Origin of the sequence: Kitasatospora sp. NPDC056138 (assembly GCF_042264695.1) — a bacterium.
Taxonomy (GTDB): domain Bacteria; phylum Actinomycetota; class Actinomycetes; order Streptomycetales; family Streptomycetaceae; genus Kitasatospora.
Genome location: NZ_JBHJVK010000052.1, coordinates 1 through 56542, shown reverse-complemented (window position 1 = coordinate 56542; position 56542 = coordinate 1). Strand labels below are relative to the sequence as shown.

At 70.4% G+C, this 56542-nt stretch carries 47 protein-coding genes and 12 pseudogenes (1 of these 59 cut by a window edge); 39 read left to right on the top strand and 20 right to left on the bottom strand.

Annotated elements, in window-relative coordinates; all coding sequences use genetic code 11:
- The 7 genes and pseudogenes from ACFC1R_RS27280 to ACFC1R_RS27250 form a co-directional block, all read left to right on the top strand.
- Positions 1-530: the 3' end of a low temperature requirement protein A gene (locus tag ACFC1R_RS27280; protein WP_375942937.1), read on the top strand. Its footprint begins 667 nt before the window's first position; the window shows 530 of its 1197 coding nt (coding positions 668-1197); its start codon lies beyond the left edge, outside the window; its stop codon occupies positions 528-530.
- Between the two features lie 117 nt (positions 531-647).
- A pseudogene (locus ACFC1R_RS27275) lies at positions 648-773 on the top strand (family 1 glycosylhydrolase); the annotation flags it as partial.
- Between the two features lie 101 nt (positions 774-874).
- Positions 875-1003: pseudogene (locus ACFC1R_RS27270) on the top strand (family 1 glycosylhydrolase); the annotation flags it as partial.
- Positions 1004-1200: 197 nt separating this feature from the next.
- A complete protein-coding gene (locus ACFC1R_RS27265; protein WP_375942935.1) occupies positions 1201-4410 on the top strand; it encodes an RHS repeat-associated core domain-containing protein in 3210 nt (1069 codons plus the stop codon).
- Positions 4407-4733 carry a hypothetical protein gene (locus ACFC1R_RS27260; RefSeq protein WP_375942933.1) on the top strand — a complete coding sequence of 109 codons (327 nt, stop codon included), beginning with the start codon at positions 4407-4409 and terminating at the stop codon, positions 4731-4733. Before ACFC1R_RS27265 ends, ACFC1R_RS27260 begins: the two co-directional genes overlap by 4 nt.
- A 439-nt stretch (positions 4734-5172) precedes the next feature.
- Positions 5173-5534 (top strand): annotated as a pseudogene (locus ACFC1R_RS27255) (transposase); the annotation flags it as partial.
- A 155-nt stretch (positions 5535-5689) separates the two neighbouring features.
- Positions 5690-5821 (top strand): annotated as a pseudogene (locus tag ACFC1R_RS27250) (family 1 glycosylhydrolase); the annotation flags it as partial.
- A gap of 371 nt (positions 5822-6192) precedes the next feature.
- Here ACFC1R_RS27250 and ACFC1R_RS27245 read toward each other — a convergent pair.
- On the bottom strand, positions 6193-7140 hold the full coding sequence (locus ACFC1R_RS27245; RefSeq protein ID WP_375942931.1) for an alpha/beta hydrolase family protein: 948 nt from the start codon (positions 7138-7140) through the stop codon (positions 6193-6195).
- A 165-nt stretch (positions 7141-7305) separates the two neighbouring features.
- On the opposite strand from ACFC1R_RS27245, the gene ACFC1R_RS27240 reads away from it, so the two are divergent.
- Positions 7306-7899 (top strand): TetR/AcrR family transcriptional regulator, encoded by a 594-nt coding sequence (locus ACFC1R_RS27240; RefSeq protein WP_375942929.1) that lies wholly within the window; start codon positions 7306-7308, stop codon positions 7897-7899.
- 132 nt (positions 7900-8031) lie between these two features.
- Here the strand turns inward: ACFC1R_RS27240 and ACFC1R_RS27235 are convergent, their stop codons facing one another.
- Positions 8032-8883, bottom strand: coding sequence for a helix-turn-helix transcriptional regulator (locus ACFC1R_RS27235; protein ID WP_375942927.1), 852 nt, complete (start codon positions 8881-8883; stop codon positions 8032-8034).
- Between the two features lie 101 nt (positions 8884-8984).
- On the opposite strand from ACFC1R_RS27235, the gene ACFC1R_RS27230 reads away from it, so the two are divergent.
- Positions 8985-9692 carry an SDR family oxidoreductase gene (locus tag ACFC1R_RS27230; RefSeq protein WP_375942925.1) on the top strand — a complete coding sequence of 236 codons (708 nt, stop codon included), beginning with the start codon at positions 8985-8987 and terminating at the stop codon, positions 9690-9692.
- 77 nt (positions 9693-9769) lie between these two features.
- Here the strand turns inward: ACFC1R_RS27230 and ACFC1R_RS27225 are convergent, their stop codons facing one another.
- Positions 9770-10309: an N-terminal phage integrase SAM-like domain-containing protein gene (locus ACFC1R_RS27225; RefSeq protein ID WP_375942958.1), complete on the bottom strand. Its 540-nt coding sequence runs from the start codon at positions 10307-10309 to the stop codon at positions 9770-9772.
- Between ACFC1R_RS27225 and ACFC1R_RS27220 the strand changes: the two genes are divergently transcribed.
- A complete protein-coding gene (locus ACFC1R_RS27220) occupies positions 10225-10491 on the top strand; it encodes a TetR/AcrR family transcriptional regulator C-terminal domain-containing protein (protein ID WP_375942957.1) in 267 nt (88 codons plus the stop codon). The two genes, ACFC1R_RS27225 and ACFC1R_RS27220, sit on opposite strands and share 85 nt — an antisense overlap.
- Positions 10492-10758: 267 nt before the next feature.
- On the opposite strand, the gene ACFC1R_RS27215 is transcribed toward ACFC1R_RS27220, so the two are convergent.
- Complete coding sequence (locus tag ACFC1R_RS27215) at positions 10759-11019, bottom strand: hypothetical protein (protein ID WP_375942923.1); 261 nt, start codon at positions 11017-11019, stop codon at positions 10759-10761.
- 29 nt (positions 11020-11048) lie between these two features.
- Positions 11049-11921, bottom strand: a complete 873-nt coding sequence (locus ACFC1R_RS27210) for a LysR family transcriptional regulator (protein WP_375942921.1) — start codon at positions 11919-11921, stop codon at positions 11049-11051.
- A gap of 122 nt (positions 11922-12043) precedes the next feature.
- Between ACFC1R_RS27210 and ACFC1R_RS27205 the strand changes: the two genes are divergently transcribed.
- The 3 genes and pseudogenes from ACFC1R_RS27205 to ACFC1R_RS27195 all read left to right on the top strand — a co-directional run.
- Complete coding sequence (locus tag ACFC1R_RS27205) at positions 12044-13042, top strand: NADP-dependent oxidoreductase (protein ID WP_375942919.1); 999 nt, start codon at positions 12044-12046, stop codon at positions 13040-13042.
- Positions 13039-13215: a hypothetical protein gene (locus ACFC1R_RS27200; protein ID WP_375942917.1), complete on the top strand. Its 177-nt coding sequence runs from the start codon at positions 13039-13041 to the stop codon at positions 13213-13215. Before ACFC1R_RS27205 ends, ACFC1R_RS27200 begins: the two co-directional genes overlap by 4 nt.
- 166 nt (positions 13216-13381) lie before the next feature.
- Positions 13382-13510, top strand: a pseudogene (locus tag ACFC1R_RS27195) (family 1 glycosylhydrolase); the annotation flags it as partial.
- Positions 13511-13691: 181 nt separating this feature from the next.
- Here ACFC1R_RS27195 and ACFC1R_RS27190 read toward each other — a convergent pair.
- From ACFC1R_RS27190 to ACFC1R_RS27175, 4 genes and pseudogenes are all read right to left on the bottom strand, one after another.
- The gene (locus ACFC1R_RS27190) at positions 13692-14468 is read right to left on the bottom strand and encodes a hypothetical protein (protein WP_375942915.1); all 777 of its coding nucleotides are present in this window, start codon (positions 14466-14468) and stop codon (positions 13692-13694) included.
- A gap of 60 nt (positions 14469-14528) precedes the next feature.
- A complete protein-coding gene (locus ACFC1R_RS27185; protein ID WP_375942913.1) occupies positions 14529-17561 on the bottom strand; it encodes an RHS repeat-associated core domain-containing protein in 3033 nt (1010 codons plus the stop codon).
- Positions 17562-17860: 299 nt separating this feature from the next.
- Positions 17861-17989: pseudogene (locus tag ACFC1R_RS27180) on the bottom strand (DUF6531 domain-containing protein); the annotation flags it as partial.
- A gap of 380 nt (positions 17990-18369) precedes the next feature.
- On the bottom strand, positions 18370-19098 hold the full coding sequence (locus ACFC1R_RS27175; protein WP_375942911.1) for a WXG100 family type VII secretion target: 729 nt from the start codon (positions 19096-19098) through the stop codon (positions 18370-18372).
- Positions 19099-19311: 213 nt separating this feature from the next.
- On the opposite strand from ACFC1R_RS27175, the pseudogene ACFC1R_RS27170 reads away from it, so the two are divergent.
- Positions 19312-19440, top strand: a pseudogene (locus tag ACFC1R_RS27170) (family 1 glycosylhydrolase); the annotation flags it as partial.
- Between the two features lie 361 nt (positions 19441-19801).
- Positions 19802-20521 (top strand): hypothetical protein, encoded by a 720-nt coding sequence (locus tag ACFC1R_RS27165; protein ID WP_375942910.1) that lies wholly within the window; start codon positions 19802-19804, stop codon positions 20519-20521.
- 233 nt (positions 20522-20754) lie between these two features.
- Here the strand turns inward: ACFC1R_RS27165 and ACFC1R_RS27160 are convergent, their stop codons facing one another.
- Positions 20755-20952, bottom strand: a complete 198-nt coding sequence (locus ACFC1R_RS27160) for a hypothetical protein (RefSeq protein ID WP_375942908.1) — start codon at positions 20950-20952, stop codon at positions 20755-20757.
- Between the two features lie 490 nt (positions 20953-21442).
- Here ACFC1R_RS27160 and ACFC1R_RS27155 point away from each other — a divergent pair, with 490 nt between their 5' ends.
- The 9 genes and pseudogenes from ACFC1R_RS27155 (at position 21443) to ACFC1R_RS27115 (ending at position 29273) form a co-directional block, all read left to right on the top strand.
- Positions 21443-21862 carry a hypothetical protein gene (locus ACFC1R_RS27155; RefSeq protein ID WP_375942906.1) on the top strand — a complete coding sequence of 140 codons (420 nt, stop codon included), beginning with the start codon at positions 21443-21445 and terminating at the stop codon, positions 21860-21862.
- Positions 21863-22322: 460 nt separating this feature from the next.
- Positions 22323-22451, top strand: a pseudogene (locus ACFC1R_RS27150) (family 1 glycosylhydrolase); the annotation flags it as partial.
- Between the two features lie 163 nt (positions 22452-22614).
- Positions 22615-23406, top strand: coding sequence for a hypothetical protein (locus tag ACFC1R_RS27145; RefSeq protein WP_375942904.1), 792 nt, complete (start codon positions 22615-22617; stop codon positions 23404-23406).
- A gap of 67 nt (positions 23407-23473) precedes the next feature.
- On the top strand, positions 23474-24727 hold the full coding sequence (locus ACFC1R_RS27140; protein WP_375942902.1) for a GMC family oxidoreductase: 1254 nt from the start codon (positions 23474-23476) through the stop codon (positions 24725-24727).
- 331 nt (positions 24728-25058) lie between these two features.
- The gene (locus ACFC1R_RS27135; RefSeq protein ID WP_375942900.1) at positions 25059-25946 is read left to right on the top strand and encodes an MBL fold metallo-hydrolase; all 888 of its coding nucleotides are present in this window, start codon (positions 25059-25061) and stop codon (positions 25944-25946) included.
- Positions 25906-26145: a family 1 glycosylhydrolase gene (locus tag ACFC1R_RS27130; protein ID WP_375942898.1), complete on the top strand. Its 240-nt coding sequence runs from the start codon at positions 25906-25908 to the stop codon at positions 26143-26145. The genes ACFC1R_RS27135 and ACFC1R_RS27130 overlap by 41 nt, the downstream gene beginning before the upstream one ends.
- 451 nt (positions 26146-26596) lie before the next feature.
- On the top strand, positions 26597-27430 hold the full coding sequence (locus tag ACFC1R_RS27125) for a lysostaphin resistance A-like protein (RefSeq protein WP_375942896.1): 834 nt from the start codon (positions 26597-26599) through the stop codon (positions 27428-27430).
- Positions 27430-28617 carry a sensor histidine kinase gene (locus tag ACFC1R_RS27120; protein WP_375942955.1) on the top strand — a complete coding sequence of 396 codons (1188 nt, stop codon included), beginning with the start codon at positions 27430-27432 and terminating at the stop codon, positions 28615-28617. The genes ACFC1R_RS27125 and ACFC1R_RS27120 overlap by 1 nt, the downstream gene beginning before the upstream one ends.
- Positions 28614-29273: a response regulator gene (locus ACFC1R_RS27115; RefSeq protein WP_375942894.1), complete on the top strand. Its 660-nt coding sequence runs from the start codon at positions 28614-28616 to the stop codon at positions 29271-29273. The genes ACFC1R_RS27120 and ACFC1R_RS27115 overlap by 4 nt, the downstream gene beginning before the upstream one ends.
- Before the next feature lie 299 nt (positions 29274-29572).
- Here the strand turns inward: ACFC1R_RS27115 and ACFC1R_RS27110 are convergent, their stop codons facing one another.
- The 4 genes from ACFC1R_RS27110 to ACFC1R_RS27095 all read right to left on the bottom strand — a co-directional run bounded on the left by ACFC1R_RS27110 (position 29573) and on the right by ACFC1R_RS27095 (position 34949).
- Positions 29573-29977: a hypothetical protein gene (locus tag ACFC1R_RS27110; RefSeq protein ID WP_375942892.1), complete on the bottom strand. Its 405-nt coding sequence runs from the start codon at positions 29975-29977 to the stop codon at positions 29573-29575.
- Between the two features lie 57 nt (positions 29978-30034).
- A complete protein-coding gene (locus ACFC1R_RS27105) occupies positions 30035-33169 on the bottom strand; it encodes a BTAD domain-containing putative transcriptional regulator (protein ID WP_375942890.1) in 3135 nt (1044 codons plus the stop codon).
- Positions 33170-33181: 12 nt separating this feature from the next.
- Positions 33182-33457: a hypothetical protein gene (locus tag ACFC1R_RS27100; protein ID WP_375942888.1), complete on the bottom strand. Its 276-nt coding sequence runs from the start codon at positions 33455-33457 to the stop codon at positions 33182-33184.
- Between the two features lie 133 nt (positions 33458-33590).
- Complete coding sequence (locus ACFC1R_RS27095) at positions 33591-34949, bottom strand: BTAD domain-containing putative transcriptional regulator (RefSeq protein WP_375942886.1); 1359 nt, start codon at positions 34947-34949, stop codon at positions 33591-33593.
- A 277-nt stretch (positions 34950-35226) separates the two neighbouring features.
- Here ACFC1R_RS27095 and ACFC1R_RS27090 point away from each other — a divergent pair.
- Positions 35227-35355, top strand: a pseudogene (locus ACFC1R_RS27090) (family 1 glycosylhydrolase); the annotation flags it as partial.
- A 563-nt stretch (positions 35356-35918) separates the two neighbouring features.
- On the opposite strand, the gene ACFC1R_RS27085 reads toward ACFC1R_RS27090, so the two are convergent.
- Both ACFC1R_RS27085 and ACFC1R_RS27080 read right to left on the bottom strand, forming a co-directional pair.
- Complete coding sequence (locus tag ACFC1R_RS27085) at positions 35919-36122, bottom strand: hypothetical protein (RefSeq protein ID WP_375942884.1); 204 nt, start codon at positions 36120-36122, stop codon at positions 35919-35921.
- A gap of 15 nt (positions 36123-36137) precedes the next feature.
- A complete protein-coding gene (locus ACFC1R_RS27080) occupies positions 36138-37031 on the bottom strand; it encodes a methyltransferase domain-containing protein (protein ID WP_375942882.1) in 894 nt (297 codons plus the stop codon).
- A gap of 216 nt (positions 37032-37247) precedes the next feature.
- On the opposite strand from ACFC1R_RS27080, the pseudogene ACFC1R_RS27075 reads away from it, so the two are divergent.
- Positions 37248-37373, top strand: a pseudogene (locus tag ACFC1R_RS27075) (family 1 glycosylhydrolase); the annotation flags it as partial.
- Between the two features lie 506 nt (positions 37374-37879).
- Here ACFC1R_RS27075 and ACFC1R_RS27070 read toward each other — a convergent pair.
- Positions 37880-39034, bottom strand: coding sequence for an FAD-dependent oxidoreductase (locus tag ACFC1R_RS27070; RefSeq protein WP_375942880.1), 1155 nt, complete (start codon positions 39032-39034; stop codon positions 37880-37882).
- Positions 39035-39114: 80 nt separating this feature from the next.
- Between ACFC1R_RS27070 and ACFC1R_RS27065 the strand changes: the two genes are divergently transcribed.
- Entirely contained in the window at positions 39115-39807 is a 693-nt protein-coding gene (locus ACFC1R_RS27065) for a TetR/AcrR family transcriptional regulator (protein WP_375942878.1), read from the top strand.
- 209 nt (positions 39808-40016) lie between these two features.
- Here the strand turns inward: ACFC1R_RS27065 and ACFC1R_RS27060 are convergent, their stop codons facing one another.
- A complete protein-coding gene (locus ACFC1R_RS27060; RefSeq protein ID WP_375942876.1) occupies positions 40017-40922 on the bottom strand; it encodes a LysR family transcriptional regulator in 906 nt (301 codons plus the stop codon).
- Positions 40923-41062: 140 nt separating this feature from the next.
- Here ACFC1R_RS27060 and ACFC1R_RS27055 point away from each other — a divergent pair, with 140 nt between their 5' ends.
- From ACFC1R_RS27055 to ACFC1R_RS27000, 12 genes and pseudogenes are all read left to right on the top strand, one after another.
- Positions 41063-41881: an inositol monophosphatase family protein gene (locus ACFC1R_RS27055; RefSeq protein WP_375942874.1), complete on the top strand. Its 819-nt coding sequence runs from the start codon at positions 41063-41065 to the stop codon at positions 41879-41881.
- 45 nt (positions 41882-41926) lie between these two features.
- Positions 41927-42523, top strand: coding sequence for an NADPH-dependent F420 reductase (locus tag ACFC1R_RS27050; RefSeq protein ID WP_375942872.1), 597 nt, complete (start codon positions 41927-41929; stop codon positions 42521-42523).
- Positions 42524-42951: 428 nt separating this feature from the next.
- Positions 42952-43080 (top strand): annotated as a pseudogene (locus ACFC1R_RS27045) (family 1 glycosylhydrolase); the annotation flags it as partial.
- A 5-nt stretch (positions 43081-43085) separates the two neighbouring features.
- Positions 43086-43446 (top strand): annotated as a pseudogene (locus tag ACFC1R_RS27040) (IS5/IS1182 family transposase); the annotation flags it as partial.
- Positions 43447-43505: 59 nt separating this feature from the next.
- A complete protein-coding gene (locus tag ACFC1R_RS27035; protein WP_375942870.1) occupies positions 43506-44198 on the top strand; it encodes a Crp/Fnr family transcriptional regulator in 693 nt (230 codons plus the stop codon).
- Between the two features lie 122 nt (positions 44199-44320).
- Entirely contained in the window at positions 44321-45313 is a 993-nt protein-coding gene (locus ACFC1R_RS27030; RefSeq protein ID WP_375942868.1) for a hypothetical protein, read from the top strand.
- Entirely contained in the window at positions 45310-47565 is a 2256-nt protein-coding gene (locus ACFC1R_RS27025; RefSeq protein WP_375942866.1) for a hypothetical protein, read from the top strand. The genes ACFC1R_RS27030 and ACFC1R_RS27025 overlap by 4 nt, the downstream gene beginning before the upstream one ends.
- A gap of 241 nt (positions 47566-47806) precedes the next feature.
- The gene (locus ACFC1R_RS27020; protein WP_375942865.1) at positions 47807-48508 is read left to right on the top strand and encodes a hypothetical protein; all 702 of its coding nucleotides are present in this window, start codon (positions 47807-47809) and stop codon (positions 48506-48508) included.
- A gap of 182 nt (positions 48509-48690) precedes the next feature.
- A complete protein-coding gene (locus tag ACFC1R_RS27015; RefSeq protein ID WP_375942864.1) occupies positions 48691-49152 on the top strand; it encodes a Pycsar system effector family protein in 462 nt (153 codons plus the stop codon).
- A 322-nt stretch (positions 49153-49474) separates the two neighbouring features.
- Positions 49475-49543: a hypothetical protein gene (locus ACFC1R_RS27010; RefSeq protein WP_375942953.1), complete on the top strand. Its 69-nt coding sequence runs from the start codon at positions 49475-49477 to the stop codon at positions 49541-49543.
- A 646-nt stretch (positions 49544-50189) separates the two neighbouring features.
- A complete protein-coding gene (locus tag ACFC1R_RS27005; RefSeq protein WP_375942862.1) occupies positions 50190-50438 on the top strand; it encodes a hypothetical protein in 249 nt (82 codons plus the stop codon).
- Between the two features lie 344 nt (positions 50439-50782).
- Positions 50783-51820 carry an SMI1/KNR4 family protein gene (locus ACFC1R_RS27000; protein WP_375942860.1) on the top strand — a complete coding sequence of 346 codons (1038 nt, stop codon included), beginning with the start codon at positions 50783-50785 and terminating at the stop codon, positions 51818-51820.
- 319 nt (positions 51821-52139) lie between these two features.
- On the opposite strand, the gene ACFC1R_RS26995 is transcribed toward ACFC1R_RS27000, so the two are convergent.
- Together ACFC1R_RS26995 and ACFC1R_RS26990 are read right to left on the bottom strand one after the other, a co-directional pair.
- Complete coding sequence (locus tag ACFC1R_RS26995; RefSeq protein WP_375942858.1) at positions 52140-54755, bottom strand: DUF6493 family protein; 2616 nt, start codon at positions 54753-54755, stop codon at positions 52140-52142.
- The gene (locus tag ACFC1R_RS26990; protein ID WP_375942856.1) at positions 54752-56140 is read right to left on the bottom strand and encodes an SWIM zinc finger family protein; all 1389 of its coding nucleotides are present in this window, start codon (positions 56138-56140) and stop codon (positions 54752-54754) included. Before ACFC1R_RS26990 ends, ACFC1R_RS26995 begins: the two co-directional genes overlap by 4 nt.
- Positions 56141-56542 lie beyond the last annotated feature (402 nt).

The window sequence follows — 56542 nt, the reverse complement described above, 5'->3', positions numbered from 1 at the left end:
TCGGCGAGGGGGTCATCCAGATCACCTCGGTCGCCGCCGACACCTCCTGGGATGTGCACCTGGCCGGCGCGGCGGTGGGTTCGTTCGCCCTGCTGTCCGGCCTGTGGAGCATGTCGCTGCTCTACGGCTTCGGTGGGATCCCGAAGACCGGCCGGCGCGATCTTCCGGTGCGGCTGGCCCTGTCCCTACACTGCCTGACGACCGGCGCGCTCGCCTCCGTCGCCGCCGGCCTGGGCCTGGCCATCGCGCATCCGCACGACCCTGCGGGGAGCGGCGTCCGGTGGTTGCTCTGCGCGGGCCTCATGGTGTACTTCGGCGTCAGCGTGGTGTCCGCCGTGGTCTCCGGTGCACGGTGGCAAGACGTCCTCGGCTGGGCACTGCCCTGCCTGCTCCTGCTGTCGGCGCTCGGCGTCTTCGCACGGCATCTCGGCGTCGGATGGCTGATCTGGGCACTGGCGACCGCGGTCGGCTGGCAGCTCGTCTTCGCACCCGGGAAGCGCGGCGGCCTGCTGGAGCGCGCCTCTGCCTGACCCGCGTCTCTGCCTGACCCGGGCCTCCCAGGACGTCGGTGATCCCACTCTCGGGTGGCGTCTCGGCAATCGGGTTTCGCGCACCGGGCCGTAAAGTGACAGTCTGTTCGACGGCCTGAGGGGTTCAGTCAGAGATTCGGCCTGGTCTATGTCGACTTCGAGACCCAGCGCCGCACCCCGAAGGCCTCCTATGCCTGGTATCGCGACCTGATCGTCGCCCATCGGGCACGCCATGAGAGGTAGGAGTGGCTCCGATCGGCGTGGCGATTATCCAACGACGCTTGTTCCCAGGGTAGTTGGCGACTCTGATCTGCGGCCGCGTAGAATGACAGGGTGTTCGACGAGCCGAGGGGTTCCAGCAGAGATTCGGCTTGGTGCACGTTGACTTCGACACCCAGCGGCGGACGCCGAAGGCGTCGTACAGCTGGTACCGCGACCTGATCGCTGCTCACCGGGACTCCCTTCCAAGGTAGTTGGGCGCAAGTCCGCTGCGTTATGCATGGCCTTTCGGCGACGGCCGAGAGGCCATCTGGATGGCACGGCCAGTGGCAGCTGTATCCGAGAAACTGCGCAGAGGACAGGGCGTTCGACAAATCCGCAGCCCATCGCCAGTGGTTCAGCTGCGGGTTGGTCGGACGGGGACAAGTCGTACGCCGGTGCCGTCCGTCAGATGGCCCACGGCACCGAGCAGGTCTCCAAGAACGCCGCCAAGACCGAGGCCGAGCAGGTCGAGCATCTCGCGAAGCCGCACAGCTCCGCCCCGAAGCCGACCGCGCCGAAGCCCGGCCCGCCCGGCGGCGGGCCCAAGCCCGGCCAGCGACCCGGCCCGCCCAAACCCGGGCCGGTGCCCCGGCCGCCGGCCATGCGGCCCAACAACACCAAGCCCAAGGTGCAGGGTAAGCCGCTGACGGCCCGTCCGACCAAGAGCGACCCGGTGGACATCGCCACCGGCGACGTGCTGTTCCCGCAGACCGACGTCGGCCTCGACGCCGCGCTGCCGCTGGTGCTCTCCTGCACCCACCTGTCCAGCTACCGGCTCGGCGGCTGGTACGGCCCGAGTTGGGCGTCCACGTTGGACCAGCGGGTCGAACTCGACGACGAGGGCGTGCTGTTCGCCGCCGAGGACGGCATGCTGCTGAGCTACCCAGTGCCCGAGCCAGGCGGTGCCGTGCTGCCGGTCGAGGGGCCGCGCTGGCCGCTGCACTGGGACGCCACTCCGGGCGGCGGGATGCGGATTACCGACCCGCGCACCGGCCTCACCCGGCACTTCGCCGAGCCCGCGGAGGGTCCTGGGCCGCACGCCTGGGCAGCCGGCACCCTGCAACTGCCGCTGCACGCCATCACCGACCGCAACGGGCACCGCGTGGAGGTGGTGTACGGCAGCGGCGGCGTCCCGGTTGAGGTGCGGCACAGCGGCGGCTACCGGATCGGGGTCACCACCGAGGGCAGCCGGATCACCGCGCTCGGCCTGCTGCCCCGCGACGGGGCCGAGGGCGAGCCGGTCGAGCTGGTCCGGCTCGGCTACGACGGCAACGGCCACCTGGCGACAGTCACCGACTCCTCCCGGCTCGCCATGAGCCTCACCTACGACGGCTCCGGCCGGCTCACCGGCTGGACCGACCGGGTCGGCCACCGCTACCGCTACGTCTACGACCGGGCCGGGCGCTGTGTGCAGACTCGCGGCGACGGCGGCTACCTGGACGCGGTGTTCGCCTACGACACCGAGCAGGGCGTCACCACGATGACAGACGCGGTCGGCGACCGGACCGTCTACCAGTTCGACGAGGCGGGCCGGCTGGCGCGCGAGACCTCCCCGCACGGCGCCGTCGCCACCTTCGAGTGGGACCGCTACGGCGCCCTGCTGTCCCGCACCGACCCGCTCGGCCGTACCAGCACATTCAGCTACGACGCGGACGGCAACCTCGCGGTGTCCATGCTGCCGGACGGCACCACCAGCAGCGCCAGCTACAACGAGCGCCACCAGGTCACCGAGCTGACCGCGATGGACGGCGCCCAGTGGCGCTACGAGTACGACGAGCAGGGCAACACCACCGCCACCGTCGACCCAATGGGCGCCCGCACCGCGTACACCGTCGACGACCACGGCCGGCCCGTCGCGGTGACCGACGCACTGGGGAACACCAGCCGGGTGGCTTTCGACGCAGCCGGCCTGACCACCTCGCTGACCGACTCCACCGGGGCCGCCAGCCACAGCACCCGCGACGCGTTCGGGCGGCTCAGCACGGTCACCGACGCGCTCGGCAACACCACCTCCTTCGGCTGGACCCTGGAGGGCCGCCCGGCCTGGCGGCAGGATCCGGACGGCGGCAGGCACGAGTGGACCCACGACGCCGAGGGCCGGGTGGTCGCGTACCGCGACCCCAGCGGCGGCGTCACCCGCGCCGAGTACGGGCCGTTCGGCAAGCTCACCGCCCGCACCGGCGCGGACGGCGACCGCTACACCTTCGAGTACGACGGGCAGTTGCGGCTGGTCGCCGTCACCAACCCGACCGGCGCCCGCTGGACCTACCGGCACGACCCGACCGGCGGCGTGGTCGAGGAGACCGACTTCGCCGGCCGCACCATCCGCTATGAGCGGGACCTGACCGGCGCGCTCACCGCGCGCACCAACGCCGCCGGGCAGCGGGTCGAGTACGTCCGCGACGCCCGGGGCCGCACCGTCGAACTGCACGCCGACGGCCGGGTCACCCGGTTCACCTACGATGGCGCCGGTCGGGTGCTGACCGTCGGCGAACTCAGCTGGCAGTACACCTGGGACTCGCACGACCAGCTCACCTCGGTCGCCCTCCCCGACGGCACCCTCGCGCGGTACCGCTACGACCCGTTCGGCCGGCGGCGGGCCAAGCAGCTGCTGGCCGCCGACCGGGTCACCGTGCTCGACGAGACGGTCTTCACCTGGGCCAACGAACGGCTGGTCGAGCAGGTCCGCACCCGCGCCGACCGGCCCGGGCAGCAGGTCACCGCCTGGGAGTGGACCCTCACCGGCCAGCGCCCGCTCACCCAGACCGACTGGCTGCTACCCGCCGCCGACGCCCCCCAGCACGAGATCGACCGGCGCTTCCACGCCATCGTCACCGACCTGGTCGGCACCCCGACCGAACTGGTCGACGAGCACGGCACGGTGAGCTGGCAGCAGCGCACCACGCGGTGGGGCAGCCCGCTGCCCGGCGGGATCGAGGACATCGACTGCCCGCTGCGCTTCCCCGGGCAGTACCACGACGCCGAGACCGGACTGCACTACAACGTCTTCCGGTACTACGACCCGGCCACCGCCCGCTATCTCAGCTCCGACCCGCTCGGCCTCGCCGGCGGCCCCAATCCGTACGGCTACGTGCACGACCCGCGCCGGATCACGGACCCGCTGGGCCTCGACCCGGACATGATCGACCTGTACCACGGCACCACGCACGCCGGTGCCTCCAGCGTCGAGCAGAACGGCATCAACCCGCAGCACAAGCCCCGTCCGATGGACTTCGGCCACGGCGGCTTCTACCTCACCGACAACCCCAAGCAGGCGCACGACTGGGCCAACACCCAGCACGAGCGTTACCCGGACCAGGGCGGCCCGGCGGTGATGCACTTCCAGATCTCCCGTTCCGAGCTGGAGGCCCTGAACGGGAAGCGGTTCAACAACGAACAGGAGCTCGCCGACTTCATCGCCCACCACCGCAACGACCGCTACGGCAGGCAGATGCACAGCTACGACAACGTCGAGGGCAAGATGCTGCTCAACCTCCGCCCGTGGCAGGCGGACAACAACACCCCGATGCGGCTCCGCGGCCATCAGATAGCGTTCTACCAGCAGCCGGGCATCGACCTGCTGTCCAACGGCTACGCAGGAAGGCACCACCGACGGTGAACGTGTTCCTCATGGACGCGGACGAGGAGATGCTGGAGTTCTTCTCCGAGATCGCCGACGTGCTCCAGTCCTTCGGCATCTCCCGGGCCGAGGCCGTGGCCCGGGTGAACCGCGCCTGGGGTCACCGGAAGTTCGGCCCCTACCCCGACCTGATGTGCCACGAGGAGCCCGAGTACTGGGCGCACGGCCTCTACTACACCGACGGCAGCAACGACGGCACCACGGTGCCGTACTGGGAGGAGTACCCCGACCGCAGCACCTGGCGTATCGTCCCGCCACCGCCCGCCGATTCCCCGGCCTGGACGCTGCCCCAGGAGTCGTGATCTCTGCCGGGTCTCGCCGGCGATGTGCACTGCCACCCGTCGCGCTGCCTGAACGAAGATGACGAACCGTAAGCGGCACCCCGACGGCGGACATGATGTGCTTGTTCCTGCCCTGCCCGACAAGCCGGCCACCCAGGGTCATGACTCGTCACTCGGTGAACGGCGGTCGGCTGGGTCGGCACGCCGCTGCCGAGGCCGGGTCAGGTGGCCCCAACCCTGGTTGCTACCGGGCGGAGGGCGGGCTCATGAGGATCTTGTCGCCGCAGATGGTGACCTCCGCCTGCTTGCCGTTCTGATCCATCACCGGGGCCCGGCCTACGGTGCTGTCGCCTGGCGCGGCCACATCGGCGCCATTGGCAGTGACCATGGGGGCGCAGCTGCCGTTGTCCGCCTCGTTGCCGCTGGACTCGGGGAAGCGCAATGCGATCCCCCAACCACCAGGGTCGTCATCGACGCCCACACCTGCCTGGTCGTCCCGATCGGCAAACCCCTCCCGGACAACCGCAACGACTGCAAGGCCTGGGCGGAATCCGGCGCCAAAGCCGCCGTCGGCAAGACAACCACGATCGCCGACGGCGGCTACCCCGGAACCGGGCTGGTCATCCCGCACCGTCGGCCCAAGGGCGGCGAACTCGCCGAGTGGCAGACCGAGCACAACGGCGACCACAAGAAGTCCGAGCGCGAGTCGAGCACGTCTTCGCCCGCATGACGACCTGGAAGATCCTGCGCGACTGCTGCCTCAGAGGCGACGGCGTCCACCACGCCATGCTCGGCATCGCCCGCCTCCACAACCTCCTTTAGGCAGCGTGAGAGAGCTCGACCACCATCGGCAGAGGCCGATCATTCATTCAAAGATCAATTACGGGACAGCCCTTAAAACTAAGGGCGTTGGCGCATTGGATGAGAGCTCTCGGATGCTCCCGTCGTACGGCTGGATAGAATGACACCCCGTTCGATGGGCTGAGGGCTACCGCCAGCGCTTCGGCCTGGTCCACGTCGACTTCGAGACGCAGAAGCGCACCCCGAAGGCCTCGTACGCCTGGTACCGCGACATGATTTCCAATCATCGAGTCCGCAAGCCAAGGTAGTTGGGCTTTGGTTGCGGTGGGATGTACGGCTTCTCGGTAACGGCCGAGAGGCCATCCGTACGGCGCAGCCTGCGGCAGCCGTACCCCGGACACTGCGCAAAAGACAGGGCAACGGGTCCCGTGCCTCCCGGCGCGCCCGCGGTCGAATCGGATGTGACGGATCCCCACCCGGGCCCGGCGCAGGCTCGCCCACCGGGGGCGGTGTCGGTGTCGGGCCCGGGTGCAGTCCGGCGAGGACGGCGATCCGGTCGATGACCTGGCCGACCGTCAGGCGCGCGTGATACCGGCAAGGAAGCCGGAGTTGCCTGTGCCGGGGGTTGCGCGGGGCCATCTGCGCCCGGTGTGACCCCCGCGCCGTGCGTCCGGGCGGTCTACTTTGCTTCGACTCGTCCGATCGGGTCGGGATCGGTTCCCAGCGCCTCACATGCGGCCTGCCAGGCCGGGTCGCCGGGGTGGAGGCGGCTGTGGAGGTAGGCCGCGGTGAGTCGCCCGACGGCGGCAACCCGTTCGGGGTTCTCGTCGGTGGTCTCGGCGGCGTCGTATCCGGCGATCCCGCCGAGTCCGTGCTTCGCCCCGAACAGGGTGAGCAGGGACTTGGGGCCGGGGGCAAGGGTGTAGGGGTCGGCATGCCAATCCGGGCCCGCGTCGGTGAAGTGCCGGGGGTCGTCCTTGTCGCCTGCGACGACCAGGGTGGGAGCGGCCATGGTGGAGAAGTCGACGGCCCCGATGATCGGCCAGTGCTGGGCCATGGGCCCGTTGAGGACGTCGCCACCCCTGCCGGGCGCGGCGAGGAGTACGCCCGCCTTGATCCGCGGCTCGACCAGGTGCACCACGTTCCCGGTGTCGGGGTCGTTGAGTCCGGCGCCCAGGAGCAGGGCTGCGGTGAAGCCGCCGAGGGAGTGTCCGGCGAGGGCGACCTTGGTGTGGTCGATCCGTCCCGCGAGCCGCGGCACGGTGCGCTCGATCACGTCGAGCCGGTCGAGGATGTGGCTCATGTCCTCGGCACGGGAGCGCCAGAAGTCCGGTGCACCGGCGGCGTCGGCGACCAGGTGGCTCAGTGTCCGGGAGGTGAGGTGGGTGGGCTGGACGACGACGAATCCCTGTGCCGCCCAGGCGTTGGCGAGCGGCGCGTAGCCGTTCAGCGAGGAGAGGTTGTTCGACGGGCCGTGACCGTGGGAGAACAGAATGACGGGAAGGCCGGTTCCGGACTCGGGAGCGGAGACGCGTACCTGGAGGTCCACGGGACGTCCGGGTACGGGCAGGACCACGGGGCTGTACGACAGGACGGGGACAGGTGCGGTGTGGGCGGATGCGCTCATGACGAGCGGTTCTCCTTACTGCGATGGGTGCCGCGGCCGGCCCCGATCGGGTGGCGGCGGGCAAGGGCAGCTGCGCCCCGCTTCGGCTAACCTGAAGCGGAACGCTGTCCCGTTTACTATCCGGAACATCGTTCCGCTTTGTCAACGGGTGTCGGAGGGAGAGCCGTGTCCAGCGAGAGCTCCACGGGGAGGGTGTCGGCCCGGAGCAAGCGGGCCGACGCGCTGCGCAATCAACAGGCGCTGCTCGCGGCCGCCGCCGAGGTGTTCGTGGCCTCCGGCGTCGACGCGCCGATCCGCCAGATCGCGGCCAAGGCGGGTGTAGGGACGGGAACGATCTACCGACACTTCCCGACCCGGGCCGATCTCGTCACGGCCGTATTCCGCCACCAGATCGAGGAGTGCGCGGAGGCGGGGTCGGTGCTGCTGGCCGACGCCGACTCCCCGTTCATCGCGCTGCGCCAGTGGATCGACCTGTTCGTTGACTTCCTGGTCACCAAACACGGGCTGGCCGACGCGATGCAGTCGGACAGCAGCGGCTTTGCCGCACTGCACCGCTACTTCCTCGACCGTCTGCTGCCGGTCTGCGCGCGGCTGCTCGACGCCGCGGTCGAGGCGGGGGAGATCAGGGCGGGCACCCATCCCTATGAACTGATGCGCGGCATCGGCAACCTGTGCATCGGAGGCGGAGACCCGCAGTACGATCCCCGGCGCCTGGTCGAACTGCTCCTGTGCGGATTGCAGCGCCACCCGTCGGAGTGACGTCGACGGCAACTGCTCGCCGGGCGCGGTCAAGTGTCCGCGGGGTGCGGGCCGGACCGCCGAACGCCGCGAGGCCGTCTTCGCCCGCCGCGCCGCCGAGCTCGACAGCTGAGCCGACCCGCTGCGGCGGTTTCACCCGACGCCCTCGCCGGCGACTTTCACCAGTGCCTGCGTGCCGATCACCGACAGCAGCGCCAGCCGTTCGGCGTCCTCGGTGCCGGGTTCGGCCGTGTAGACCATGATCCGCAGATCGCTGCCCGCGACGCTGAGCACGTCGCAGTCCAGCGTCAGCGATCCCACCTGCGGGTGGTCGATGGTCTTGCGCGAGGCCTCCTGGTGTCCCACCGCGCCGGAGTCCCACAGCTTGGCGAACCGCTCGCTGTTGCCGCGCAGATCAGCGATCAGACGCCGCAGCCGCAGATCCGCCGGGTAGCGGCTCGCCGTCGCCCGCAGGTCGGAGACGACCGCGGTCTCCAACGCCCGCCGGGACTCCGGCGTGTGGCGGACCCGGCTGCCCGAGCCGAGGAAGTTCCGCCACGCCCCGTTGCGCTCCTTGCCGTGCCGTTCACCCATCAGCGCGGTGTAGAGCGGATTGGCCAGCAGCAGCGTCCACGCCGCGTCGGAGACCGCGACGGGTGTGCCGGTCAGCCGGTCCAGCATCCGTTGCACGCTAGGCGTGATGTAGGCGGGCACCGTGCCGATTCCCGGCGCTACCAGCCCGGCGACCCGGAACAGATGCTCACGCTCCTCCGCGTTCAGTCGCAGCGCCCGCCCCAGCGCCTCGACGACCTGCTCCGACGGGTTGGTCGCCCGGCCCTGTTCGAGGCGGGTGACATAGTCGACCGAGATCCCGGCCAGCAGCGCCAGCTCCTCCCGGCGCAGTCCGGCCGCGCGCCGATGGCCGCCCACCGGCAGGCCGGCCGCCTCCGGCGGGACCCGGTCACGCCAGCGCCGCACCGTCTGCCCGAACTCCGTGGTCGCCATGCCACCACTGTGCACCGCCCCACCCGCGGGTGCCTGGTACTGGCAGTCCCAGGAAGACCGGACGCCTGGCTGACGGCATCGCCGCGCAGCATCGTGGAGGCATGACCACAACACTGATCACCGGAGCGAACAAGGGGCTCGGCTTCGAGACCGCCCGTCAACTCATCGCCGCAGGCCACACCGTGTACATCGGCAGCCGGGACCCCGAGCGCGGGCGTCGCGCCGCCGAGCAGTTGGGCGCGCGGCTGGTCGTCATCGACATCACCGACGACGCCTCGGTCGCCGCAGCAGCGAAGACCGTCGAGGCCGACGGCGGCCTTGACGTGCTGGTCAACAACGCCGGCGTGGAGGAGCGGGCCAAGGACAACGGCATCATCGGTGCCGCGGACGTCACCGCCGACCTGATGCGGAGCACGTTCGAAACCAACGTCTTCGGCACGGTACGCGTCACCCACGCGTTCCTCCCGCTGCTGCAGCGCTCCGCCGCCCCCGTCGTCGTCAACCTCAGCAGCGGCCTGGCCTCGCTCACCCGCGTCACCACCGCCGACACCCCCACCTACGTGTACCCCGGCGTCGCCTACCCGGCCTCCAAGGCCGCCGTCAACATGGTCACCGTGCAGTACGCCAAGGCGTTCCCGAACATGCGCATCAACGCCGTCGAGCCCGGCTTCACCAAGACGGACCTCAACGGCAACACCGGCATCCAGACCGTCGAACAGGGTGCCGAGATCATCGTCCGCATGGCCAGCCTCACCCCGGACGGTCCCACCGGCACCTACACCGACGCCAAGGGCCCGCTGCCCTGGTAACCGACCCGCCCACGACGGCCGCCCCGGCCGACGATCATGTCTTCGCCCTGCAGGAGCATGTGCTCAGCCCATCCTGGTCAAGGCCCTGCGCGACACCATCCGGCTTCCCGCCGAAGGCCCACGCGGCTCGGCTGCAGAGGCAGGCGGCGGATCCCTGGGTCCTGAACGGAGGTCAGGGATCCGCCGCTCAGCCAGCGCATCATCGGTAGCACGATCAAGGCAGGGTCAGCCCGCACCTCGGGACTTCCGTGTGAAGGCGTCTGCAGTCCGCCTGGCCAACGAGCCGTCCTGCCATGAGTCCGTGATGTCGGTCCAGCCGTGAAGGTAGGCACTGCGGCTGGGGGGCAAGGGGTCGCAGGTTCATGGGTGAAGGCGGCGATGTGTGAGTGGCCGAGGTCGTTGAGCCGCACATGGCCAAGGGCTGGGATGAGGTCGTTCTTGACGTAGTCGCGGTAGCGGACGTAGGTGGTGGGCTTGAGGGTGAGTTGCTTGTCCTTGAGCCAGGTCGTGGGGTAGTCGGCGAGGGTCTGCGCTGCAGGCCTTCGTCCGCGGCTACGCCATCGGCGAGCTCGCCCAACAGGAAGCCGTCCGACGCTCCGGAGTCGGCATTCGGCAATGGATGGACGCCCATGCGCCCTACCTCGACAAAGTCGTCAAGAGCGGGCACCATCCACTCCTCGCCCGGGTCATTCGTGATGCCGAGCTTCCCCACGCGGCCGACAGCGCCGAGCGCGGGTTCGAAGTGGGACTCGAACGGCTCCTCGACGGATGGGAGGCCAACCTCCCGGTCCGGCCCTGACGATCCGGCAGCGTCACCTGGCGGTTCATCGGGGAACTCCGTACCCCGACGCCGGCCTCCGCCCGCCGAACCCCCGACCCAACGCGATTCCCCGAAACGACCCGCCAGGGCCTGCACGGATCGGTGGACGCCTCGCCGTATCTGCTTGTTGGTCAGCTCGGCGAACCAGCCCCGGGGGAGGGCGATCCGCTACTTCAAGCCCTCTCCCGAGGCGATCTCGGAGCTGACCGGCCTCCTCGCGCCCGGCGATACGCGGCGCTGACTCACCTATCCGGTCAAACGAGCGTGCCGGGCCCGGTGGCCGCGTCGTCTTGGGGGCGGCGCGGGCCTGCTTCTTCGACCAGGCGGGCCACTCCGTAGCGCCACCTTGGCGGTGGCCATGCCATCGGCCCTGGGCTGGAACACCGTGAAGTCCCAGTGCGGGGCGTCCTGGGCGATGTCGGCGAGGGTCTGCTCCAGCGACGGCATCCACGGCACCAGGTGGGCCAGGTCCTTGCGCAGGATGCGCACCTCCTGGCCCTCGCGCATCGCCTTGCTGTAGGAGAAGGCGAGCCCGGTCAGGCTGCCGGGGCGGTCAGGACGGCCTTGGCCACCAGCCGGAGATTCCTGATCATCGGATTCGGGTCGCCCTTGCGGCTGACCAGGACGACCTGGCTGGAAGGAGCGCCCTCGATCGGGATGGTGACGAGGTTGGGGCGCAGTGAGCTACGCCGATCGCCGACCGGTAGCACGGCGATCGCCCTGCCACTCGCGACGAGTTCGAGCTTGTCCTCGTAGCTCTCGATCGGCGGCACGTCGGCCCCGAGGATCCGGTAGGAAGTCCAGTCCGTGGTCTCGAACGGGCATGGCGCCGCCTCCTCGCCGGCCAGTTCTTCCGAGGTCACCGATGGGCGGTCGGCCAAGGGATGGCCGCGTGGGACCACGAGCATCCGGGGCTCCTCGTACAGGGGGGTGGTGAGGACGTCGGCGGCGAGCGGCAGCGGGGCCCGCGCGATCAGGGCGTCGACGTGCTTGTCGGACAGCGCCCCGACGTCGCGGCAGCTCAGGTACCGGGTGGTGATCTCGGCGTCCGGGTAACGGCGGCGCAGTTCCCCCACGGCGGCAGTGATCACCAGGTCTTCAACGTAGCCGATGGTGATTCGTTCGATCTCGGCTTGTCCGCGCACGGCCAGTTCGGCCTGGCGCGCGGCCTGCAGCAGGGCTTGGGCCCGGGGGAGGAACCTCTGGCCTGCCGGAGTGAGCCGGGTGCCCTGGGGTACGCGGTCCAGCAGTCGTGTGCCGAGATACTTCTCGAGCCGTTGGATCTGGCGACTCAGCGCAGGCTGGGCCACGTGCAAGTCGGCGGCGGCCCGGCCGAAGTGCTGGTGCGCCGCGACCACGGTGAAGTAGCGCACCAACCGCAGTTCCAGGTCCTGTCCGAGATCGTTCATCCTTGCAGCGTACGCGTCATGCCGTTTCGGAATGAGCAGGTTGCCGGATTGGTCTTGGACGGCGATGCCGCGGTGGGCGTTGACTCAAGGAGCAACGTTTCCCCAAGAAGGCGACAGACGCGATGAAGGCGATCCAGTTCCATGAAGCGGGCGGGCCCGAGGTTTTGCAGTATGACGAGGTGCCGGTTCCCGAGATCGGCCCGGGCGAAGTGCTCGTCCGGGTGCACGCAGCGGGCATCAACCCGCCGGACTGGTACCTGCGTGAGGGGATGAAGGTCATGCCGGCCGAGATGAGGCCGGCCCTGGAGTTCCCTCTGGTCCCCGGAACGGACATGTCGGGCGTGGTCCAGGCGGTCGCTCCGGACGTGTTGGGGTTCGCCGTCGGTGACGAGGTCTTCGGCATGCTGCGGTTCCCCGGATTCGACGGCCGGACCTACGCCGAGTACGTGGCCGCACCGGCTTCGGACCTGGCTCACAAGCCGGCCGGTATCGACCACGTGCAGGCGGCCGGGGCGCCGATGGCCGTGCTTACGGCCTGGCAGTACCTGGTGGATCTCGGCCACGACGTGCCGTCAGTTTTCACCGGTCGAGTGCACCAGCCGGTGCCGATCACGCCAGGGATGACCGTGTTGGTCAACGGTGCTGCCGGTGGAGTGGGTCACTTCGCGGTGCAGCTGGCGAAATGGAAGGGGGCACACGTCATCGCGGTGGCCTCCGGGCGGCACGAGCAGTTCCTGCGCAAGCTCGGCGCCGATGAGTTCATCGACTACACCAGGACGCAGGCTGCGGACGTGGTCAGCGGTGTCGACCTGGTGATCGACGCCGTCGGTGGCCCGGACAGCTCACGCTTCCTGACTGTGCTCAAGCGCGGCGGCACCATGCTTCCGGTGTTCTTCGCCCAGTACGATCCGGAAGAGACGGCGAGTCTGGGCATCACAGTCTCGAACATTCAGGTGCGTTCCAACGGCCCCCAGCTCGCCGAGATCGGGCGCTTGTTCGACGAGGGCAAGCTGCAGGTCGGGGTGGACAGCACCTACCCGCTGCCCGAGGCGGGCAGCGCACACACGCGAGCCGCGCAGGGCCACATCCAAGGCAAGATCGTGCTGACGGTGGTCTCGTGATCGCCGAACTCCAGCAGGCGGTGGCGCACTACGCCCACGCCCTGGACGAGCTGAAGGTGCCCGCGCTGGAAGCGGTTCTGGGGCGGCCTGGGGACCACACGTCGCAGATCAGCTCACGCGAGGCCTGGCCTTCTGCACGGACAACGCGTTCCGTTCAGCGCACGGCAGGCTGAGATCAACATCGCCGGGCGACTGGAAGGCAAGGGGGTCAGGTCCACCGCGCAGGCGGCAGTGGGAGCCTCTGCTTCACATTGCTGCTGGGGACACTGCGAGGCGCAGGTTGCCCGGCGGTAGTGGGGCTGCAGACGGTCGCGGCTACCATGACAGTCTGTTCGACGGGCCGAGGGCTATCACCAGCGCTTCGGCCTCGTCCACGTCGACTTCGACACCCAGGTCCGCACCCCCAAGGCCTCCTACGCTCGGTACCGCGACCTGATCGCGGCTCACCGTGCGCGGCAGAGGAGGTAGGCCGGCTAGGCCGGCCGCCGTTCCTGGAGACGACGCAAACTCCACAGTGAGTGAACGGGGTGGCTCCATTCCCGTCTGTCTGTCGCGGCAAGACAGTAGACGGAGATCCTGGCCGCACTGGGACACTCCCCCCCGAACTGGACGCGACCCGGCAGTTGCAGCACGTCGTTCGCAGAGCGACTCAGCCGAGGCTGCCGGGGACCGGATCGGACTCGAGTGCTGTCAGGACCGCCGTGGTCACCGTGAGCACGGTGTCCCAGTCCTCCTGGATGAGGTCCGGGAGGTCCTCCAGCATCTGCTGCGGCAGCGGGCTGCCGAGCGCACTCCTCAGGAGGCGCGACAGGCGGAGTCCCGACCGTTTCACGCAGAGACCGACGTTCCAACCATTGCCGTCCTGCTCGACCGAGACGTCGAGCTGCTCGGCAACGGCAAGGTTGTCAGGGGTCTCCGATCCGAAGACCAGCAACCCACCCGTCACGTTGCCGGCGAGCTCCTCCCGGGCTGTTTCCGGGCGGTCGCCCACGGCCGACAGCGCGGCCCGGAACTGGGCCCGCGCGGGATTCGGGACCGCCTGGCCGTTCCGGATCGAGGGCGATCCCAGCGCGGACAGCACCAGTTTGGCCGCTCGGAGCGCGCAGTCCCATTCCTCCTGGGACAGGTCCGGCCACTGCTGTTTCACCTGCTCCGGGATCTCGACGCCGTCTGCGAGCCAGACGATCTCCGCCAGGCGTACGTCGTAGTCCCTCAGGGCGAGCCCGAGGTTCCGTCGTCCGAAGGCGTCCTCCTCGACCGACACGACGAGCTGTTCGGCCGCCGCCGCCACCGCGGTCGTCTCCAGGCCGAAGGCGAGCAGCCCTGCCGCGACCTCGGCGCCGAGCTGCTCGGGGCCGGACTCCCAGAGATCACCGAGCGCGAACAGGGCGGCTCTGAACCGCAGGCGCGCAGTCTGCTGCGTCATTGTGTGCATCCTCCTCGAGTCACCACGGCCACACCATCATCGGCTGTAGCGCCGTCGGCATCACCGCCGCCTGCGCTTGCCGGCGTTGCCGCGCTCGACCTTTGTGACGGTGGTCTCCTCGACACGCTTGTTGAAGCGTTCGATCTCGCCTGCGGGCAGCTCGAAGCGGCCGGGCTCGTTGGTGGGCTTGGTCTCCCACTGCTTGAGCCAGTCGTACGTCCCGGGCTTGCATCGGAACTCCATCTTGTGCGTGTAGTGCTTGGCCTGGCCGAGGTTCCCGGCGCTGAGATCGGCGTCCCCACGCGCGATCCACTTCGGTTGCCTCTCGTGCGGCCTGAATTTCGGGACGAGCCCGCCCTTGCCGTCGTTGGCGGCCAGGGACTGCTTGGCCTCGGCCTCACTGCCGTAGCGGATGATGATCTCGCACTTGGGCTTCTTCGCCAGTCCCAGCGGGTCGGTCTCGGCCAGCGGGTTGCCAACGTACGCGTACGGGTCGGGGGCGGGCTCCAGACCGAGCGGATCGGGGCTCAGGTAACGGGCCGTCTGCGGGTCGTAGTAGCGGTAGAGGTTGTAGTGCAGGTCGCTCTCGCGGTCCAGGTACTGGCCCGGGAAGCGCAGCGGGCAGTCCGCCGCGTCCTCCTGAGCGGCCGGGACGTCGCCCCACAGGGTCGTCCGGGCACGCCAGGCGATCGTTCCCTGCTCGTCGACGAGCTCGGTCGGGGTACCGACCATGTCTGTCACGATGGCGTAGAACCGCCGGTCCACCTCATCCTGCGAGGCGTCCCGCAGGCTGACCGTCTGGGTGAGCACCCGGTGATGGTCCTGGTCCCAGTCCCAGGTGGTGACCTGCACGGTGCCGGTCTGCAGGTCGGTACGGGCCTGCTCCGCGAGGACGTCGCCATCCCAGACGAAGACGGTCCGCTCGACCACACCCGTGCCGTCCGGCGTCATCCGGACCTTGGCCACCCGCCGGCCGAAGGGGTCGTACAGGTAGCGCCAGACGTCCCCGTGAGGAGTGGTAAGCGCGATCAGACGGTCGTCGGCGTCCCATTCGTACTGCCAGACCCTGCTTCCGCCGGACAGCAGTCGCCGGGTCTGGCGGATCAGCCGGCCCTGCCCGTCGTACTCGTAACCGACGCGTCCGGCGCGCTGGAGCAGAGCACCGGTGTAGCTCCGGTCGCCGACGGCAGCCGACCGGGTCGGATCGGAGTTCGGCCAGTCGGCGGCGGCCAGGTTGCCGGCGCCGTCGTAGGCATAGGCCTCGCGCCAGTTCTCGCCGGTGACTGAGGTGACCCGGCCGGCCGGGTCCAGCGAGAAGCTCCGGGAACCGCTGCGGCTGTCGGTGATGCTCGTGAGGTATCCGTCCGACCGGTAGCCGAAGGTCCTGCGCTGCAGCGCCTGCGGTGACGGGTCGATCGTGACGCTGACGCGCTGCTCGACGAGCCGGTCCGCGCCGTCCCATGCCTGGTGCAGGGACAGGGCACCGAGTCGGCGTGACACCTCGCGGCCTGCCCGGTCGTATCCGAAGCTCAGCGAGCGCTGGCCGACCGTCAGGGCCTCGATCTGTCCGTTCGGGCCGTAGGACCAAGAGCTCTCAGCGCCGTCCGGCGTACGGCGAGCGGTCCGCCTGCCCAGCCGATCGTAACCGTGCGCCAGCGTCAGGCCGTTACAGGTCTCCGCCACCGGTCGCTTCGCCGCGTCGTATTCGATGGACAGCTCGACGCCGGGCCTGGAGCTGTGCAGCAGCCGACCGGCCGGATCGTAGGAGAACGTGGTGAGCACGCCGTGGGCGTCCTGCTCCAGCGTGCGACCGAGGGCGTCCCGGCGGTACCGGACGGTCTGGCCCGCGCCGTTCGTCCGGGCGACGAGCTCGCCGACCGCATCGACCTTGTACCGCACGGTCCGTCCGTTGAAGTCCTGCTCGGACACCAGCCGCCCGATCGCGTCGTACTCGTAACTCCATCGCAGGCCATGGGGATTGGTGACTCCGAGCACCCTGAGCTCGGTGTCGTACTCGAACTCATACCGGGCTCCGTCAGCTCCGGTTCGGGCAGAGACCCGGTTGAAGAACGTGTACTCGAAGCGCTCCGAGGCGCCTGTCTCGTCGATGTGTTCGAGGAGGTTGCCCTCGGCGTCGTACTTCCACCACTCGGTACGGCCCTCGGGGGACGTTCGCCAGGCAGGCCGACCGTCGACGGTCCAGCCGCAGGTGATGACGCCGCCGAGCGGGTCGGTGAGGGTCTGCGGGTTGCCGAACGCGTCGCGGACGCAGGTGCTGACGGACCCGTCGGCGTCGGTGATCGAGACGACCAGGCCGGCGGCGTCGGTCTCGAACGCCGTGGTCCGGCCCGTCGCGTCGCTGATGGCGGCCAGCTGACCGAACTCGCCGTAGGCGTAGCGGGTCTCCGCACCCGCCGGATCGGCGAGGGCCAGCAGGTTGCCGTGCTCGTCGTACTCATAGCGCCACACCGAGCCGTCGGGCTCGACGACCTGGACCGGCTGCCGCAGGTCGTTGTGGACGACCGAGGTGACCGTACCGTCGGCCAGCGTCACGGCGGCCGGGTTGCCGTCGGCGTCGTAGTCGTAGCACGTCGTCCGCCCCAGCGCGTCGGTGCGGGAGAGCAGCAGGTCATGGCGGTTCCACACGGAGGAGGTGACGCCGCCGAGGGCATCGGTCTCGGTGGTGACCTGACCCAGATCGTTCAGCTGGTAGACCGTCACGTGACCCAGCGAGTCGCGAACGGTGGTGGTCCTGCGATCGCCGTCGTAGGCGAACACCGCGTCCAGGAAGCCGCCGTCGCCGCGGGTCTGCACACACCGGCCCGCGCGGTCGTAGAGGTAGCGGTAGCGGTGCTGGTTGCGGTCGGTCCAGGAGGTGATCCGCCCCGCCTCGTCGTAGGTGAAGCGCAGCGGTGCGTCGGCGGCGTCGAGGACACCCGAGAGGTTGTGGTTGCCGTCGTACTGGAACCCGGCCAGCCGCACACCCGCGGGCTCGTCACCGGCTGCGCCGAGCAGGCGCAGTCCGGTGATCCGGCCGCCCGCGGAGTCGATCGCGATCCGATAGCCGCCGCTGTGCCGAACCTCGACCGGCACACCCGCTCGGAGTAGTCGACGTCGATCCGGTTGCCGTTGCGGTCGGTGATCGCTCCCAACGGCACGCGGGAGCTGGTCCCGTGCGGTCCGCCGTCGACCCCTACGAGCTGGTCGAAGTGCCAGGTCAGGCCGCGGACCGGGTCGCTGATCCGGATCTCGGTACCGGCCTGCTGATCCCACTCCAACGGGAACCGGGGACCCTCGACGGGAAGCGTCCGCTCACCAGGCGTCGGCACGGGGTACACCAACAGCATCCCGTCCTCGGTGGCGAACACGACGCCGTTGCCGTCGAGCTCGACCCGCTGGTCCAGCGTCGACGCCCAGGACGGGCCGAACCAACCGCCGTAGCGGTACGTCGACAGATGGGTCCGGCCGAGTACCAGTGGCAGTGTCCCGGGAAGGTTCACGTCCTCATGCTGAAGCAGCATCTCTCCCGAGGCGACATCGATCGGGTCGCTGCGGCAGGTGCGCTTCGACGGCGGGACCGCCGTCTTCCGCGGTTCGCTCGCGCCGTCACGGAGCCGGGGCGACTGCGGATTCCCGGAACGCCCGGTGCCGGCCGGGGGGCCGGAGTGCCTGCCGCCACCGCCGCTGTGCGAGAGGCCGGACTCGCTGCCGTTGCCGCGCCGGTGGAGCTTGGTCAGCTCCTCCGCGTGCTTGGCATCCACCTCACGGGTGTTCCTGGCAACCTTCCTCAGGTTGTCGCCGGTCTTGCGATACAGGCCCTTCACAGCCGTGCCGGCATCCTCGGCCAGCGTCTTGCCCAGCTTCTGCGCCCCGTGCTCCAGGGCCCTGACGATCTGATTGCTCACTCGAAGCTCACCCCTGCAATCCTCGACCGGAACACCTCGGCGTGGTTGGCGACCGTCTCGGCCTGCCGGTGCATGATCTCCGCGTGCGCTTCCAGCGCATCCGGATCGATCCGGAACCCGCGGCCGGCGCCGCCGGTGTCCCCGGACACACCGAGCGTCGCCTCGGCTGCCTCATACACCAAGCCGCTCACGGCGCGGCTCACCACCGCCACCAGCGGGTCGATCGCCGCTTCGATCACCTGGGCGATGATGTACTGCTCCAACTGCTGTTCCAGGTAGTTGACGAGCTTTCGCGCAGCCACCTCGATCGCCACCACTGCGGCCTCCGCGGCCCCGGGGGTGGCCACCGCTGCCGCTTGGTCGGCCACGAACGCGGCGGCCATCACCACGAGCTCGGCGATCGTCTCCAGTTTCATCGCTACGATGACGTCGGCCGCCGCGTCGAGAGCGGTGGCGACGACGTGGCAGGCCTGGACCGGCTCGTTCATGTGAGAGTCCGACATCTGCGCCCACTTGGCGGCCAGGGTCTCGTACGACGCGCCCTGGTAGGCCTCGCCCAGTCGCTGGACCGTACCGGTGGAGTCGCGATGGGCTGCATCGACGTTGTCGGCGAACTCCCGTACGTGCGAAGCGAACTCGCGAACTCTGTCCTCATTCACGGTGGGCCAGTTGATCCCGATGAACGACAGGAACGACACCACCTCGTCAGGCAGCTCGATCGCCAAAGCGCCCCCTACGCTTCAGACAGCACACAACCGTTCGACCGCATCTCACGGCGTCTACCTGGCCAAACCAGCTTCCACCATCAATGCCTGTCCGATATTCGTCGGCCGCCCGAAGCGTGCTCCGGCGGTGCTCCGAACCGGGGCCGGTGGATCGTCGGAAGGCAGAGCGGGCCGAGCCCCGCCGTCCGAGTACAGTGACAGGGTGTTCGACGGGCTGAGGGGTTCCATCAAAGGTTCGGCCTCGTCCACGTCGACTTCGAGACGCAGGTGCGCACCCCGAAGGCGTCGTACGCCTGGTACCGAGACCTGATCGCAGCCCACGGTGCTTGCCATGCAGGGTAGTTGGGCGACGCCATGGAGGCGGCAGTAGTCAGGCTCGATGCCGGTTGGTGGGCGTCGTGGAATGAGGGCCTGCACAGCTGCGCACCGCACTTGGAGGGGGAGCACAGGGTGTTCAACAAGTCCAGAGGCCATCGCCAATGGTGCTGTCCGTAGCCGAACCGGGTGCAAGGCCGCTGCTGATCAGGTGATGTCAGCCGTGAGGAAGAGGACGCCGTGGCGCCAGGGTCCGAGCACGCCGGACTCCAGGTCCACCACGGTGCGGCGGGCAATCGGCCATGGGAAAACGGGCCGTAGTCCGCGACGCGCACACCGGCCGCGAACTCGGTTGCGGCGATGTGCCGTGAGCCGCCACGATCAGCGGATGTTCGAACTGCTGCCAGGGATCGGAGTCCTTCTGCCGGACGGTGCGGGAACGCTCCGCTTCGGCATGGACGATGCCGCCACGCAGAAGACCTTGGCCAGCCTCGGCCAGGTCCGGGATCCGAGGGTCCTCGACGCACCGTGGATTTTCACCGTCCAGTGGGGCGACCTTGAGCTGACCGCCTGCGCGGGGGGCGACTGGCACGACCTGAAACCTGGCGACCTGCTGTTGGCGAACGTCGTGTTGAGCCGGGCCGGGCACCCGCGACGGCCGATTCCTGGCCGGGGCGCGGTTGGACGTGGCGCGCTGGGGCCGGCGTGGCGCGGCCCGGCCGCCGTCCCCGTCGTCCTCGACGACATCGACCTGTTCGGCTACCCGGCGGCCGAGGTGCTGGAGGCACTCGGAGACGACCGATACCCTGAGCTCCGCCTCCAGACCGCCGTGCCGGGCGGCTATCTACCCGGGGTCTCGTTCCAGACCGAGCTACCGCCCAGGACCGGCGTGCATGCCGCGGCCGGCATCCGTGCGCCGGACCTCGCCTGCTACGAGGACACGTGGACCACCAGGCGGGACGACTGGCAACTCGAGCGGACGAGCAGCGGCTATCAGATCGTCATGAAGGGCGACCCACCGATGGACCTGCTGATCTGCCACGACGCACTGGCGGATCAGATCATCGCCAGCATGCTGGCGGCCGGCGTCGAGGTTGTGGTCGGATGAGGGGTTTTCCCAGGTGAGTCGTGCATGACGGCGAAGGCGGCGAAGCGTAGTGGTCGGCCTTGCGCTCGTAGCGGCGGTGCAGCCGGTGGAAGCCGTTGAGGCAGGCGCTGATCTCCGAGCCCGCCGGGCGTCTCGTCGTAGGTCGTAGCACATGGCCAGGCCCCGCCACGCTCGGATCCCGCGGGAGACCGGTTGCCCGCCCGCGTTGCCGCGCCCCTTGCGGTCCAGCCCGGTCAGACAGCGGAAAGGTGCAGCTTGAACGGCGAACCGTTGGAGCTGGGCGTCCAGCCGTTCGACCGCGCGGCCCGGATGCCTGCGGCGACTTCGTGCGGCAGGACGACCTCAGCTGGCACCATGTTCGGTTCGAGAACCGCCGGCCGACCGGTCTCCACGACGAGCGTCGTTCCGGGACAGGCCGCGTCCTCCACCATGTAACCCAAGGTGCTGCCGTCATGGTCGCAGCACCAGTGCTTCCTGCTCACTCGCTAGCGGTACTCGACGCCGTCGACGACAATGCGGCGGGAACCCTTCTCCACCAGTGCCACTCTTTGCCCTTCGGCCTTCGACTGCTCGTACATGTCCGTCGCCAGTCTCCCTGTACGGCACACGCGTGTCACCGGGTTTGGCCCAGAACTTCGGCGTCGTCGCTTGGCGTCCGCTTTGTGATCACGCAAGGGAGAGGAGCGCGAGGGGCCAGCGTGCGTTGCGCGCGTTGCGGCGCAGGCCGGCCGCAATGTTCCTGACGCCGCTCAGCCGCAGGGCTCCAACAGCGAGGCTGCGCCAGGTCGCCATGGCGCGGGGAGCGTTCCGGTCCTACGCCACTGCGTGGGACACCATCCTGGCTGCAGGACAATCCCGCCCGGAGTAGGGGCAAGCGAATTGCGTTCGCCCGCAGCTGGCGCCGTCGATAGGCTGCGCGCTGTGACCGGGAATCTTGAGCTGCGTACGTTTCAGGTGGGCGAGATCCACGCCGAGTTGCGCCAGCTGCACATGTGGGACGACCTCGAAGGGATGATCGAGGGCACGCCGTACCTGCATCGTCGGCTCAGGATCATGCAGTTGGAGAAGCAGCTCGCAGGTCCGCAGGGTATGTATGTCCACGACTTGGACGGCATCCGGGCTGATGCCTCCGCGCGGGTGGACACCTGGCTGCCACGGGCCAGGGTACATGCTCGGCTGAGCGCGCCCTGGCGCCCCGACGGGGTGACCGAACCCGGCCGCAGCGAGCTGTCCGTGGTGTGGTTCCAACAGGCTGGCGAGGACCCCTTCAGCCGGTTGGCCGAGATCGTGCGACAGTTGGACTGGACTGCACTGGCCCGGTTCGAAGCAGCTTCTGACTAGCGGCTCGTATCGGATACCCCTGGGGCGCGAGGCCAGATGCAATACCGCCCCGCGGAGCTCGTCGATGGCCGCCCTGCGGGTACCGGGCTCGTTCTCTACATCGACTGACGAGCGGTACTACTCGGCCGCGTGCCATGCGGTGATGGAATCGCTGTGTGCTGACGTTCCGTCGAACCGCGGCTCTTGGGCCGCGGTTCGCGGAGCGAGACCGCCGCCGTCTTCGGTGCAGACAGCGGCGGGCCCGGCTCGCGACCGGGCCCGTCCGGCGGGTGGCCCACTTGAGGACCGCCGGGCGACAGGCGCCGACAACCTCAACACCATCGTTCGGCACCTTCATGACCGCCTACGGCCAGTCCGTCTACGGCACCCGCGGTGGCCTGTGGACCCGGTCGACGGCCAGTACGGCTTCACGTACAAGGACAACACCACAGCTGAGCTACTGTGACAGGGTGTTCGACGGGCCGAGGGCTACCACCAGCGCTTCGGCCTCGTCCACGTCGACTTTGAGACGCAGAAGCGCACCCTGAAGGCCTCGTACGCCTGGTACCGCGACCTGATCGCTGCCCACCGGGCCCACCGTGCAAAGTAGTTGAGCTCCGTGGTGGCCGTGGGTGTGAACGGGGCGATCGTTTGCCGGTGACGAGAGGCCGCGCTTCGGGCATGGTGAACGTTGCCTGCTGCGGCGCTGGGCGAGAACCTGACGCTGTGGCACTGTTGCTTCCGGGAAACCGCGTTCTAGGGGTGGGGATCTGATGAGCGGTGGACGGCCGGCACGGGTGGCGAACTCCCACGGGTTGGGCTCCTGGCGGGCCAGCTACCGGTTCAGCGGCCAGGCCTGGTTCATTTATGCCGGGTGCTTCGTGATACCGACCGCCGTCTTCGCCGCGAACGCGAATCCTGTGGCCTGGAGGCTGGCGGCGGTGAGCGCGGTCCTCATGCTCCTCTGCGCAGGGGCCGGGGCGCAGACGCGCCGCCGCAAGGCCGTTCACCTCTTCGACGAGGGCATCGTCCTGGTCGGGATGTGGGGCCAGGTGAAGGTGGTCGGCCGCTGGTCGGAGCTGACCACATGGATCAAGCGGACGACGCAGCGGTACGGCACCCGTCACGCTTACGCTGTGGCGCTGCGCGGCCGCGAACGCTTCGGCTTCGGCGAGAAGCAGGTGCTGCACGGTCCGGAACTCGCCGCCGCCCTTGCCGCCGCCGCTGCCGCCGGTCACCGCCGCGCGCTGGACGAGACCGGCTCGGTCACATTCGGCGCCGAGTCCAGCTCGAACCCGCTCGGCCCCCTGCGCATCACCCCGGAGCAGATCCAGCTGGACCGGCACAACGTCAAGATCCCGATCTCCGACATCAGCCGCGTCTGGATCGCGACCGTTCCCTTCCGCGGCCGGAGCTTCGACATCCTCAACGTCACCACGACCACGAAGCCGAACGACAGCACCACCATGCTGTCCTTTCACCCGGCGGACATCATCGCCGCCGGAGCGCTGATCGCTTCACTCACCGGTACGGAGGTCGAACGGGGCGAGCGGACAGGCACATGAGGCACCGGCCCCGCCGACTGGCCCCGAGCAGGCCGGTGGCAGAGCCGTGGTACACGGGAGGCGCGCGATGGGCACTTCGTACGACGTGGTGATCGCCGGGGGCGGTAGCGCGGGCTGTGTGCTCGCCGCCCGGCTGAGCGAGGACCCGGCGCGGCGGGTGCTGCTCATCGAGGCGGGGCCGGACTACGGGCCCGGTGACCTCCCGGCCGACCTCGTGGAGGGCACGCAGGGGCCGGCGGCCTCTCACGACTGGGGTCTGCGCGGAGTCGGCGTCCGCGGCGCACCGCCGCTCGAGCTCCCGCGCGGCCGGGTGATCGGCGGCTCGTCGGCGGTCAACGCGACCTTCGCGCTGCGCGGGCACCCGGCGGACTACGACGGCTGGGCGGCGGCCGGGGCGCGGGGGTGGGCGTTCGAGGACGTCCTGCCCTCCTTCGCGCGCCTCGAGCGTGACCCCGACTTCGGCGCCGCCGACCACCACGGCAGCGACGGGCCGCTGCCGATCCGCCGGTACGCGGGCGCCGAGCGGTCCGCCGTCACGGACGCGGCAGATGAGGCCACGACCTCGCTCGGTGTCCCGCCGATCACCGACCACAATGCGCCCGCCGCGGTAGGTGTGGCGTCGTTGCCGGTCAACGCCGTGGACGGCCGGCGGATCAGCACCGCCTCCGCCTACCTCGACCCCTGCCGGTCGCGCGCCAACCTCGACGTCCTCGCCGACTGGCTCGTGCGGGACGCCGTCGTCCGGCACGGCCGGGTCGCGGGCGTACGCCTGGACGGTACCGGGGAGGTCGTTCCCGCCGGCGAGGCGATCGTTGCGGCGGGCGCCTACCTCTCGCCGGGGCTGCTGCTGCGATCCGGGATCGGTCCGGCGGCGGAGGTGGCGGCGCTCGGCCGGTCCGTCGAGGTGGACCTGCCCGGTGTGGGTGCCAACCTCGCCGACCATCCTGCGGTCTCGATCGACCTTCCGTTCGTCGGCCCGGTCGGCGGCCACGCCCGGTACCAACTGGCCGCCACCTGTCACAGCGGGCCGGCCACCGGGCCACCGGACCTGCAACTGGTCGCGGTCGGCCCCCACCCCCTCGGCGCCGGAGCCCACGGGTGTTCCGTCTTCACCGCCCTGCTGAAGCCGACCTCACGCGGCCGTGCCCTGGCGCGCTCCGCCGACGCGGTCGTCCCCCCCCGACATCGACCTCGGCTACTTCGACCGCGGTGCCGACCTGCTCCGACTGATCGAGGGCCTCCGACTCGCCGAGGCCGTCACCCGCCTTCGAGACTCAGTGCCGTACCCCGAAGACGTCCTACAGCTCGTACCGCGACCTGATTACTGCTCACCGGACCGTGCCCAAACCGTAGTTGGGATCTTGGGTGGAGGTGGCACTCGTCAGTCTCGAGGCGGGTCCGGTGGGGCTTCGCGAGACGGAAAGCCGTAGCTGCGCACCGCACTCGGGGGTGATGACAGGGTGTTCGACAGGTCGGGCGGTTACAACCAGTGGTTCAGTCGCGCTCGTCTCCCGCAGCGCGGTCGACTGGGACGCGGTGAGGCCCAGGGCGGCGGCGCGCTCCCGTACATGCTCGGGTGGACTCTTATGGTTGGCGTCATCGCCGCAGAGAACGCCGCTGAGTACCTGATAGCAACTCAGATGGGAATATTCATGGCTGACTTGACGGCTGACCACGACGGACGACTGCGTCGACCCGCGGGAATCCGCTCGATAGTGCTGGGCGACACCAAGGTGTCGTACGTGCCGGACGGCGATGTGCGGCTCCGGCCGCTGCAACTGCTCCAGGACACCACGGACGAGGTGTGGGCCGCACATCCCGAGTACCTGGACGCCACTGGCCGTCTGGTGGGGAGCGTCGGTGGTCTGCTGGTGGAGCACGGTGACCGCGCGCTGCTGATCGACGCGGGCTTCGGCCCGCGGATGTTCGAGGCTCCGGACGGCCCCCTCGGCGCGATCCAGGGAGGTGCGCTCCCGCGCAGCCTGGCCGAACTTGGCCGCAGCCCCGAGGACATCGAAGCGGTGGCCTTCACACACCTCCACTTCGACCACCTCGGCTGGGCCTGCCATCCCGCCCCCGGTGGCGACCGGCCCGTGTTCGCCCATGCCGACTACCTGATCTCCGAGCCGGAGTGGGGCCGGCGGGACCTCCTGGAGGCCCAGGGCATGGCCGAGCAGGTCGCGGTCCTCGCACAGCGCGTACGTACGATCGCGGACGGGCAGGAGGTTTTCCCCGGCGTACGCGTGCGGGTCACCCCAGGCCACACCGTCGGGCACGCCGAGTACGTCATCACCGGGGGCGGACGGCGTCTGATCGCATTCGGTGACGCCGTGATCTCGCCGATCCAGATCGACCACCCGGATTGGTCCTCGGCCTTCGACCACGACCCCGCCCGGGCCGCCGACCGCCGCCGCAGCCTCGTCGCCGAGTTGGCAGAGCCCGGCACGGCCGGCTTCGGCGTCCACTTCGCCGACGTGGTGTTCGGACACGTCCAGCGGGATGGAGACGGCCCAGCTTGGCGGCCCCTGGACGCGCCCTAACCTGGAGCGGTCGGCCGAAGCGAGGATTGTGGTGACTACGGCGGGGATACGATGCCAGGGCGTTCGACGGCCTGAGGGGTTCCACCGACGCTTCGGCCTTGTCCACGTCGACTTCGAGACGCAGCGGTGCACGCCCAAGGCGTCGTACGCCTGGTACTGCGAACTGATCGCCTCCCACCGCAAGCGGCATGGGCGGTAGGTCTGGCGGTGGACACGTGCCGCGGATCCACATTGCCTGGGGGTCACGTCCGCCGGCGGGGGCGGCTTGGTCTCCGTTCGTCTGTCGTGGCATGAGAGTGGACGGGGATTCCGGCCGCACCGAACGGCCACCCGGCGAATCATCGGCCGGGCCGTTCCCGTACGGCTGGGCGGCTGTCAGAGCAGTGCTTGCCGCCAACATGCTCGCGGCCGATGTCGAGGTTGTGGCCGGATGAGGGGACTTCCCGGGTAGGTCGGATGGGCCGGACCTTCGACTGGGTCTCCACCGCCGGCCGAGCGACTGGGGGTCTGTCCCCCGTGAGAGCTACGTACAGGTGTCCTCTGTGAGGTGACGATTCCTCATTGCCGTTTGCCTAAGGTTCAGTTCAGCCGCGGCGCCTCGGTCGCGGACCGGACAAGGAACCGGAAACGGAACCGAAGAAAGAGTCGTCATGAAACTGGTGTGGCAGATCCTGGTCGTGTTCCTGGCCGGTGCGGTCGGCGGTCAAGGTGCCACCGCGGTCCAGGACAACCCGTGGCTCTCGCTCCTCTGGGGCAGCTTGACGGTCGTGCTCTCGGTGCTCGTCTACCGATGGGTCGTGGGGCGTACCGAGCGGCGCCCGGTCACGGAGCTGGCCCGCGAGGGAGCGTCAGGGGCGCTCCTACGGGGCCTGGTGGTCGGGGTCGCGATGTTCGGATCCGTCATTGCGAACATCTACTTCCTCGGGGACTACACGGTCCACGGCTTCGGCTCGCCGACCGGGGCGATCGGGCTGGTCGGCTTCATGGCGGGCGCCGCCGTCACGGAGGAACTGATGTTCCGCGGCCTGCTCTTCCGGCTCGTGGAGCGCGGACTCGGAACGTACATCGCGCTGGCCCTGTCCGGCACCGTGTTCGGTGCGTCCCACCTGCTCAACAAGGACGCCACCCTGCTGGGCGGCGTCGCCATCGCCATCGAGGCCGGCGGCATGCTCGCCGCCGCGTACGCCGCCACCCGCGCCCTGTGGCTGCCGATCGGCCTGCACTTCGGCTGGAACTTCGCGGAGTCCGGCATCTTCGGCACCGAGGTCTCGGGCAACGGAGACACGCACGGACTGCTGGACGCCTCGACGTCGGGTGCCAAGCTGATCACCGGCGGCGAGTTCGGCCCGGAGGCCAGCGTGTACGCGATGCTGTTCGGCGCGCTGCTCACGGTCGTCTTCCTGTGGCTGGCCCGTCGGCGCGGCCACATCGTCCCCCGCCGGCGTGCCGGTCGCGTTGACGCCCTCGCTACACTCGCCCGGTGATGAGCCTTCAGGGGGCCGGTCAGGTGTGGCACCGGCTCGACGTCACCCTCCGCGACCTCCCTCTCGGGACACTGTTCCTGGTCGCGTCGTTCCTGCCGGGACTGCGCGGCCACGGGACGCAGGTCGGAGACCTGCCGACCCGCCCCTTCGACGCCCTGGCGGTCGTGGCCCTCACGCTCGAATGCCTCTCCCTCGTGGTGCGCCGGCGGTGGCCGGTCATCTGTCTCGGGCTGGTGGCCTGCGGCTTTGCCCTTGACCAGTTGTGCGGCTACCACTCGGCCGCCGGGACCACCCTGCTCGTCGCGCTGATCAGTGCCGGCTTCCATCTGGAACAGCGCCGGCGCACCACCGTGGTCCTTCTGTCCGTGGCGTACGTGCCGCTGGCGATCGCGCTTGCACGGCTCGGTTCGGGCGGCGAGACGGCGACGGAGTTCGTGACGTTCTACCTGACGCTCGCCCTGGCCTGGGGAGCCGGGGCGTGGCTGCGTTCCACACGGGCCGCGGAGGCCGCACGCCGCGAGCGTGTGGCTGCCGCGACCCGTACCGCCGAACGCATCCGCATCGCCCGCGAGTTGCACGACGTGGTGACCCACCACGTGACCGCGATGGTCGTCCAGGCCGAAGCCGCCCGCTACCTGACCGCCGCCCCCGAGCGGCTGGAGCAGTCCCTGACCGCTGTCAGCGACACCGGCCGCCGTGCCCTCACCGATCTGCGCCACCTGCTGGACCTGCTCAACCCCGGTCACGACACCGACCACGGCGGCGGCCCGGCGGAGGCCACGCAGGTCAGGACACCGGCAGTCGGCAGGGTCCTCACGCTCGTCGAGCAGACCCGCCGGGCCGGACAGCCCGTGGACCTCACCGAGCGGGGCACACCGCCGGCATCGACCGGCAGCGCCGACCTCGTTGCCTACCGGGTGGTGCAGGAAGCACTGACCAACGCCCTCAAGTACGCTCACGGCAGCCGCACTTCCGTGCAGGTTCAGCGCGGCGAGAGGGAGATCACCGTGGAGGTCAGCACGGACGGAACCGGTTCACGCGCGACCGCCGTCGCCGCCGGCAGCGGACGGGGCCTGGCGGGCCTGCGCGAGCGCGTCGACGTTCTGGGCGGCGACTTCAGCGCCGGCTGCGGCCCGGACGGCGGCTTCACCGTCCGGGCACGCATCCCCGCGGACGGCACCTCGTGAGTGCACCGATCCGGGTCCTGGTCTGCGACGACCAGATGCTGGTCCGCACCGGCCTGGTCACCATCATCGGTGCCCAGCCCGACATGGAGGTGGCGGGCGAGTGCGCAGACGGACGGACCGGGGTCGACCTCGCCCGAAAGGTACGACCCGACGTCGTTGTGATGGACATCCGCATGCCGGTCCTCGACGGCCTCGAAGCCACCCGCCTGCTGGCCGGAGTCGGAGTGCCCCACCCCGTCAAAGTCCTCGTGGTGACCACGTTCAACCTGGACGAGTACGTCTACGAGGCGCTGCGCGTCGGCGCCTGCGGATTCCTGCTCAAGGACGCCCCTGCGGACCGACTGCTCCACGGCATCCGGACCGTGGCCACCGGCGCGGCCCTCCTCGACCCCGACGTGACACGCCGCCTCGTCGGGCGATACGCCGCCCGCATCCGCCCCGCCGAGAAGACCCACCGGGACATCCCGCTCACTCCTCGCGAACTGGAAGTTCTCCGCCTCATCGCCGACGGCCTCTCCAACAGCGAGATCGCCGCAACCCTCGTCATCAGCCATGAGACCGTCAAGACCTTCGTCTCCCGCATCCTCACCAAGCTTCAACTCCGCGACCGGGTCCAGGCCGTGATCTATGCCTACCGCCACGGCCTGGTCACCTGACCGGGCATCCCGTCCCCGGTCCGGAGGCGCAGGTTCCGCTGTGCGGGGGCCTGAACGGAGCCACCCCGCGGCTGCCCCGGCCGGTGGGCCGCCGTGCTCCCGTGAAGTCCCGGCTGTTCGCCTGGCTCGCGCCGACTCGTGCCTTCCCGTCGGCGTCCGGCCGGGGCCACGGTCAAGCGGGGCCCGGCGCGGGCCACCGGGTGGCAGGGCGTCCCGCCCCCGTGAGTGTCGGGAGCGGGACGCGGTGCGGGCTCAGGGCCCACGGGGGTGGAGGGCCGTCTCACCCCGCGCCCGGTGGCTCAGTACCAGAGGTCGGGGCTGAGCTGGTAGTCGTAGCTGCTGCCGGGCTGCCAGTAGAAGCGGGCCTCGGCCTTGTAGTCGTGGCCCGGGGTCGGGTTGTTGAGGGTGTAGGTGTAGGAGTACTGGCCGGAGTGGCAGGGGAACGAGGTGGAGAGCGCCTGGCTGCCGGTGGTGTAGTCCCAGATGATGATCTGCTCGGTGCAGTTGTTGCTGGCGAAGTTGGTGGTCACCTGCGCCGACACCTGGCCGTTGCCGGCGCTGACACAGGTCTGCTTCCAATCCGGGCCGGCGCAGCCGCCGCCGCTCGATGCCGATGCCGTCCCGGCACCGGTCAGTGCGATCCCGCCGGCGAGCGCGGTGGTGGCCAGGCCCAGGACGACCCGGCGGATTCCCTTGACGGACATGTGCATTCCCTCCCCACTGCCCTGATCCGGTTGACCGGGGCACGACATAAGGCTCGGTCATGGCGATGGACATTCGATGAGCACGCCGAGCAGCTGCTCTGTCTCGGCCGCGTCGGCGTCGAGGTCCAGCCGCCGGAAGTGCTCGTGTGCCTGTCTGAGGCAGGCGCCGGCCCGGCTGCGGTGGCCCAGGTCGGCGAGGGCCTGGCCGAGAGTGCGCAGCACGGTGCCCTCCAGCATCCCGCCGACGCAGTGGGCCTGCGGAAGCGCCTCCTCGGCGGCCCGGACGGCGGCTGCCGGCCGCCCGGCGGTGAGGTGGATCCGGGCGATCAGGCCGCCGGTCGCGGCATGGAAGGCGGGCATGCCGAAGGACCGGAATCGGGCCAGGGCGGCTTCCGCCCGTTCCAGAGCCCGCGTGAGGTCACCGCAGAGGTGGAGGATCCGGGCCAGGTAGTAGCCCCCGACGGACGAGGAGATGGACACCTCACCACCGGTCAGCTCGGCGCACCGCTCGCCCGCCGTGCGGGCCCGGGAGAGATGGCCGCACCTTGCGTGGATGTAGCCGAGCTCGCCGAGTGCGAGGCCCTCGGCGGTCTGGTCGTCGAGCTGGTGGAACAGTGACGAGGCCTCTTCGAGCGGACCGATCGCCGCCTCGAAGTCGCGCAGCACCCGCGCGTTCGCCCCGAGCAGCTGGAGGACGTTTGCGCGCAATCGGCGCAGCGCTGCCCCGGCGCAGAGCGGCAGGCAGCGGCGGAGCTCCTCGCCCGCCGCGGCGTAGGAGCCGGCGTGCCAGAGCATGCTGCCGCGGACCGAGCGGGCAAGCGCCTCGGCGTCCCGTTCGCCGCGGGCCGGCGCCGCCTCGGCGACCCGGGCCGCCAGCTCGCCGACCGTGGTCACGTAGTCGCGGCCGAACAGGATCGAGCCCATCTTGTCCGTCAGGTCGGCGGCCTGGGCGAGCGGCAGGGCCGGGTCCTGGCAGGCCCGGCGGATCACCGCCTGGTGGAGGTCGGTCTGGTCGCGCAGCCAGGCGGTTGCCTCCTCGACCGTGTCGAAGGTCCGGCCCGGCGCGGCGGTCTCCGTCGTGATCAGGCTGCGGCGGATGTGCTCGACCTGGTGCGCGGTCGCCTCGGCGTTGCGGGCGGTGGCCAGGCAGAAGGCGAGCAGCCGGGCGTACGCGGCCGAGACCTCCGTCCGGGTGTCCTCGACGGTGGCGCGCCGGCGGGCGAAGACGCGCAGCAGGTCGTGGAGCCCGTACCGGTCGGCAGCCGGGGAGTTCAGCAGATTGAGGTCGACCAGGGTCTCCAGGAGTTCGCGGGTGCGTTCCGGAGAGCGGTCGAGCAGTGCTGCGGCGGGGCCCAGCGCGAGCACCGGCGTGTCCGGGAGGGCGAGCAGTCGTAGGGCGCGGGCCTGCTCGGGGTTCAGCCGGGCGTAGGAGAGCGCCAGTACGGGCTCCACCGCCATGTGATGGTAGGTGAGTTCGGCGAGTCGGGTCCGCTCGTCGGCCAGGGCGGAGGCCAGGCCGGCCAGGGACTGAGCGGGGTCGGCGGCGAGCCGGGAACCGGCCACCCGGATGGCCAACGGCAGCAAGCCGCAGGCCGTGACGATCGCGGTGGCGGCCTCGGGCTCGGCCTCGGTCCGGGCGCGGCCGGCGGCGGTGGCGAGCAGGTCCAGCGCCTCGGCCGGCTCCATTGCGTCGAGGTGGAGGTGGTGGGCGCCCGGGAGGCCGGTCAGCCAGACTCGGCTGGTGACCAGGACTGCGCAGGTCCGAGCGCCGGGCAGCAGCGGGGCGGTCTGCTCGGCGGAGGCCGCGTCGTCGAGCAGCACCAGTAGGCGGCGGCCGGCCACGGTGGTGCGGTAGAGCGCGGCGCGCTCGGCCGGGTCTGCCGGGATCTCCCGGTCCGTGACGCCGAGCGAGGCCAGCAGCAGGCCGAGCGCCTCGGCCGGGTCGAGCGGGTCGGCCTGGGTGCCGCGCAGGTCCAGGTGCAGTCGGCCGTCGGGGAACCGCGCGTGCAGGACGTGGGCGACGTGCACGGCCAGGCTGGTCTTGCCGGCACCCCCGATTCCGTTGACTGCCGAGATGACCACGGCGCCCGGGTCGGGCCGGGTGAGCGCGGCGGTCAGCTCCGCAACGGCGCCCTGCCGGCCGGTGAAGTCGGCGAGAGGAGTGGGAAGTTGTTCCGGTACCGGCAAGCGGCGGGAGTCCGTCCCTCGGTCGGGATCCGGCCGGTCGTGGGGAGCGACCGAGCGGCCCACGGGACGGGTGGCCGTGCCGAGGGTGGGGTCAGCCCGTCGAATCCGCGCGTGCAGCGCGTCGAGCTCCGGGCAGTCCAGCCCCTCGGAGCGGTAGTCGCGCCGGGCATCGGCGTACACGGCCCGCGCCTCGGCCGGGCGGTCCGCCAGGTGGTACTCCAGCATCAGCAGGGCGCGGAACCGCTCGCGGAAAGGGTGGGCGAACACGGCCTGGTCGAGCTCGACCAGGCAGGACGGGTTGTCCCCCAGGTCGACGTCCAGGGCGAGCTTGGCCTCCAGCGCGGCCACCCGGCGTTCGGCCAGGTGGCGGCGCAGCTCGACGGCATGGCCTCCGGGCAGTCCGGCCAGCGGCTCGCCCTGGTGCAGGGCCAGCGCCCGGGCCAACAGGTCGCGGGCCCGCGGCCGGTCGGTGGCGGGGTCCTCCGCCTGCGCGACGAGACGGTCGAAGACGACGGAGTCCAGCGACTCGGCGGGGACGTCGAGGCGGTAGCCGCCGTCGACGGTGACGAGGAGGTGTTCGGCGTGGTGGTCGCGCAGTGCGCGACGCAGCCGGTAGGCGTGAGTGGCCACGACGGACTTGGGTCGGGTCGGCGGGTTGTCCTTGTCGAAGATGCCCTCGGCGAGGCGGGCGGCGGTCAGCGGCCGGCCAGGGTGGGCGAGCAGCATGGCGAGAAAGGCCTGCTGTTGGCTGCGGCCCAGGTCGAGGCGGCGGTCGCCGAGCCGGGCGGTGAGCGGGCCGAGCAGGTGGAAGCGCAGGTCCGGCGTGCTGGTGGGTGTCCGTTCGGTGGTGGGTACGGGCTCGGTGGCGATGACGGTTCTCCCGGCGGCTCGTCGGGCCCCGGTTGGACGGCGCGCCGGGGCTGGTCGATGGCGGTGACGCGTGGGGGATTCGCAGCGGGCTGAGGGCTGAGGGCTGAGGCCTGAGGGCCGGGCGCCGGGGGGCACGGCGCGCGGGGCTCAGTGGTTCTCCGGCACCGGCCGGACGACGTGGGGGCTCTCGGTGGAGCCCGCGCCGGCGATCCCGCCGTGGAGCCGGTCGGCGGCGCGCCTGACCGCCTTGGTGCCGCGGCCGGCCTCGCTGGACGCCCGCGTCGCGTACCGGGCGGACCGGTTGCCGTCCGGAGCGTCGGGGGCCACCAGGTGGCCGTCGCCCTGCATGATCAGGCGCGCCTCGCCGTGCCCGGCGGCGGTGCCGGCCGGCGCGCGGTTGATACAGGTGATCGTCCCACTCATCAGTTCGTCCTCTTCCCATCGCCGGGGATTCCGGGCGGCTTACCTGATCAGACGGTGATCTCGGCTGCCGACAGGATTTTGCGATGGGCCGGTTGACGAGGGATGAACGCGCACGTTTATTCGCAGACGGATGCTATTCGCGAGGGTGCGAAAGGAGGGCGGAAACCGGCCAGGCGGGACGGCCCACCAAGCGGCTCGCGGCCAGCCGCAGGGCGCGGGGCTGATGGTCGCACGCAGCGGCCAGGGCCCGGGCCGCGCCCGGTTCCCGGGCCAGGCGCCTGGTACCCAAGGCGCGGGCCAGCAGCTCGATCCCCTCGTCGGGCGTCATCCGGCCGACGGTGACGGTGTGTCCACCGGGCAGTGGTCGGCCGGCGGTGACGATGGCCGCGCTTCCGGACTCGGCCGGCAGCAGCGGGCGGACCTGCTCGGCATCGACGGCGCCGTCGAGCAACACCAGGACACGCCGTCCGGCGAGCAGCCGACGGTAGAGCGCGCGCAGGTCGGCGAGGCCCGGCGGGACGGCGTGCTCCTCGACGCCGAAGGCCCGCACGAAGGCGGCCAGGACGGTGGCCGGATCCGCGCCGGGGGCCTTCCCGCCCAGGTCGGCGTGGAGCTGGCCGTCGGGATGGCCGGGGGCGAGCAGGTGGGCGGCGTGGATGGCGAGCGCGCTCTTGCCGTAGCCGGGTGGCCCGGTGACGGTGACCCACCGTGGTCCCGGCGCGGCCAGGGCGGCGGCGAGCTCCGTCAGCAAGGTCGCTCGGCCGGTGAAGTCGGCGACATCGGGCGGGAGTTGGAACGGCCGGCGAACCTTCCGGGGGGCGGTCCGGGAGGCCCAGGGCGTCCAGTCCGCCAGGTCCGTGGTCCGGCCGCGGAGGCGTGCCGCCAGGGCCGCCGCCTCGCCGTCGGGGGCGGAGCCGGCGAGCAGGGCGAGGGCCTGCTCGGTGCGGCCGGCCCGGGCGAGCGCGAGCGCGTGGGGGACGACGGTGGCCTGCCCGGGGGCGGGTTCCACCGTGAGCGGCAGCCCGAGTTCGACGTCGAGTTCGAGCCGGGCCAGCCGGGCCTCGCCCCGGCGCCCGGCCAGCATCCGGCGGTCGTGCTCGGCGAACGGGCCCGGCACGCAGTCCAGGGCCACCGCCGCGGACCAGCGGCCGAGCGCGGCTGTGAGCAGGGCGTGGGCCCGCTCGGGCTGCCTGTTGCGACGGGCGGCGGTGGCGGCGGCGAGCTCGGCGAGGAACACCGTACGGTCGATGTTCGCCGGGTCCGCATTCAGCCGATACGCCTTGCCGACGTGCCGCAGGACATTGCCGCCCTCGGAGGCGCCGTCCTCGGAGGCGCCGTCCTTGTCGGCCAGGATATTGCGCAGCCGGTACATGGTGGCGGGCAGCCCCTTGGCACGGTTCGGCGCCTCGTCACCCTCCTCACCCCAGACGCCGTCGATGATCTCCGCCACGGGCACCGGCTGCCCGGCGTGGGCGAGCAGGACGGCGAGCACCGCGCGGTCCCGAGCCCGGTTCAGTCGCAGCTCCCGATCGCCGCGCCGGGCCCTGAGCGATCCAAGCGTGCTGAAGTGCAGCTTCAGGGGGATCCTCCTTATGCGACCGATTCCGACACCCGGTCATGTTACGGAGGCGCTGAGCGCAGACAAGGGAGGCAGTCGATATCACGCCATCGTCCGCCGAGACCCCTCAACTTCGCTGACGAATAGTCAATTTGAAGGAGGATAATAGTTTGCAGTCATGATCTCGCTATAATGACAGCCTGTTCGACGGGCCGAGGGGTTCCATCAAAGGTTCGGCCTCGTCCATGTCGACTTCACCACCCAGCGTCGCACCCCGAAGGCGTCCTACGTCTGGTACCGCGACCTGATCGCCACCCAGCGAAGCTACCGCTCAAGGTAGTTGGCCTCCAGTTGCTGCGGGATGTACGGCCTCTTGGCAAAGGCTGAAAGGCCATCTGGATGACGCGGCCACAGCAACTGCGCCTCAGACATTGCGCAAAAGACAGGGTGTTCGACAAGTCGACAGCCCATCACCAGTGGTTCAACCGTCGGCCTGTTGCGCGGGACGGGCCGCCTTGCGAACCCGGGCCCGCGACGGGGACCTCGGTGAGCGTCGTGCGTCGGAGCGGGGGGCTCAGGGCCCAGTGCTGGTCGGCCAGCAAGGCCGGGCAATCCCGGCTGCGACGTGCTCCGGACCACTCCGTCCTCATCGGGCGCGGCATGCCCGCGCCCGATGAGCGAAGGGCTTCACACTGCCCAGGAACTGGCTTCCAGGTGCTGGCCCTCGTCAACGACATTCACCGGAGGACTCGTACGAGGCCTGAGCGGAGGGGTGCCTGGCCGTCGCGCCAGCCGATAGGGCAGGTGGGGTCCATGGCAAGTGCGGCGAATCCCGCGGCGTGGCGCTCGGTGCGCGAGGCGGCGTTGCCGCAGGTGTCTTCGGAGAACAAAGGCGTCATGTTCTCAGTCCTGGGCACCCGTGCCCTCCTGCTGTACCGGGTCGATGAGACCGAGCACCGCAGGAGGTAGGCGGTTGGTACCGAGCGGCTGGACAGCATCCCCGCGCTGGAGTGCCTGCTCGGCCTTCCGGTCGGCCGTCCGGTTGCGCGCACCTGCGCGAGCTGCCTGGCCTCCCTCGACGAACGGCGCCGTGGGCAGGTCGGACAACGCCTGGATCCGCGCCTAACCGAGTGCCGGCGGGTGCTCGGCTGGACGGCGTCCCCAGGCCGAAATCAGCGGCGCGAGTGTCAGGTCGAGTTTGCCCGCGTGGATGGCGGCCAGGTGCGCGTCGATCTCGTCATCGTTGGCCAGGCCGGCCGCGAGCAGCTCGCCGCGCACGTGCCGGATGGTCGCCGCCTCCAGCCGGTCGCAGGCCAGCCCGCCGACCGGGAAAGCGCCCCCCGCGGCGACATCTACCAAGCCGGCCTCACGCAATGCCCGCGGCAGTGTCCGGCCGTAGCGCAGGTCCGCGCCGCGGCGCGTCAGCAGCTCCCGGACCGCGTCACGCAGCCGGTTGGCCTGCCGTTGCGCAGGGCCGCTGTCGTCCAGGCATGCCAGTGGCTGCAGAGCGGTATCGGCGTCCTCGACCAGCAGCCAGCCGCCGGGCCGTAGCGCTGCCGTCATCGTGGCCAACGCCCGAGCCCGGTCGGGTACATGGACCAGCACGAGCCGGGCGTGCACCAGATCGAACGTCCCCGCCTCCGGGGGCGGGTCAGCGGCGACGTCGTGCTGGCGCACCTCGTACCCGTCGCCTGTCTTCAGCCACGACGGGTCGATGTCCGTGGCCAGCACGTGCCCGGTCGGACCGACGGCCGCCGCGAGCGCCTCCGGGATACTGGGGCCACCGGCCCCCACTTCCCAGCAGCGCGAGCCGGCCCTGACCCCCAGTCGATCGAAGTGCCCGCGCGTCACACCGTCGAACAGCTCGGCCAGCCAAACGAATCGCTCACCCGCCTCGGCGCGCGCGTTGTCCAGCAGGTAGCCGCGGGCGGGAGCGGACTCTCCACCGAGCGCGGTAGTCCCGTCTATCGGATTCGGTCGGCCACCAACGTGCGGCGGGCGGGGCGAGGAGGTCATCCCTACATGGTCAACCTCCCCAGGCCACCAGCGCCACGACGGCGGGAGAGGGATATCTCACACAGCCGGCCAACCGATCACGACGGCGCAGCGAGGGCGGTCTCAGAGATTGGAATCCTGTTTGCGAGAGTGTAAGTCGCCTGCCAGAACGGCGACTTGGACGTCGTCCCGGATTGATCTGCGAAGCCCTGGCTATGATGACAGGGCGTTCGACGGGCTGAGGGCTACCACCAGCGCTTCGGCCTGGTCCACGTCGACTTCGAGACGCAAGTGCGTACCCCCAAGGCCTCGTACGGCTGGTGCCGCGACCTGATCGCCGCCCATCGTGCGGGGCATTCGTAAGGTCGGGCGCCGTCCCGGACAGGACGCGCTTGCCCTCGGCTGACGTGGTGAGACGGTAGACGGGGATCCCGGCTGTGCCAAACGACGGCCCCGCCGCGTCTTCCCCGGCTGGTGCTGAGGTTGCTGGCGAACACACCTCGCAGGCCGGGGTGGGCGGCCAGCGTCTGCTGCACCTGTGCGGCAGCTGTGGCCGGCTGGTCGTTGTCGTACAGCGCCGGCAGGACCGTGATGTCGGGGTGGTGGGTCATCTCCTCGACGAAGCCGTTGATCCGGGCGTCGGTGGTGGGGGCCTGCGGGCGGATGCCCTCGACCACCGTGCGGATGTCGAGGGGCCCTCACGCCCGGTCGAGCGGGTCCCGGTCCGCGAAGGCATGTGCCACCGGCCCGTGTGCCGGGTCGACCTCCCACCGGTTCACCTGGTGAGGAAGAGCCCCGCCGCCTCCCACCGGTTCACCTGGTGAGGACGAGCCCCGCCGCCCCCGGTCGTCCGAACGCGGCGGTCACCTTCAGGACTGTGCCACCGCCTCGTCCTTTTCCTCCGGGTGCCCGCTGAAGAAGTCGACCAAGCTCTGCGGTGCGCGCTCGCCGAGGCAGAGGTCAAGAATCTCGTGGGCGTCCGCGTAGAAGGCCTCGCTGCGCTGGAAGAGCTCCTTCTCGTAGTCGGCGAGCGCCGCTTCGACGTCGTCGGGGTGCTGGGCGATGGCCTTGCCGAGTTCGGCACCGTCGAACATCGCCAGGTTGGCGCCGTCGCCGGACGGCGGCATCAGGTGCGCGGCGTCGCCGAGCAGCGTCACGCCAGGCACCCGGTCCCAGCGGTGTCCGTTCGGGAGGGTGTGGATCATGCGTGCCACCGGGGTGGTCTCGCCGTCGGTGATCAGCGCGGTGAGGTGCGGCGCCCAGCCGTCGAACTCGGCCGCGATCCGGGCGCTCGCGGCCGCGGTGTCGGTGAAGTCCGTGGCGGCGATCCACTCGGCCGAACGGTTCAGCTCGACATAGGTGTGGAGGACGCCACCCGCCTCACGGTGGGCGACGATCCCCTTGCCGGGGGCGAGTGCGTACATGGCGCCACGGCCGACCAGTGCGGCCGTCGCGGGGTGCCGCTCGTCGACGTCGTGCAGGTAGGTCTCGACGAACGTCGTGCCGGTGTAGACGGGCCGGGCGTCGGAGAGCAGCGGCCGGACCCTGGACCAGGCGCCGTCCGCGCCGACCAGGACGGTGCTGGTCACGGTCGAGCCGTCGGTGAAGGTCAGCTCGTGCCGGCCGTCGCCGAGCGGCCGGACGTCGGTGACCTTGCTGCCCCAGCGCACCGTCTCCTCGGGCAGGGAGTCGAGCAGGATCCGGCGCAGGTCGCCGCGGAGCACCTCGGGGCGTACCGCGGTGCCGTCGGAGGGGACGTCCAGCAGCAGCGCGCCGTGCTGGTCGAGCACCCGGGCGGCGTCGCCGCCCTCGTGGATGATCGCGCGGAACTCGTCGGTGAGGCCGGCGTCCGCGAGGGCGCGCTGTCCGTCCTCCTCGTGGATGTCGAGCTGGCCGCCCTGGGCGCGGGACTCGGCGGAGGGGTCGGCTTCGTGGACGGTGGCGGGGATGCCGTGGACGTGCAGGACACGCGCGAGGGTGAGGCCGCCCAGGCCAGCGCCGATGATCGTGACCGGTGTCGTCATGCTGTTCCCTTCGAAGCAGTGATGGAACGTTGTTCCATTCTCATGTTGGAACAGTGCTCCATTCATGTCAAACTGTGGTCATGGCCATCAAGAAGCAGCGGGCTGTACGGCGCACGGACGCGCTGTCGAAAGAACGGATCGTGGAGGCCGCGATCGAGATCCTCGACTCCGACGGCGAGGGCGCGCTGACCTTCCGCACGCTCGCGGCCCACCTGGCCACCGGAAGCGGGGCGATCTACTGGCACGTCGCCAACAAGGACGACCTGCTGGCGGCGGCCACCAACGACGTGATCGCCCGGGTCATGGCGGACCTGGCCGGCGGCGCGCGTCCGCGGGAGGCGATCCGGGCCCTCGCGCTCGGGCTCTTCGACGCGATCGACGCACATCCCTGGGTCGGCACCCAGCTCTCCCGCGCGCCGTGGCTGGCCGCGATTCCGCAGATCTTCGAGGGTTTCGGCAGCCGGCTGGAGGCACTCGGTGTGCCCGAGGGGGCGCAGTTCGACGCCACGTCCACGCTCGTGATCCATGTCCTCGGCGTCGCCGGACAGAACGCCGCCAACGCCCGCCTGCACGCGCACAGGACCGATCGGACGGCCTTCCTGGGCGAGATCGCCCAGCAGTGGGCCCAGCTCGATCCCGCTCGGTACCCGTTCGTGCACCGGGTGGCGGCGCAGTTGCCCGAGCACGACGACCGGGAGCAGTTCCTGGCGGGCATCGACCTCATCCTGGGCGGCGTCGAGGCCGCCCACCCGGGTCCGTCCCCTCGGATCTGACTCGAACCCGAGCGGGCCGAGGGCCGGCCGAGAAGTTGGTGCCGTGCGCTCAGAACGGGAGGGCCGGCCCCGCCCGGACGGTCGTGCCGGAGAGGCCGCAGCGCTGCCCCAGCGGGTGGCGAGCTGCGCGATCAGGGAGCGACCCGGTCGTGCTGTGAGGTGACCCTGGAGTGTGGACGTGTCCCGGTGAAGCGGCCGTACGGCGTCGGCTACGACGCTCCGCACGCGGCTAGCGCGGTTCGCGCCAGTGCGCGCAGCCAGGCGTGGGTGTGGTCGGTGTCGTAGCGCTGGTGCCATGACAGGTATATCGGTGCCGAGGGGAGTTCGAGCGGCAGGGGGAGTACGGCCAGGCCGAGGTCGGCGGCCGCGGTGCGTGTGGTGATTTCGGGGACGGTGATCAGGAGGTCGGTGTCGCGCGCGAACTCCAGCGCGGCTGCTTCCGTGGGGGCGGCCGCCACCACGCGGCGGGTGAGGCCGAGCCGAGTGAGGGCGTCGTCGAGGGCGTTGCTGAGGTTTCCGCGTCGCGAGACGGTGACGTGTTCGGCGGCGGCGTACTGCTGAGCAGTGACGGTTTGGGCGCGGGTGAGGGGGTGTCCCTGCCTCACGACGGCGACGAGGCGGGTCTCGCCCACGTGCTCGGCGCGGATGTCGGGTGCGCTCGGGCGGTTGGAGTTCGCCTCCAGATCGACCTCGCCGCGTCGCAGTTCGGGGGTGTCGGTGCTCGATTCCGCGACGAAGCGCAGTCGCACGCCCGGCGCCTGTCCGCGTACGGCCGCGAGCAGCGCGGGGCCGCTGAGGGCGACCAGGGAATCGTGCCAGCGGAGCGTGAAGGTGCGTTCCAGCGTGGCCGGATCGAGTTCACGGCTCGGTGCCAGCACGCCCCGGACCTGGTGCAGCAGCTCGTGCACCTGTTCCCGGACGGCGATCGCATAGGGCGTCGGGGTCATGGTGCGGCCGGTGCGCACCAGGATCTGGTCCCCGGTCGTGCGCCGGATCCGGCCCAGACTCCGGCTCATCGCGGGGGCGGTGACGTGCAGGCGCGCGGCCGCCCCGGCCACGCTGCCTTCCTCCAGCAGTGCGTCGAGCGCGGTGAGCAGATTCAAATCCAATTGCATGGGAGTAATCCCAGTCGTGCTTGACATGCACTTGATGCTAACGGAGGGGGTGGATAGCGTCGTCACCACGGCGCAGGACGGACCGCACGGCCTGGCCCGAAATCCTCTTCATCACCCCTTGCCCAGACGGGAGTTCCACCATGTCCGCAACGCTTCGGACCACCGACGTCACCGTCTCCGACGCCGACCTGCTCACGCAGACCGCGAACGCCGTGCGCGAGGCCGGTTCGGCGCTGCGCGAGCGCTTCGGCGAGGTGGTCCCCTACCGGAACCGCGAAGAGCTGATGCGCGCGCTCGCCGCCAACGACGACACGGCCCTCGGCATCCTGCGCCCCCGCCTCACGAGCCTGCGCCCGGACGCCGGCTGGGTCGAGGACGAGCTGGACGGCGGGGCGCTGCCGTCCGGCGAGTGGTGGGTCGTGGACCCGGCCGAGGGCAACGTCAACCACCTGCACGCCCTGCCGGAGTGGGCAGTGACCGCCACCCTCGTGCGCGACAACCAGCCGGTGCTCACCGTCGTCCACCTGCCGTTGACCGGCGAGACCTACACCGCGCTCACCGGCGCGGGCGCCCACCTCGACGGCCGGCGCCTGCACGTCTCCCAGACCGCGGACCTCGGCCTGAGCGTCGTGGCCACCAGCCAGGCCCGGCCGGACGAGGACGAGAACGTCGTACGACGCGTCGGCTCCTCGATCACCGCGATGCTCTTCGACGCACTCGTCGTCCGCGTCGCCGTGCCCGCGACCCTGCACCTGCTGAACGTGGCCGCCGGCCGGCTCGACGCCTTCTGGCAGTTCGCCGGCGCCCGCGCGGACCTGCTCCCCGGCGCACTCCTCGTCACCGAAGCCGGCGGACGGATCTCCGACGCCCAGGGCCGCCCCTGGACCCCCCAGAGCGGAAGCTTCCTGGCCGCCGCGCCCGGCGTCCACGCCCAGGCCGTCGCCACCCTCTCACGCTGACCGAACACCACCCCACCCGCACACACGACAAGGGACCACACCCTCATGACCACGATCGCAGTACTCGGAAACGGCCGCGTCGGCGGCAACCTGGCCGCGGCCCTCACTCGCGCAGGGCACGAGGTGACCGTCGCGGACCGCACACCAGGCGCCGCCGCCGACGCCGCCCGACGCGCCCGGATCGTCATCAACGCCACCCCGGGTGCCGGCTCCCTGGAACGGCTCGTCGCCCTGCGCGACGAACTGCGCGGTACCGTCCTCGTCGACGTCTCCAACGCCACCACCGACGGACCGGACGGCCTGCCCGCCGACCTGCTCTACCCCGGCTCGAGTCTTGCCGAGCAACTCCAGGACGCACTCCCCGAAACGCGCGTCGTCAAGACCCTCAACACCATGCTCTTCCCGGTGATGACCGCCCCGGCCACACTCACCCAGACGCCCACCGTGTTCCTCTCCGGCGAGGACCCAAGGGCCAAGCAGACCGTGCGCGAACTCCTCACCGACCTCGGCTGGCACAACGAATGGATCACCGACCTCGGCGGGATCCGGACCGCCCGCGCAACCGAGGCCGCGATCCTGTTCGTACCCCACGTGATCCGCTCCAGCGGATTCACACCCTTCGCGATCTCGATCACCCGCTGACCACGGGACCCAGCACACCCCCCGGCCGGCCCGCATACGCCCCGTCATGCTCGTGGTGGTCTAGGTAGGGTGGTTGCAGCCGAACAACTTGCCGTCCAGGATCACGAGTGCCCAGCGTGTGGGTACGGGCGAGTTTGCCGGTGAGTCGCTGATTGAGATCTCGCAGGCGGGCGATGCGGGCCTGGCGCGGGTCGGGCTGCTGGCCTGCCGCTCGGGCTGCTACCCGCCGCTTCTCGAACTCGTCCTTGAGAGGCCCCCAGGTCCGGTGGAGGGATGCGCGGGAGATACCGGACCCCGACCGGAGTCAGAGCCCGAGGCCACCTCGGGACCGACGTGCGATGACCTCTGTCTACCCCAACTGTTTTAACAGGTACGGTGATTGACGTTGGGGAATCGGCTCCCGGGTAGAATGACGGGGTGTTCGGCGGGCTGAGGGGTTCAGTCAGAGGTTCGGCCTGGTGCACGTCGACTTCGAGACTCAGCGTCGCACCCCGAAGGCGTCGTACGCCTGGTATCGCGACCTGATCGCCACCCACCAGGCGCGGCAGGCCAGGTAGGCGTTGGGGTCGCGTGGCGGGATCTGCCGACCCGTTTTTGGGCCGTGGACCACGGTGCACGGTCGGCACCGCCTCTCCGGTGCGCCGACGGCACGTGGGACCGGATCCTGACGGCCCTACAGGCCGCGGCCGACGCCGAGGGTCGTCTCGACTGGAGCCTGGCGGGCATCGACTCGACATCTTGCTGGGCCTACCAGCACGGGGCCGACGCCCGCAAGGACGCACCGGCGCTCCACCGATGAGGGTGTCCCGATGCAGCACCGCCCCGACGAGGGCCTCGGGCGCTCGCGCGGAGGACTGACAAGCAAAATCCACCTTGCCTGCGAGGGCTGCCGCCGTCCCCTGGCCGTGCTCGTCACGCCGGGCTGTTGACTGGATCGTGCGGTCCGTCTGCGCGCAAGCTCGGTAACTTCTAAGGTCGTTGCATGAGCGACCACACCGGAGGAACTTTGGCCCCGTTTGGTCAGACGCTGCGTCACCTCACTGGTGATGTGCTCTGGGACGGCATGCTGGCGGCGGCATACGAGCGGCGGCATCCCATTGGCAGCACCCTTCTGAGGCAAGGGGAGCCTGGCACCCATGTGCTCGCGCTGCGCGCAGGGGTGGCCAAGGTGATCCGGCAGGAACGGAGCGGTGACCTCACACTGCTGGCGTTCCGCGGCCCCGGCGAACTGCTGGGAGAGGTGGCAGTACTAGACGGTGGGGTGCGGTCGGCGAGTGTCCAGGCGATATCGGATTGCTCGGTCGCGGTCCTGAGCGGGGCGGCGTTCCTGCGGTTCGTCACGGACCACCACCTATTCCCCGTGATGGTTCGCTACGCCCTCGGCAGGCTCAGGGAGTCTGACCTGGCGCGGGGCGGCCGGGACGTCGTGGCCCGTCTGTCGGCCGCTCTGGTCAACCTGGCCGAGGTCTCCGCGGAATCGCCCAGTCCGCGGCATGAGCACATCGAACTGGCTCTTACCCGCGAGGAACTGGCCCAGTATCTCGGGGTGTCCCGCAATACGGTCACCGCTGGCCTCGCCGAGCTCGGAGCCCTGCGAGTCCAGAGCGGACGAAAGCGCATCGTCATCGGCGACCTGTCCGCCCTGCGGCACGCGGCCTCGATGCTGCGCGACTGACGGCCTCTCGGCTCGTGTGACGCCCGTCACCAGCTTTCTGCACTGAGCGAGCAGACCGGGACACACATCCTCGCGAAGCTTGGACCACAACGTCCCGCACGGAGAACACCCGAGGAGCCCTGATGCCCCAGTCCGGTCCGTCCCTGCCCGAAGTCAGTGCCCTGCCCCACAGTCGGAGCCAGGGTCTCCCGCCCTACCGGGGGATCGTGGCTGTCGATGCCAAGGACTTCACCGGCTACCCCGCCATCGAACACGGCCTGATCACCCAGGCGATTCCGCAGCTGCTCCAACAGTCCTTCGAGCGGGCCGACCTCGCTGCCGTCTGGCGCGACCGAAGGTTTCCCGCCTCCACGGGTGATGGGTATGTCTTCGGCTTCGAGCCGACGTGGATGCCGTTCCTGATCCACCCGTGGCTTCACACGCTGCAGGAGGTGCTCAGCGAGTTCAACGTGCATTCCATGGGTACCGTGAGCATTCGTCTGCGGGTCAGCCTCCACATCGGGCCGCTGCCCGACTCGGGTGGGGAGTTTGACGGCAACGGCACGCCGCGCAACGACACCCACCGCTTGCTCGACTCCCGTCCCGTCAAGGCCATGCTGGCCGCGTCCAATGCGAACGTCACCCAGGTTGCGGCCATTCTCTCCGACCGCTGCTACCAGGATGCTGTGGCCGGCGGCTACACCGGTCGGCACCCCGACCATTTCATCGAGGTGCCAGCCACCGTCGAGGGCAAGCGGTTCGATCAAAGGGCCTGGCTGTACGTGCCCGCGCCCTCGGGCAACCTCTACGACCGCCGCATCCTGGGCGACCGCGTTGTCGACGATCAGGAGTCAGGACGTGAGTCTGCCGAAGCGGACCAGCGGGCGTCCGGTGAACGGAAAGCCCGTAGGGCGCCGCAGATGCCGGTGACGCAGCGGGTTGACCGGGGGAACCTCAACAACGGCACCGTGCACGGCGGTCAGAGCGTCAATAACGGTACTGGCGACCTCGTCCGCGGCAATCTCGTCCGAGGAGACTCCTTCGGCGGTGACTACGTCGGGGGCAACAAGGCCGGCACGGTCCAGGGAAACCAGGGCGACATGGTCTGCGGAGACAAGAACGAGCGCCGCCGGTGAGCGCCGGCGAACCCGCTGCCGCCGGAGCGAACGGCGAGGGCGAGCGCGGGCCGCAGGCCGAACGCGATGGCAAGGCGCCTGGTCAGGGCAGCGACGACCATGGCACACGAGATGTCGACGACTTCGACAATCTCGCGGACATCGACGACGACTTCGCCGGCCTGTTCGGCACTCGCGCGACCGGTAGCCCGCGCAACCTCTTCTATGTCCCCAACGGCAACATCAATGCCGGCTCCGTACACGGCGACCAGCGTGTCGAGAACACCAACTCGTCGGGCGCCTATGGCGGCCGACGAGTGGAGGCGCACGAGGGGCCGATCTCCGCGCTGGAGATCCTGGACGCCCAAGCGGGATTCGCGGAACCCGAGTGGTTCCGCCCAGCGCTGACCACGCTCGACACTCGCATTCTCTTCCTCGTCGGGGAGCCTGGTACGGGACGGCGCACGGCTGCCCTGAACCTGCTCTACCGCCACAGCGGGGGGAGCATGAGCCTCCGCGCGCTCGACAGTGACGAGAACCTGTCCGCTTGGCGTCCCACCGACGCCGAGGCCCGCGGCTATCTCGTGTACGGCCTGCTCCCTCAACACCCCCTCGGGCCGGCGGTCATCGCGAACCTCCGGCGCCTGCTGAGCGACGCCGACGCCCGCATGGTGATCGTGCTGCCTCACGATCCGGAGCGTATCCGCGGCCTTTCCCGGGACCTGCACGTCGCCCCGGTGCACTGCGCGCCCCCGCCACCCCGAGCAGTCTTCGACGCGCGCTTCGAGGCCGCCGTGCCCCATCCGGAACATCGTGAGCGGCTGCTGGCCCACCTGGAACCGGGGCAGCTGGACGCGCTGCTGCCGCCCGAACTCGTCCCCGCCCAGGTCGCCGAACTCGTCGCCGCTATCAGCATGGCAGGTGACGACGGACCCGACCCCACAGACCTTCGCGAGCGCCTCAGTTTCCTGGCGGAGGGGGAGGTGCCGGAGCTGCTACGCACGCTCCGCGACGATCCCGACGGACTCTCTTTCCTTCTCGCCACCAGTGTTTTCGAGGGGCTCGACCACCGGATCGTCAGAGAGGAGGCCGAGCGGCTCCTCGCGCTGGCCGACGGACGGTTGAACTCCGTCCTGCCGGAGAACGGCGAGGACGGCAGCCAGGACCGGCCCAGACGCCGGGAGAATCCGCAGCCGAACCCGCGATTTGTCTTCCGCCGGTCGCTGCAGGAGCTTCTGCACACCATCCGTGCGGAGTGCGCGCCCCAGGAGATCCGCGCGAACACCGGTTTTACGTACACGGTAGAGCCGGTGCGATTCACCCGGCACCGCCAGGCGGAGACAGTCCTGCGGCACGTATGGCGGCAGTACGGTGAGTTGTCCGGGCTGTTGACGGAGTGGATGGACAACGTCCCCGGCGCGGAGAACGAGTTGGCTGAGCCCGTGGGCCGGGTCATGGGGATGGCCGCAGGCTGGGGCGGTGGCCGCCGGGCACTGCGACACATCCGCGAGTTGGCGCGGTCCGAGCACCTGCACAGCCGCACCACCGCTGCATACGCGCTCGGTATCGCGGCTCAGGACCCGGTCCTGGCCAGCGAGATCAAGCACCGGGTCAGCAGTTGGAGCAGTGACCGTGGTTGGCAGCTGCGATCAACGGTCGCCTATGCCTGCGGAACGGACTTCGGGGCATCCCGGCCGGACCTGGCGCTGTCCCTGCTGCGGCGCTCCTACCGCGGACTGGACGGCGACGAGCGGCGAGTCGCGGCGGCGGTCCAGCTTTCCCTGCGGGTACTCTTCGCTGCGGGAAACCAGCAGGCCGTCTTCCGGAAGATCGCCGAGTGGGCGGATCACCAGGGGCCCGACGTGGAACTGTCGCTCCAGGTCTTCCCGAAGCTGCTCCGGGAGGACCCTTCCTGGTTTCAGGAGCAGCTGTTGACCGTCGGCGAACACACCGAGATCGTCATCGCCCTCGTCCGCCGTGCCCTCGACGACGACAGCATCTTCGACGAGACCTGCCGTTCGCTGATCGGCTGGTGCCGTGTGGCTGCCTGGGACGAACGGCTGCGCAGCGCCGTGGAGACGCTGCTGACCGCGCTCGCCCAGGACCTGCGCCTGGGGGTCCTGCGCCTGTTCGTCGAGATCGACGGAGACGAGAATCCCGAACTCGCCGGACGGGACATCGCCCATCACGCTCTGGAAGCCTGGCGTCGAGGCGCTCAGCGGTCCTACAGCCCTACTTACTCGCATGGAGGACACGATGACCGCGGAGAGTGATGACCTCGTCTACATGCCTGCTACACACGCTCCTTGGCGCGAGATTCTGCGTCAGCGCTGGTCCGGGCGACGTGACCGCGCCCTGGTGCTGCGGGATCGGGACGGGTACCACCACCTACGGGGGAATCGCCGCCGCACACCCGCCGCGGAGGATCTTGAAGCGGCCCCGGCCGGCCCGGCGGCCGGCCGGGGCGGACTGCGCGGATACGACAGTGCGTACCTCGTTCGACTTGACGAACGGTTGGAGACACGGGCCGTCGCCTTCCCGACCCAGTACGGCACCGAAGCCTTGGACATCCATGTGCTGTGGTGGGTCCATGACGCCGTACAGGCAGTTCAGACCCGGACAGTGCGCGGCTGGTACCCGGTCCGCAAGGACTTCGACCGGCGCCTGCGCCACCTCAAGGACCAGTACGCCGCTGCCGGGCACAGCTTCGGTGCGTCCGAGCTGATGCAGTACCTGGCCGCACCCCACCGGATGTCGGAGTTCGGTCTCACCTACCGCGTCACGGACGTCTCCGAGCGGGAGAACACTGCCGAGCTGCGGCTGGGGGAGCCCGACGGTGCCGGCCTGCCTTACGCCTGGACCGACAAGAGCCGCGAGGAGTACGACTTCTGCAAGCGTGCGGTCCAGGACGGCCCAGTGGCACTTGCGTCGCTCTGGCTCGCCAGACGCCCCGACGAGGTCAGCCAGGTGCTGAACTGGGCTGCTGCTCATGCCGACCTGCTCCGCGGCGAGACCACCTGGCAGGACTCGGTGGCCGGCCTGCTGGGCAAGCTGACGGCACAGGAGCAGCAGGAGCTCTCCCGGCTGCTTCGCGACCGGCTCGTCGCGCTTGGACGGTCAGTGCCCGGACCGCAAGGCTCCGGGGCGGAGTTCAGGAAGATCCGTTCCCAAGCCAACGGCTGGGCGGGGGGCGTGGTGAACGGGAGGCCAGCGTGACGCTGACAACCACAGCCCGCAGCGCGGCACGGCGGACAGCGCGGAGCACCGTCGTCCGGCCGCGGAGCCCGTCCTCGCACCCCCGTCATCGGTCACCACAAGGCGCGCTGCGCCGACGCCGCGACGCAGGTTCCCCTGCGACTGCACCGAACCCGCGGACCGTGGCGGCGATGGAGCGTCTCATGGCGGCCAACCACGTGGAACTCACCCGAGCGGACACCAAGGCCGCTGTCCTCCTGGGCTTCACCGGAGCAGCTCTCGGCGCCTTCATTCCCCTGAACAGGAACGACGGCACCGGATCCGCCCTCTTCGCTTGGGACGCCCACCTGTTGTGGTGGACCTCCGTCCTCAGCGCGCTGCTTGCCGTGGTTTGCTTCGTGTCGGCCATCGCCCCACGCCACCGCGAGGGGCGACACCATGGCGTGGCCGGTCCCGGTTACTTCGAGCACCTCACGCCGGACCTCGGCTCCGGCCTACTGAGCCGTGCATTCGAGAACGTCGGACGTGACCCGGTCGGCCCGCTCCTCGCGTCCCTGGTCGGGACCAGCGCCATCATCCGGGCCAAATACCGTTGGATCGAGGCAGGAACCGTCCTGTTGCTCCTCGCGCTACCTCAGTTCGCCACGCTCCTCAGGCCGGTGTGACGAGGTCCTGGGCAACGGCTCGCGGCGGGGGACGTGGACTACGGTGCGGTCAAGGCCCCTCGCTCTGGGTTGTTGACCGGCCATGAGGCGGCGCACAGGCGCGTTGCAAGGCGGCCGATCACGCTACCAGCACCGGCGGAGTCATCGGGTCGGTCAGTCGTCGGTAGCGAGCTGTCGGTTTTCAGCTTCGCCCAGGTCGCGTGTGCTGGGCGAAGCGTCAGCTCCGCCTTGCCAGAACAGAGTTCGGTAGGTCTTGATGTCGACAGCTTGGGTAGGCTGACAGGGTGTTCGACGGCCTGAGGGCTACCATCAGCGCTTCGGCCTGGTCCACGTCGACTTCGCGACGCAGAAGCGCACCCCGAAGCGTCGTACGGCTGATACCGCGACCTGATCGCTACTCATCGGACGTGACATTCACGATAGTTGAGCTCCGGATCGGATGTGCCCCCCGTCAGGCTCGATGCAGGTTCGGCAGGGCCTTGCGAAGCAAGCTCATGGCCGCTCAGCGCACTTGAGGAGGCAATGACAGGGTGTTCGACAGATCCGGTGGTCTTCACCAATGGTTCGCCGATGGCTCGACCAGGCGAAACGTCGGCCCCTGGCGAGCCGGTCCGGACGCCAGGACGATGTCACCGTGGTCGGCCTCACCCCGCTCGACTGTGCCTTGCTGCGCGCCATGGAGATCCACCTCGACGACCCGCGTCCAATGCTTCTCATCCTCCGCGCCGGTATCGCAGCGGGTGGCAGGCGGAGGCGACGGGGGAGCCTTTGCACTTCAGCACGGCCGGCGACCGGGCGGCCTTCGTCCTTGTCGCCGAGGCGAGTCGGTGAATGGTGAAGCGCGTATCTGGATGGCAAGCCGTCAAGGATCCGCCGCCGAAGCCAGACCGCATGCCACGAGACCAGACACCGCTGAAGTCCCTTGGCCGGGGCAGTGCGTCAGGTCATGGCCAGTGCCTCCCAAAGAGCGTCGGAGTCCTCGCACGCCGCCCCGCCGGCAACGGACGAATTCCGGGAAAGCCCAGGAGGTGGTTCGCATGGCCGGAGCTGTCCGCGAGGATCCACAAGAGTCCGGGCAGGAGGTGGAGGCCTTCGAACTCGACCTGAGCCCGGCCGAGCAGTCGGCCTTGGCGATCCTGTGGACACTGGCCGACCCCAAGCCGGACGAACGCGAAGCACTGGCCGCGCTGCTCGTCGCCTCGAAGGCGTTCGAGCGGGAACGCGCTGAGCTGGGATCCGAGTTGCTGCGATCCTCGTTCAGTTGCGAGCAAGACGCGGTTCGGTGAGCCGACGCTGAAGAAGGTTCGCAAACCGATCGACTCGGTCAACGACACCCTCAACGGGCAGATCGGCGTCCCGCCGAGCTGGGCCATGACCCGGCCAAACTGTTGCGGCGGGACCGGTACCGGCAAGAACACGCCCGGCCGGATCCTGACGCGCACTGGCGATCAACTCCGCGTCGTCGAAGTCCCGGGAAGTCACGATCGCTCCGGAGAGTGCCCAGCTACCGGCCGTCGCCCAGCGGGCGCTCCCATGGAGCGATCAGTCAGTCATTCGTGACGAGCTCAACCGCGTTCGCGTCTGGGCGCGAAACGTACAATCGCCGGACGAGCAGGTGCGGGAGGGCGCAGTGGGACACTTCGAGGGCTTCGACGTCGCCGGGTTCTGGGACGACTCGGCGTACGCGCTGGAGGAGTACGTGGAGGAGGCTCCGCCCTCGCGGGAGTTGATCGAGTCGTTGGAGGAGGAGCTCGGCGGGTACCGTCTGCCCGGCTCGTACATCGCGCTGATGAGCGAGCACAACGGTGGCACTCCGACCCGGGCCTGCTTCCCCATGCCGGAGGCGACGTCCTGGGCCGACGACTACATCGAGATCACCGGTATCCGGGGCGTCGGGCGGACCCGGCCGCAGTCGCTGGGCGGCGAGTTCGGCAGCCGGTTCTGGATCGAGATGTGGGAGTACCCCGATATCGGTGTCTACTTCGCCGACACCCCCTCGGCCGGCCACGACATGCTCGCCCTCGACTACCGCGCGTGCGGCAGGTACGGCGAGCCGACCGTGGTGCACGTCGCCCAGGAGGACGACTTCGCGATCACCCTGGTCGCGGAGAACTTCGAGGCGTTCGTCACGGGCCTGGTCGACGAGTCCGTCTACGACACCTCGGAGCAGGACCGGCTCGCCGAGCTCGCCAAGGTGGGCGACGGCAGCTTCTCCCCGGTCCTGCTGCGTGCCTTCAGTGAGGTCGCGGACGTTCTGCCCGACGCGGACCGGCGAATGCGGGCGCTTGCGGAGGCCGTCGTGCGCGACAAGGGGTTCTTCGTCCTGCACGCCGACGCGCGCTCCATGCTGATGTACGACTACCTGTTCTGGCTGTTCACCAGCTTCAACCAGGTCGACTCCTTCGAGCGGTACCTCAGGACACCTCCGCAGACCGAGCGGTCCTACACGCTGCCGAACTACGAGCTCATGATCGCCGGCTTCGGCCCCGCATCCGAGCCGTACGGCTTCTGCACCGGCGGATACGCCCCCGCCTGCCTCGAAGAGTGGTGGAACTCCCGCATCGCCTCGGGCCACATCGCCGAGACCGCCGACGGCTACCGGTTCACCGACGCCGCCATCGCCGCGCTGCTCGACGAACTCACCACCGTGGCAGGGGCACGCGGATAGCCGTACGCGCCAGGGCGACACCGTACCTCCCAAGGTTCCCGAGCCGCCGCCCTGGCGATGGTTTCAAGCTCGTCGAGTCCGCCCAGGTCCGATGCCGAGTGAACGCACCCCGCCTCGTCGCCCTCGGCTTAGTCATCTCGAACGCGGCGAAGCTCGTCGAACGACCCGCGACCCTCGCAGTGCGAACAACCTCAACTGATCCGCAGGAATCGACAATTCCTTGCTGAGGTCCGCCAGCGCGGCCTGAGTCGGGCCGACCTGCCCGATCCCACCGCGACCTCGGCATCCAGTGGCCGACCGGTCGCCTGCCGGCGGAGCCTCACACGCCCGCCGCCAGCACCTCCTGCAGTGCCCTCGCCTCCTTCACCAGCCGGCTTGCCCCGCCACGCCCGGCAGCCGCCGACACCTCGGCGATCGACCCCCGCGCGCCACTGCGCCGCGCGCAGTCGGCGGCCACCGCGAGCAGCTCGCCCGCACCCCGCACGGGCTTGGCCGTGAGCAACTGGGGCAACGCCCCCGCCAGCACCGACCAGACCGTGCCGTACGCGCCCGTCCCGGCGGCAGCGCGCGCGGAATCGGTGAGGCGGTTGGTCTTCACCGCGCCGATCAGCACCAGCTCCGCCAACTCCCGCCCGAGCAGGGCGCCGTCCAGGTCGCCCCGGACCGCGAGCACCAGCAGGGCGTCCACGGCGGCGGCGCGGTCCTCGGGCAGCCGGGCCCCCAGCCCGTAGGCGACCGCCAGGTGGACGGCCGGACCGGCCGGACCGTCGGCCTCGGCGAGGTAGGGGAGCAGCTCCGCCGCGCCCCTGGCCTCCACGTTGGCGAAGGCGTCGAGCAGCCGGGCAGCCAGCTCCTCACGGTGGTTGGGCAGTGCCGCGAGCCAGTGCCGGGACGGCGAGGAGCGCCAGTACCGGACCGTCCGCCTGCCCGAGGGGACCAGCGGCCCGAGCAGCTTCGCGGCGTCGGCCGCCAGCGGTTCGTCCAGCTCCACGCCGGGCTGCTCGACCACGGTCAGCACGGCGTCCTGCACGGTGTACGCCTCCCACCGGTCCAACCCGCGGTCTTCACCCGGTACGAAACGCACCCGGGTTGACGGCTGCGCGGGCAGCCCGCCCGACCTGAGCCAGCGCGCCACGCGCTGCCCGGCGTCCGAGGTGAGGCGCTCCGCCGCCGCCAGTACCTCGGCGTCGTCGGTCGGCACGACGCGGAGCAGGGCCTGCGAGAGGTCGGCCGGCCCCGCCTCCACGTCGGCCGCCTCATAGGCGGCGAGCCGCTCGACCAGCGCCGCCGCGTCCAGCGAGCCGCTGGCGGAGGTCGGCGTGGCGAGCAGGAACGGCGTCCGGCCGGGCCGGAGCCGTCGGGCCGCCTCCTCCAGGCGGCTCGCGAGCAGGTCGCCGAAGTCCGTGGCGCGGTGGATGCTGCGCAGGAGTTCGGGGGTCGTCCGGCGGGCAGCCACCATGGCGACGTGCAGGATGTCGGGCGGCGAACAGTCCGCCCAGCGTGTGCCGCTCCACAGGTGGACCCGCAGCACCGGCTCCAACGCCTTGACGAGCGCCGGGCGGTCCCGGTACGCGTGCCGCACCAGGCCGTCGAGGGCGCGTTCGAAGGCGGTCACGTCCGCGTCGCCCGCGAGGATCGCGCCGATCTCCTCGGCCACCTCCGCCGGGCTGCCCAGCGGATCGGGCATCGGCACGGGCTGCGGCACGGGCGGCAGCAGCTCCTCGTACACCTCGGCGAGCGCCTGGAGTTCGACGCCGAAGAGTTCCCCGGCCCGTGCGGTGTGGGCCGGGTTGAGCACGTCGGAGGCCGCCCGTAGCTGCGGGAGCACCTCCTCGCCCGCCGTCTCGAGGTGACGCGCGATCACCTTCAGTGCGCGGTCCTGCACATCGGGATCGGGGTGGCCGAAGGCGTCCGCCGCCGCGAGTACCACCTCGCCGGACCGCGCCGGATCCCGTCGCGCCGCCTTGTCCAGCCAGCTGAGCTGGGTACGGACGAGCTTCTTCTCGGTGCGGAAGAGGACCGTCGCCGAAGCCTCGCCGAGCAGGCCGGGCGCCAGCAGGCCCGCCTCGTCGAGGTGGGCCAGCACCTGCTGGGCGTGCACCGCGACGGTGGACAGCGCGTCGAGCAGCGCGAGGTAGCTCCTGACCCGCGCCGCGTTCTCCTGGGCCGTCGGCGCGAAGGCCTGGAGAAGTGTCAGGAAGCCGCGCTGATCGCTCGCCCGGCCACCGCGCAGCAGACGGGCCAGGCAGCGGTCGATCATCTCGTCCCGGTCCAGTACGCCCTGTTCGGCGAGGCGCGCCAGACACTGCGCCCAGCCGCCGCCGTCCTGCTGCTCGTGCCACGGGCGGTCGAGCTCGGCGCCGATCTCGTCGATCTCGAACAGGCGGGGGACCAGCAGCGGGACGAACGGGTCGGCCGACAGCCGCTGCCACAGGGTGGGGCCGACTACGCCGCCGGTCAGGTGCGGGGCTCGGTCGCGCTGCCAGCCCCGGTCGGTGAGCCAGTGCGCGACGAAGCCCTCCGAGGTCGGCACCGGGCAGCCGGTGGTCAGCACCAGGTGCTCCAGGAACTGGTACTCGTCGGACCACCAAGCCTCCTGCCGGCGTTCGGCCAGCCTGGCGACCACGGCCGTCCGCCACTCCGGCGGCTGGCTCTCGAAGACCGTCAGCAGCGCGGGATGGCGCCAACCGCTGCCACGGCTGAACTCCGCGCCGCCCAGCCAGCCGGCCGCCGCCGCGGCGGCGGTGTGGCAGCCGGCCCCCGCGATCAGCAGGGCCTGCGTGATGTCGGGCTTCCGCCACCAGTCCTCGCGGATCTCCTTGCGGAACGCCTTCAGCTCCGGCAGGCAGGCGCGGCGCTGGGCCGGGGTCAGCTCGGCCAGCTCGGCGGCCACGCCGTCGGCGTCCCCCGCCCGTACCAGTTCGATCAGCTTCATCGCTTCCCCTCGACCGTCGCGCCCTCGACCGCCGCGCCCTCGACCAGGCTCACCGCGAGCGCATGCTTGCACGGGCCGCGCCCGCCCCGGTACTTGGCCCACCACAGGCAGGTGCAGCTCAGCCGCCCGTCCGCCCCCGCCCGCACCCGCTGCACGTGGTCGTCCACCGTCACCAGCGCGCCGCCCGGCTCGAGCCGCACCGCGCCCGCCGCGACCAGCGCGCGGGCGGCCCGCAGGCGCGGGTTCTGCGTCTCGGCGCGGCCGGAGTCGTAGGGGAGCTGGCGGTGGAAGTACGCGGCCTCGGCCGTGTCGTAGCCGATCTGACCGGCCGTCCCGAGCCGGGTCAGCGCGGCGCGGACCCGGGCGATCGACAGGCCCGCCTGCTCGGCGAGTTCGGCCAGGTCGATCCGGGGCTCCCAGGCCAGCAGCACCGAGACCAGCTCAGCGTCGGCGGCCGCGTCCTCGGTGACGAGCGCGCCGAGCACGCCGCCCTCGCCGGAGAAGCCGCGCGAGGCGTCCGGCGACAGCGTGAGCGTCAGCCGCATGCCCGGCAGCACCACCTCCCAGGCGCCCGCCGCGGGCGACGGGCCGGCGGGCGGCCCGTACACGCGCAGGGCCAGTGCGTGCCGCAGCACCCGTTGCAGGGAGGCCAGCCGCTCGGGGCCGGGCAGGCAGACCGCGCCGGGGACGGGCCGGCTGGTCGGGCGCAGCGTACGGCCTGCGGCGACCACCCACTGCGTGGTTCGGGCACCAGAGCGGGCGGTGCCACGCGGCAGCGAGCGCAGGAAACGGACGGCCTCGGCGGCCGGCACCTCGGCGCGCAGGTCGAATCCTGCCGCCAGCACCTGGGTTTCGGCGAAGCCGCGCAGCCAGCGGTCCGGCAGCGGGACCTTCTTCTCGACCAAAGGACCGTCGAGGGTGGCGACCTCCAGCGCGTCCGGGCCGACGGACAGATGCAGCGGGTCGGCGGCGCCGATCAGGGTGAGCGCCTCACGAAGCGGGTGGTTGACGTCCACGTTGGTGGTGCCGTGGCCGATGTCGTCGCCGTCCAGCCCGTCGGCGAGCACGTCGAGGCGGGCGTAGACGCCGCAGCAGCCGGAGAAGGACTCGAAACGCAGCCGGTCGCCGTTGGCCGTGACCACCGGGTCGAGCGAGGCGGGCCGCAGGGGCTGGTAGTACCGGGTGGCGGCCACGTCGGCGACCGCGAGCAGGGCAGCTGCGGCTGGTGCCGGGGCAGTCAGGAAGCCGCTGAAGAAACGCGGGTTGGCGGCTGCTCCGGTCGGGGTCGCACCACCCGAGGTCTCCAGGGCGAGGCTGGGCCCGGCGCTGCTCTCACGCACGGCGGAGGGGCGGAGGTAGGCGTACGTCTGTACGGCTTGCGTCATACCGAGCACGCTAGGGTCCCGCACTGACAAGCCCGATTTCCGGAACTCGTTCCACCATCCCGACGAAACCCCGGTCACGTCGTCGAGCGCCGCGCACCTGCCGGCATGAGCGGGTGAATGGCGAGTCATCCTCGGGTAGCGGGCGACCTTGCGGCGGTCCCCGGCGAGTGCTCCCCCGGAGGACTGGATGCCCGGCACGTCGGGTGAGAAACCAACGGGGCCATTGACACAGGTAGTTCAGCGTGATCTTGCGAGGAACCCCGGCCGTTTACGGCCGGGAGGAATCGCATCCTTCGTGCTGCGGCGAGGAGCGCCGCAGCATCGCTTCGGAAAGCTGGATGGTCAGTCGGGTCGCTTCTGGTTCTCGATGTACTCCTTGATGATGCTCAGTGGCGCGCCGCC

Excerpts from the sequence above, each read along its gene's own strand:
- ACFC1R_RS27265 (WP_375942935.1), top strand. The coding sequence starts at position 1,201 with ATGGCCCACGGCACCGAGCAGGTCTCCAAGAACGCCGCCAAGACCGAG.
- ACFC1R_RS27245 (WP_375942931.1), bottom strand. The coding sequence starts at position 7,140 with ATGAGCGCATCCGCCCACACCGCACCTGTCCCCGTCCTGTCGTACAGC.
- ACFC1R_RS27235 (WP_375942927.1), bottom strand. The coding sequence starts at position 8,883 with ATGGCGACCACGGAGTTCGGGCAGACGGTGCGGCGCTGGCGTGACCGG.
- ACFC1R_RS27230 (WP_375942925.1), top strand. The coding sequence starts at position 8,985 with ATGACCACAACACTGATCACCGGAGCGAACAAGGGGCTCGGCTTCGAG.
- ACFC1R_RS27215 (WP_375942923.1), bottom strand. The coding sequence starts at position 11,019 with ATGCGCGAGGGCCAGGAGGTGCGCATCCTGCGCAAGGACCTGGCCCAC.
- ACFC1R_RS27210 (WP_375942921.1), bottom strand. The coding sequence starts at position 11,921 with ATGAACGATCTCGGACAGGACCTGGAACTGCGGTTGGTGCGCTACTTC.
- ACFC1R_RS27205 (WP_375942919.1), top strand. The coding sequence starts at position 12,044 with ATGAAGGCGATCCAGTTCCATGAAGCGGGCGGGCCCGAGGTTTTGCAG.
- ACFC1R_RS27190 (WP_375942915.1), bottom strand. The coding sequence starts at position 14,468 with ATGACGCAGCAGACTGCGCGCCTGCGGTTCAGAGCCGCCCTGTTCGCG.
- ACFC1R_RS27165 (WP_375942910.1), top strand. The coding sequence starts at position 19,802 with ATGTTCGAACTGCTGCCAGGGATCGGAGTCCTTCTGCCGGACGGTGCG.
- ACFC1R_RS27160 (WP_375942908.1), bottom strand. The coding sequence starts at position 20,952 with ATGGTGGAGGACGCGGCCTGTCCCGGAACGACGCTCGTCGTGGAGACC.
- ACFC1R_RS27145 (WP_375942904.1), top strand. The coding sequence starts at position 22,615 with ATGAGCGGTGGACGGCCGGCACGGGTGGCGAACTCCCACGGGTTGGGC.
- ACFC1R_RS27140 (WP_375942902.1), top strand. The coding sequence starts at position 23,474 with ATGGGCACTTCGTACGACGTGGTGATCGCCGGGGGCGGTAGCGCGGGC.
- ACFC1R_RS27135 (WP_375942900.1), top strand. The coding sequence starts at position 25,059 with ATGGCTGACTTGACGGCTGACCACGACGGACGACTGCGTCGACCCGCG.
- ACFC1R_RS27130 (WP_375942898.1), top strand. The coding sequence starts at position 25,906 with ATGGAGACGGCCCAGCTTGGCGGCCCCTGGACGCGCCCTAACCTGGAG.
- ACFC1R_RS27125 (WP_375942896.1), top strand. The coding sequence starts at position 26,597 with ATGAAACTGGTGTGGCAGATCCTGGTCGTGTTCCTGGCCGGTGCGGTC.
- ACFC1R_RS27120 (WP_375942955.1), top strand. The coding sequence starts at position 27,430 with ATGAGCCTTCAGGGGGCCGGTCAGGTGTGGCACCGGCTCGACGTCACC.
- ACFC1R_RS27110 (WP_375942892.1), bottom strand. The coding sequence starts at position 29,977 with ATGTCCGTCAAGGGAATCCGCCGGGTCGTCCTGGGCCTGGCCACCACC.
- ACFC1R_RS27100 (WP_375942888.1), bottom strand. The coding sequence starts at position 33,457 with ATGAGTGGGACGATCACCTGTATCAACCGCGCGCCGGCCGGCACCGCC.
- ACFC1R_RS27080 (WP_375942882.1), bottom strand. The coding sequence starts at position 37,031 with ATGACCTCCTCGCCCCGCCCGCCGCACGTTGGTGGCCGACCGAATCCG.
- ACFC1R_RS27070 (WP_375942880.1), bottom strand. The coding sequence starts at position 39,034 with ATGACGACACCGGTCACGATCATCGGCGCTGGCCTGGGCGGCCTCACC.
- ACFC1R_RS27065 (WP_375942878.1), top strand. The coding sequence starts at position 39,115 with ATGGCCATCAAGAAGCAGCGGGCTGTACGGCGCACGGACGCGCTGTCG.
- ACFC1R_RS27060 (WP_375942876.1), bottom strand. The coding sequence starts at position 40,922 with ATGCAATTGGATTTGAATCTGCTCACCGCGCTCGACGCACTGCTGGAG.
- ACFC1R_RS27055 (WP_375942874.1), top strand. The coding sequence starts at position 41,063 with ATGTCCGCAACGCTTCGGACCACCGACGTCACCGTCTCCGACGCCGAC.
- ACFC1R_RS27050 (WP_375942872.1), top strand. The coding sequence starts at position 41,927 with ATGACCACGATCGCAGTACTCGGAAACGGCCGCGTCGGCGGCAACCTG.
- ACFC1R_RS27035 (WP_375942870.1), top strand. The coding sequence starts at position 43,506 with ATGAGCGACCACACCGGAGGAACTTTGGCCCCGTTTGGTCAGACGCTG.
- ACFC1R_RS27030 (WP_375942868.1), top strand. The coding sequence starts at position 44,321 with ATGCCCCAGTCCGGTCCGTCCCTGCCCGAAGTCAGTGCCCTGCCCCAC.
- ACFC1R_RS27015 (WP_375942864.1), top strand. The coding sequence starts at position 48,691 with ATGGCGGCCAACCACGTGGAACTCACCCGAGCGGACACCAAGGCCGCT.
- ACFC1R_RS27005 (WP_375942862.1), top strand. The coding sequence starts at position 50,190 with ATGGCCGGAGCTGTCCGCGAGGATCCACAAGAGTCCGGGCAGGAGGTG.
- ACFC1R_RS26995 (WP_375942858.1), bottom strand. The coding sequence starts at position 54,755 with ATGAAGCTGATCGAACTGGTACGGGCGGGGGACGCCGACGGCGTGGCC.
- ACFC1R_RS26990 (WP_375942856.1), bottom strand. The coding sequence starts at position 56,140 with ATGACGCAAGCCGTACAGACGTACGCCTACCTCCGCCCCTCCGCCGTG.